The 57,671-nt window shown below is 35.9% G+C and carries 48 protein-coding genes, 1 pseudogene, 1 CRISPR repeat array and 2 other annotated features (2 of these 52 running past the window's edge); of the genes and pseudogenes, 24 read left to right on the top strand and 25 right to left on the bottom strand.

What is annotated here, in order from left to right; translation table 11 throughout:
* A protein-coding gene (locus EKM64_RS03240) for an Ig-like domain-containing protein (RefSeq protein WP_125675555.1) crosses the window boundary here: on the top strand, positions 1-1,907 show its 3' portion. The gene continues 112 nt to the left of window position 1, outside the view; the window shows 1,907 of its 2,019 coding nt (coding positions 113-2,019); the start codon falls outside the window, past its left edge; it ends in the stop codon at positions 1,905-1,907.
* 143 nt (positions 1,908-2,050) lie between these two features.
* Here the strand turns inward: EKM64_RS03240 and nrdJ are convergent, their stop codons facing one another.
* The 6 genes from nrdJ to EKM64_RS03210 form a co-directional block, all read right to left on the bottom strand.
* Positions 2,051-4,288, bottom strand: a complete 2,238-nt coding sequence (gene nrdJ, locus EKM64_RS03235) for a ribonucleoside-triphosphate reductase, adenosylcobalamin-dependent (RefSeq protein WP_125675553.1) — start codon at positions 4,286-4,288, stop codon at positions 2,051-2,053.
* 471 nt (positions 4,289-4,759) lie between these two features.
* Complete coding sequence (locus EKM64_RS03230; RefSeq protein WP_125675551.1) at positions 4,760-7,270, bottom strand: leucine-rich repeat protein; 2,511 nt, start codon at positions 7,268-7,270, stop codon at positions 4,760-4,762.
* 188 nt (positions 7,271-7,458) lie between these two features.
* A complete protein-coding gene (locus EKM64_RS03225; protein WP_125675549.1) occupies positions 7,459-8,622 on the bottom strand; it encodes a cation:proton antiporter in 1,164 nt (387 codons plus the stop codon).
* Between the two features lie 18 nt (positions 8,623-8,640).
* Positions 8,641-10,014, bottom strand: a complete 1,374-nt coding sequence (gene brnQ, locus EKM64_RS03220) for a branched-chain amino acid transport system II carrier protein (protein WP_125675547.1) — start codon at positions 10,012-10,014, stop codon at positions 8,641-8,643.
* A gap of 156 nt (positions 10,015-10,170) precedes the next feature.
* Positions 10,171-10,398: a binding site (T-box leader), on the bottom strand.
* A 110-nt stretch (positions 10,399-10,508) separates the two neighbouring features.
* Complete coding sequence (ptsP, locus tag EKM64_RS03215; protein WP_125675545.1) at positions 10,509-12,233, bottom strand: phosphoenolpyruvate--protein phosphotransferase; 1,725 nt, start codon at positions 12,231-12,233, stop codon at positions 10,509-10,511.
* Positions 12,233-12,499 carry a phosphocarrier protein HPr gene (locus EKM64_RS03210; RefSeq protein ID WP_057765009.1) on the bottom strand — a complete coding sequence of 89 codons (267 nt, stop codon included), beginning with the start codon at positions 12,497-12,499 and terminating at the stop codon, positions 12,233-12,235. Before EKM64_RS03210 ends, ptsP begins: the two co-directional genes overlap by 1 nt.
* Before the next feature lie 293 nt (positions 12,500-12,792).
* Between EKM64_RS03210 and EKM64_RS03205 the strand changes: the two genes are divergently transcribed.
* Positions 12,793-15,006: an ATP-dependent Clp protease ATP-binding subunit gene (locus tag EKM64_RS03205; protein ID WP_125675543.1), complete on the top strand. Its 2,214-nt coding sequence runs from the start codon at positions 12,793-12,795 to the stop codon at positions 15,004-15,006.
* Positions 15,007-15,178: 172 nt separating this feature from the next.
* Positions 15,179-16,153 (top strand): MucBP domain-containing protein, encoded by a 975-nt coding sequence (locus tag EKM64_RS03200; RefSeq protein ID WP_125675541.1) that lies wholly within the window; start codon positions 15,179-15,181, stop codon positions 16,151-16,153.
* Between the two features lie 404 nt (positions 16,154-16,557).
* On the opposite strand, the gene EKM64_RS03195 is transcribed toward EKM64_RS03200, so the two are convergent.
* Positions 16,558-17,475 (bottom strand): AEC family transporter, encoded by a 918-nt coding sequence (locus EKM64_RS03195; RefSeq protein ID WP_125675539.1) that lies wholly within the window; start codon positions 17,473-17,475, stop codon positions 16,558-16,560.
* A gap of 164 nt (positions 17,476-17,639) precedes the next feature.
* Here EKM64_RS03195 and EKM64_RS03190 point away from each other — a divergent pair, with 164 nt between their 5' ends.
* Entirely contained in the window at positions 17,640-18,089 is a 450-nt protein-coding gene (locus EKM64_RS03190; protein ID WP_125675537.1) for a PTS sugar transporter subunit IIA, read from the top strand.
* A gap of 54 nt (positions 18,090-18,143) precedes the next feature.
* On the opposite strand, the gene EKM64_RS03185 is transcribed toward EKM64_RS03190, so the two are convergent.
* The gene (locus tag EKM64_RS03185) at positions 18,144-18,710 is read right to left on the bottom strand and encodes a TetR/AcrR family transcriptional regulator (protein ID WP_125675535.1); all 567 of its coding nucleotides are present in this window, start codon (positions 18,708-18,710) and stop codon (positions 18,144-18,146) included.
* A 167-nt stretch (positions 18,711-18,877) separates the two neighbouring features.
* On the opposite strand from EKM64_RS03185, the gene EKM64_RS03180 reads away from it, so the two are divergent.
* Positions 18,878-21,469, top strand: a complete 2,592-nt coding sequence (locus tag EKM64_RS03180) for a YhgE/Pip domain-containing protein (protein ID WP_125675532.1) — start codon at positions 18,878-18,880, stop codon at positions 21,467-21,469.
* Between the two features lie 308 nt (positions 21,470-21,777).
* On the opposite strand, the gene EKM64_RS03175 is transcribed toward EKM64_RS03180, so the two are convergent.
* The 12 genes from EKM64_RS03175 to hisJ form a co-directional block, all read right to left on the bottom strand.
* Complete coding sequence (locus tag EKM64_RS03175; RefSeq protein WP_125675530.1) at positions 21,778-22,461, bottom strand: GTP pyrophosphokinase; 684 nt, start codon at positions 22,459-22,461, stop codon at positions 21,778-21,780.
* A gap of 284 nt (positions 22,462-22,745) precedes the next feature.
* A complete protein-coding gene (gene hisC / locus EKM64_RS03170) occupies positions 22,746-23,813 on the bottom strand; it encodes a histidinol-phosphate transaminase (protein WP_125675528.1) in 1,068 nt (355 codons plus the stop codon).
* Positions 23,814-23,825: 12 nt separating this feature from the next.
* A complete protein-coding gene (gene hisE, locus EKM64_RS03165; protein WP_125675526.1) occupies positions 23,826-24,158 on the bottom strand; it encodes a phosphoribosyl-ATP diphosphatase in 333 nt (110 codons plus the stop codon).
* A gap of 1 nt (position 24,159) precedes the next feature.
* Complete coding sequence (hisI, locus tag EKM64_RS03160; RefSeq protein ID WP_125675601.1) at positions 24,160-24,477, bottom strand: phosphoribosyl-AMP cyclohydrolase; 318 nt, start codon at positions 24,475-24,477, stop codon at positions 24,160-24,162.
* On the bottom strand, positions 24,477-25,229 hold the full coding sequence (hisF, locus tag EKM64_RS03155; protein ID WP_125675523.1) for an imidazole glycerol phosphate synthase subunit HisF: 753 nt from the start codon (positions 25,227-25,229) through the stop codon (positions 24,477-24,479). The genes hisI and hisF overlap by 1 nt, the downstream gene beginning before the upstream one ends.
* Positions 25,219-25,938, bottom strand: coding sequence for a 1-(5-phosphoribosyl)-5-[(5-phosphoribosylamino)methylideneamino]imidazole-4-carboxamide isomerase (gene hisA, locus EKM64_RS03150; protein ID WP_125675521.1), 720 nt, complete (start codon positions 25,936-25,938; stop codon positions 25,219-25,221). The genes hisF and hisA overlap by 11 nt, the downstream gene beginning before the upstream one ends.
* Positions 25,919-26,539: an imidazole glycerol phosphate synthase subunit HisH gene (gene hisH, locus EKM64_RS03145; RefSeq protein WP_125675519.1), complete on the bottom strand. Its 621-nt coding sequence runs from the start codon at positions 26,537-26,539 to the stop codon at positions 25,919-25,921. The genes hisA and hisH overlap by 20 nt, the downstream gene beginning before the upstream one ends.
* Positions 26,539-27,123: an imidazoleglycerol-phosphate dehydratase HisB gene (gene hisB / locus EKM64_RS03140; RefSeq protein ID WP_125675517.1), complete on the bottom strand. Its 585-nt coding sequence runs from the start codon at positions 27,121-27,123 to the stop codon at positions 26,539-26,541. Before hisB ends, hisH begins: the two co-directional genes overlap by 1 nt.
* 11 nt (positions 27,124-27,134) lie before the next feature.
* Complete coding sequence (gene hisD / locus EKM64_RS03135) at positions 27,135-28,421, bottom strand: histidinol dehydrogenase (RefSeq protein ID WP_125675515.1); 1,287 nt, start codon at positions 28,419-28,421, stop codon at positions 27,135-27,137.
* The gene (gene hisG, locus EKM64_RS03130; RefSeq protein ID WP_125675513.1) at positions 28,396-29,049 is read right to left on the bottom strand and encodes an ATP phosphoribosyltransferase; all 654 of its coding nucleotides are present in this window, start codon (positions 29,047-29,049) and stop codon (positions 28,396-28,398) included. The genes hisD and hisG overlap by 26 nt, the downstream gene beginning before the upstream one ends.
* Entirely contained in the window at positions 29,042-30,190 is a 1,149-nt protein-coding gene (locus EKM64_RS03125; protein WP_125675511.1) for an ATP phosphoribosyltransferase regulatory subunit, read from the bottom strand. Before EKM64_RS03125 ends, hisG begins: the two co-directional genes overlap by 8 nt.
* 154 nt (positions 30,191-30,344) lie before the next feature.
* Positions 30,345-30,572, bottom strand: a binding site (T-box leader).
* A 69-nt stretch (positions 30,573-30,641) separates the two neighbouring features.
* The gene (gene hisJ / locus EKM64_RS03120) at positions 30,642-31,478 is read right to left on the bottom strand and encodes a histidinol-phosphatase HisJ (RefSeq protein WP_125675509.1); all 837 of its coding nucleotides are present in this window, start codon (positions 31,476-31,478) and stop codon (positions 30,642-30,644) included.
* A 116-nt stretch (positions 31,479-31,594) separates the two neighbouring features.
* On the opposite strand from hisJ, the gene EKM64_RS03115 reads away from it, so the two are divergent.
* From EKM64_RS03115 to arsA, 5 genes are all read left to right on the top strand, one after another.
* Positions 31,595-32,401, top strand: a complete 807-nt coding sequence (locus EKM64_RS03115) for an HAD family hydrolase (RefSeq protein WP_125675507.1) — start codon at positions 31,595-31,597, stop codon at positions 32,399-32,401.
* A gap of 6 nt (positions 32,402-32,407) precedes the next feature.
* Positions 32,408-33,370 (top strand): LacI family DNA-binding transcriptional regulator, encoded by a 963-nt coding sequence (locus EKM64_RS03110; protein WP_125675505.1) that lies wholly within the window; start codon positions 32,408-32,410, stop codon positions 33,368-33,370.
* 107 nt (positions 33,371-33,477) lie between these two features.
* A complete protein-coding gene (locus tag EKM64_RS11515) occupies positions 33,478-33,780 on the top strand; it encodes an ArsR/SmtB family transcription factor (protein WP_125675503.1) in 303 nt (100 codons plus the stop codon).
* A gap of 18 nt (positions 33,781-33,798) precedes the next feature.
* Positions 33,799-34,131 carry an arsenite efflux transporter metallochaperone ArsD gene (gene arsD / locus EKM64_RS03100; RefSeq protein WP_125675501.1) on the top strand — a complete coding sequence of 111 codons (333 nt, stop codon included), beginning with the start codon at positions 33,799-33,801 and terminating at the stop codon, positions 34,129-34,131.
* Positions 34,132-34,140: 9 nt separating this feature from the next.
* Complete coding sequence (gene arsA, locus EKM64_RS03095; protein ID WP_125675499.1) at positions 34,141-35,871, top strand: arsenical pump-driving ATPase; 1,731 nt, start codon at positions 34,141-34,143, stop codon at positions 35,869-35,871.
* A 52-nt stretch (positions 35,872-35,923) separates the two neighbouring features.
* Here the strand turns inward: arsA and brnQ (EKM64_RS03090) are convergent, their stop codons facing one another.
* Positions 35,924-37,246, bottom strand: coding sequence for a branched-chain amino acid transport system II carrier protein (gene brnQ / locus EKM64_RS03090; RefSeq protein WP_125675497.1), 1,323 nt, complete (start codon positions 37,244-37,246; stop codon positions 35,924-35,926).
* A gap of 127 nt (positions 37,247-37,373) precedes the next feature.
* Between brnQ (EKM64_RS03090) and EKM64_RS03085 the strand changes: the two genes are divergently transcribed.
* On the top strand, positions 37,374-37,955 hold the full coding sequence (locus EKM64_RS03085; protein ID WP_225420935.1) for a GNAT family N-acetyltransferase: 582 nt from the start codon (positions 37,374-37,376) through the stop codon (positions 37,953-37,955).
* Between the two features lie 368 nt (positions 37,956-38,323).
* Here EKM64_RS03085 and EKM64_RS03080 read toward each other — a convergent pair whose 3' ends face one another.
* Positions 38,324-39,901 (bottom strand): peptide chain release factor 3, encoded by a 1,578-nt coding sequence (locus tag EKM64_RS03080; protein WP_125675495.1) that lies wholly within the window; start codon positions 39,899-39,901, stop codon positions 38,324-38,326.
* Between the two features lie 8 nt (positions 39,902-39,909).
* The gene (locus EKM64_RS03075; protein ID WP_225420934.1) at positions 39,910-41,286 is read right to left on the bottom strand and encodes a hemolysin family protein; all 1,377 of its coding nucleotides are present in this window, start codon (positions 41,284-41,286) and stop codon (positions 39,910-39,912) included.
* A gap of 110 nt (positions 41,287-41,396) precedes the next feature.
* Between EKM64_RS03075 and EKM64_RS03070 the strand changes: the two genes are divergently transcribed.
* The 8 genes from EKM64_RS03070 to EKM64_RS03035 all read left to right on the top strand — a co-directional run bounded on the left by EKM64_RS03070 (position 41,397) and on the right by EKM64_RS03035 (position 47,415).
* The gene (locus tag EKM64_RS03070; RefSeq protein ID WP_125675491.1) at positions 41,397-41,867 is read left to right on the top strand and encodes a hypothetical protein; all 471 of its coding nucleotides are present in this window, start codon (positions 41,397-41,399) and stop codon (positions 41,865-41,867) included.
* Between the two features lie 259 nt (positions 41,868-42,126).
* Positions 42,127-42,786, top strand: coding sequence for an amino acid ABC transporter permease (locus EKM64_RS03065; protein WP_125675489.1), 660 nt, complete (start codon positions 42,127-42,129; stop codon positions 42,784-42,786).
* Positions 42,767-43,459, top strand: coding sequence for an amino acid ABC transporter permease (locus EKM64_RS03060; RefSeq protein WP_125675487.1), 693 nt, complete (start codon positions 42,767-42,769; stop codon positions 43,457-43,459). Before EKM64_RS03065 ends, EKM64_RS03060 begins: the two co-directional genes overlap by 20 nt.
* The gene (locus EKM64_RS03055) at positions 43,449-44,189 is read left to right on the top strand and encodes an amino acid ABC transporter ATP-binding protein (RefSeq protein ID WP_125675485.1); all 741 of its coding nucleotides are present in this window, start codon (positions 43,449-43,451) and stop codon (positions 44,187-44,189) included. The genes EKM64_RS03060 and EKM64_RS03055 overlap by 11 nt, the downstream gene beginning before the upstream one ends.
* Positions 44,190-44,213: 24 nt before the next feature.
* Complete coding sequence (locus EKM64_RS03050; RefSeq protein WP_125675482.1) at positions 44,214-45,062, top strand: transporter substrate-binding domain-containing protein; 849 nt, start codon at positions 44,214-44,216, stop codon at positions 45,060-45,062.
* Between the two features lie 85 nt (positions 45,063-45,147).
* Positions 45,148-45,936 carry a transporter substrate-binding domain-containing protein gene (locus EKM64_RS03045; protein WP_125675480.1) on the top strand — a complete coding sequence of 263 codons (789 nt, stop codon included), beginning with the start codon at positions 45,148-45,150 and terminating at the stop codon, positions 45,934-45,936.
* 37 nt (positions 45,937-45,973) lie between these two features.
* A complete protein-coding gene (locus EKM64_RS03040) occupies positions 45,974-46,669 on the top strand; it encodes an amino acid ABC transporter permease (protein ID WP_125675478.1) in 696 nt (231 codons plus the stop codon).
* Positions 46,669-47,415 carry an amino acid ABC transporter ATP-binding protein gene (locus EKM64_RS03035; RefSeq protein WP_125675476.1) on the top strand — a complete coding sequence of 249 codons (747 nt, stop codon included), beginning with the start codon at positions 46,669-46,671 and terminating at the stop codon, positions 47,413-47,415. Before EKM64_RS03040 ends, EKM64_RS03035 begins: the two co-directional genes overlap by 1 nt.
* A gap of 50 nt (positions 47,416-47,465) precedes the next feature.
* Here EKM64_RS03035 and ntdP read toward each other — a convergent pair whose 3' ends face one another.
* Complete coding sequence (gene ntdP, locus EKM64_RS03030; protein WP_125675474.1) at positions 47,466-47,999, bottom strand: nucleoside tri-diphosphate phosphatase; 534 nt, start codon at positions 47,997-47,999, stop codon at positions 47,466-47,468.
* Positions 48,000-48,203: 204 nt separating this feature from the next.
* On the opposite strand from ntdP, the pseudogene cas9 reads away from it, so the two are divergent.
* The 4 genes and pseudogenes from cas9 (at position 48,204) to csn2 (ending at position 54,312) form a co-directional block, all read left to right on the top strand.
* Positions 48,204-52,268, top strand: a pseudogene (gene cas9 / locus EKM64_RS11510) (type II CRISPR RNA-guided endonuclease Cas9).
* Positions 52,269-52,419: 151 nt separating this feature from the next.
* On the top strand, positions 52,420-53,298 hold the full coding sequence (gene cas1, locus EKM64_RS03015) for a type II CRISPR-associated endonuclease Cas1 (RefSeq protein WP_125675468.1): 879 nt from the start codon (positions 52,420-52,422) through the stop codon (positions 53,296-53,298).
* Positions 53,299-53,302: 4 nt separating this feature from the next.
* Positions 53,303-53,608 (top strand): CRISPR-associated endonuclease Cas2, encoded by a 306-nt coding sequence (cas2, locus tag EKM64_RS03010; RefSeq protein ID WP_125675466.1) that lies wholly within the window; start codon positions 53,303-53,305, stop codon positions 53,606-53,608.
* The gene (gene csn2, locus EKM64_RS03005) at positions 53,605-54,312 is read left to right on the top strand and encodes a type II-A CRISPR-associated protein Csn2 (protein ID WP_125675464.1); all 708 of its coding nucleotides are present in this window, start codon (positions 53,605-53,607) and stop codon (positions 54,310-54,312) included. Before cas2 ends, csn2 begins: the two co-directional genes overlap by 4 nt.
* A gap of 19 nt (positions 54,313-54,331) precedes the next feature.
* Positions 54,332-55,489: a CRISPR direct-repeat array (repeat unit 36 nt; unit sequence GTTTTAGAAGTAAGTCATTTCATTTAGTTAAGAACC).
* A gap of 69 nt (positions 55,490-55,558) precedes the next feature.
* Here the strand turns inward: csn2 and recX are convergent.
* On the bottom strand, positions 55,559-56,329 hold the full coding sequence (gene recX / locus EKM64_RS03000; protein ID WP_125675462.1) for a recombination regulator RecX: 771 nt from the start codon (positions 56,327-56,329) through the stop codon (positions 55,559-55,561).
* 64 nt (positions 56,330-56,393) lie between these two features.
* On the opposite strand from recX, the gene rlmD reads away from it, so the two are divergent.
* Positions 56,394-57,671 carry the 5' portion of a 23S rRNA (uracil(1939)-C(5))-methyltransferase RlmD gene (gene rlmD, locus EKM64_RS02995; RefSeq protein WP_125675459.1) on the top strand. 102 nt of this gene lie beyond the right edge of the window, so 1,278 of the gene's 1,380 nt are visible here — the first part of the coding sequence; the start codon lies at positions 56,394-56,396; its stop codon lies beyond the right edge, outside the window.

The following is a 57,671-nucleotide window of genomic DNA, read 5'->3' as shown; positions in this document are numbered from 1 at the left end:
CTGAGGATATCGGATACTATCATAAACCCACTAAAGATGTAAAAAAATTCTTTGGTATTTGGCTAACAACCGGTTTTGCACTACAGCCAAAAGCGGAGAATAATGTGGTTGTTGGAGATACTATCACTCTACGAACCGATTCAGCCCGTTCGGCAATTTTTGCCGCTGCAACATTAGATAGATGGGCCGTATATCAATGGTATAAGTTTACTCCTGGCGATAAGGGCTGGACTGCAGTCAGCAAAAATGACGGGGGAAAAAAAGAGAATCTTGTCATAACTGGTAAAACGGCCAATGAAACTACGTATTATCAATTACAAGTTAGATGGCGAAATATCATTATAAATTCATTGGCAAAAAAAATATATTCACAGGTAGCTGCAGTCCACACAGTCCCTTATCCAATTGATGGGGAGGAAATGACTGTTAAAACTGACGATGATTATATTTATAGTACATCATTTGATATGGCGGCCACTTCTACTTATGCCCACGCCGATATCATACCTGAGAACTATACCGGTAATGTTACTTGGAGTGTAGATGACAAATCTCTTGCCACCATTGATGAAGATACTGGTCTTTTAACCGCCGTGACAAAAAAAGAGGTCCAAGGTACAGTTACGGTTACTGGTACCTTACATAACCCTGTTGGTGACGACCTTCAGGCAACTACTGAAGTAAGAGTTGGACAAGGATTAGAGGATCAGACTGTTAAGGCCGGTGAAGAAGCAACCTTTGCCATTCAAGGTAACCTGGGAGATCTAGAAGACATAGATGATGGCGGTGACGACGGTGACGAAGGTGGAGACGGCAGTGATGGTTCTGAATATACTGTTAAGTGGTATCGAGATAATCCGGACGGCTCCAGAGTTCAGGTAAATAAAGGTGACGAATTAAATGGGGCTTTGTCCGTCACAAGTGATCCCACAAATATGGAAGATGACAACCAAAGCAGATATCAGGCTGTCATCAACGTTAAATTAGGGGTTATTAATAAAAATTATACTACTAATAAAGCCACTTTAACAGTCATACCCGACGGGTCTCCAGATATAACAGTTAATAACAGTATCACAAACGTCGAATATCATGACGAGTTAGACAGTGATTTGCATTTATTTGGAGTAAATGAAGGCGACAAAATAACCGAAGAATCCATTATTACTAATAATAGTGGTACTGGAATCCTATCGGCTGCCTCGTATCACGTCCCTATTAGAGAAACCTCTACCATAAATTCGGTTGTTGTCGATGACAAGGAATTATCAGATGATGAATACAAAGTAGTAACTAAATCTAAAACTGGTACTAAAGAACTTGTAGTTCCTAATCTGAGTTTTAGCACTAAGCAGAGTCATTCAATACAAGTAACAAGTAGTGTGGGCTCAGTTGATGAAAAGGAAACGCTGCACACCACCCCCTATATATTGGGACAAGTATCCACAGCTGATGATTATCGTAGTGATGGATCTGAAGAGGCCATTACTTATTCAACCAACACGATTCAAATGAACGCCGAAGATATTCATTTTGGAAATATAAATCCTCTCTCATCAAATAAAACTATCTACCGACCTGACGAATTGAATGAACCACAAAATGTCATTGAAATTGATGACCAGCGACGCAATAAGAATCATGCTGAGGTTCGTGCTCAGCAAGATGGTGAATTCCTCAATTCCGAAAATGTTAAACTTTTCGGAAATCTAACTTTCGTCAATAATGGTACTGTTCATGATCTTTTGGAAAATGATCAATTGATCCAATCTACCAGCGAGGGCAATTCTGTTCCATCTATTGGCTGGTCTAGAGAAAACGGAATATTATTACATATCAGTGACGCCAATCTAACAAATGGTAACTTCAAAACCAAAATAAATTGGTCGATTGTTGAAAGTATTTAATAATCTATGGAAAATAAGAACAGTTACTTAAACATACGAAAAAAATAACTTTTCTGCTTAAATAAAGACACTGTAATCAAATTTGATTACAGTGTCTTTATTTTATAGAAAGTTGACCACATTTGGTCACACTATCTCTTAATCTATTTAATTGGGCATGCCCCGCTTTCACAATCTGATTGATCAACTAACTCTAAGTCTTTCTTATCATGATTGTCAGTTAGTACAGCAAATTCTTCGGCGACATTACCGTTGATTTCTGATTCACGCTCTTGATAAATTTTTTTATCGATTGGTTCTTTAGGAGCTTGCTTAAGCTCACCACCACTATATGGCAAAAGTGAGGTAGATTTTGTCGTATGACGATATTGATACATCAATGGTGCGATTTCCTTAGCTTCATCTGGTTGGAAAGTTACGGTACAACTGACTGCATTATCTGACCAGTATGTTTGTAAGAATGCTTGTGTAGCAAATTGTTCGGCAATAGAAACGTTGCCAGCAGAAGCAAAATTTGGATTATCAGCATTTACTGCTTTAACAGGAAATTCTACACACATTGTATGTTTTGTATAAATATCTGGTTCAATCTTGTATCCACAAGCCTTTAGTGCTGGAAGTAGTGGGTCACTATCTTGAAATCTAATTCTTTGAATCAAATATCCAGCATAGTGGAAGTGCATCCCTTCTGAAACACCGGCAAGTTTGGCGACAGTACCTGATGGTTTAACCGTTGTATGTTTAATCGAAGGCTGACAATTTAGGGCCTTTGAGTATTCATTATCAGCTTTAACAACTGCATGATACAAATCATCAAACTTATTAACGATTCTTTGATCATAGATCGGTTTCTTAATTACTACACCATCGTCTACTACGTCTTTAAATCCAGTAACAACACGATTACCAAAGGTATTTAAAATCCAATCTTGAATACCGGACATTGAAACACCAATACGACGATTCTTCTTAATAACATTACGTGAAACTTCCCAATCATAATTACTGAAGGTTACACGTTTTGTATATCTAGCAGCTAATTCAAAGGCTTTTTCTAGATTCCAGCCTTGTTTTTCAGCAATAACTGGAAACAATTCAAATAAATTACATGGTTCACCATTACTTAGAGAAATTTCACCACAAGGATTAGTTCCTTCTACGTCACCATCAATTCCTGGTTGATAACCATCAGCAATACGACCATAGTTACGTGACAATTCAAGGTTAACGATACCTGGTTCACCATTATGCGTAATCGAGTCAGCAATTGGTTGATACTTAGTAAACTTAGAATCAACTGAAACACTGTTATTTGAGGCCCAACGATGATGATAAAGTTTCTTTTGGTCTTGCTTCATTGTAATAAAATCTTCATCGATTGCTCCGCCTAAAGCTAATTCCGCAGAACGACGAACATTACCAGCAACAACCGTTTTACCGATCAAATTACCCATATCAGTACAATCAACAGAAGTTAATTGTCTGCCGACCGCCTCATCCAGCACTTGATTGATATCATAAAACATTTCGATTAAAGGAACTGGACCAGATGCAGTACCACCAAAACCCTTAATTTTAGTACCTTTAGCTCTTATATCAGTAATATCTAAGACAACATCGGCAATTTTATCTTCATTGGTAGAAGCAAAATGAGCATCGATCATATTAGCATTGGCAATTACCCATCCTTCACGAGTATCCGGCAATTTGTAGAAACGAGTATTTTCTGTGCTATGATCCTTCATCCATTCTTCACGGTCAAAAGCACCCGCTTTGATTGCATCATCGTAAGAGGCACTTTTTTTACCGATCAAAACAGTTAAATTGACGTTTTGATCAACAACTGGCATCTGCTTCATATTTTCAGGAACAACGGAAAAGCCAACTCCGCCACCCTTCATTAATTGGTCAAACATGAATGAAAATGGCATCGAAACAGCAACTTGATCTTTCTTCAAATATGATGGGACGATATGACTGTTACCATAAGCCTGTGGACGAATAGCAATAAACCAGCAGTTGTTTAAAGCATCACCATTTCTATCTTGATAATCTGTTCCAGAGATCCAAAGATTTCTACCTGAAGGAGTTGCAGCTAAACCATAAACCAATTTATACAATTCTTGTGCTTCACCAACAAGTCCAGAATATTCTTCATCGGTTAATGAATCATTTTGTAAACGAGGGTCAAGATTGATATTTCCTTCGACAACACGTTTAACAGTTTCAGACCAATTTTCGGTACGTCCCAATTCTGGTATCCAACGGGCATATGTCCGTTTATAAGTAACCCAGCCTAGTTCTCCCCAATGTGGTTTGACTGTTTCTTTAACATGATCAACAAAATCTTTTTTTAAGGTAATCTTATTTAATAAACTCATTATGCTTCACTCCAATTAAAATAAATAACACAATATATAGTATCTCAAACCTTTTGAGATAACAAGATATTGTGTTTAGAAATCATTGCTGCACAAAGTCATAAACCGAACAGAAGTTTTGTATATTGGCATTTGCTGCTATTTTTTTCTGAATAATTTTTTTTAAATTCACAAACGTGAAATTATACTTAAGTTTTTGAACTCGCAAATTCAATTTTAATATGTTTATAACTTGATAAGCAATGGTTTTTTTAATTAGCATTTATGTGAATAATTCAAGTGGTTGACAAGAAATTCTCCGATAAAAAATATTGAAATAACCTTGACGGTTTTAATCGCCCTTACTTGACTTCTGACAGACAGAGTACCCATTTTAGACAATCACCTTAGATGACTGTCAATGGATTTATACCGCATAAATTACATTTTCCCTAAATTAAACCAAAAAACATACCCTAATTAAGGATGCTTTTAATTTTTTCTTCTATTGAAACCCAACAATCCTAAAAATCCCAAAATAATTGTACCTATCCAAGATAGGCTACTAGATTTTTCACTAGTTTGAGGAAGTTTGGAAACATTTGAAAACACATTTTTGCTTTTTGCAGGATTAATTGATTCATTATTACTTGCTTTAAAAAAAGTGTCCTCACTATTAGGAACTATTGTGTTACCACTCTGGTTAGATTCTCTAATTGAATAATTATTGGATATATTAGAATTACCTTGTTCATCTGTCGATGTGTTTGAATTATTTGTCCCTGAATCTGAATTTGAATCAGTTCCAGAGTTTTGATCAGTATCAGTATTTGAATCAGTATCTGTTCCCGTATTTGAACCAGTATTGGGATCTGTCCCTGAATCACTATCATCTGAATCCGTATTACTTCCAGTATTCGGAGTGTACTTAACTGCACTATTGGCGGTTATCGTCCCATCATCATTGACTGTGGCATAGATTGATCCTGGACTTACAGAATATCCTGAAACAACAGGAACATTTACCTTTACTTGTGCTCCTACCTGTCCTTCTACTTTCGAGACCACGGGGTCATGATCTAAGTTACTAGGGATCCTAACGTCATAGATCACCATTTTTTTATTCAAGGTTAACTCAAGATTTTTGGTTCCATACCAACCAGTGTCTGGTCCATCTGAAGTGAGAGTCAAATTCATAACAGTATCTTTTCCTTGATAATCTTTTGGAAGGGTAAGCTTATCTTTAGACTCGTCATAATTCAAGATAGTATCGCCCAAAGTGAATTGTAATTGAGCCAAGTTGTCTGCGGATAATCCTAATTGTTTTGCCACGGCTTTTTTAACGTCTAAAGCCTGTGTGACCGAAGCATCCACAGATACAGGTAATTTTTCCTGATTTGCAAAGGCTCCATCACCAATTGCGTTTATATCTTGTTCAATTTTAATAGTTTGCAAATTATTGTTATTGAAAGCATTGTCACCCAAATTATCTAATGATCCCGCCAAGTCAACTCCAGTTAAACTGTTGTTGTCAAAAGCACTTTCACCGACACTTGTTACACTATTGGGAACGATCATATTACCGGACAAATTATTATTAGAAAAAGAAGATGTTCCAATAGTCTCCAGATTTGGATTTAATGATAAAATTTCCAGTTTATTATTATAAAAAGCACTATTTCCAATATTAGTAATGTTATCAGGTAATACCAATGAACCCTGCAATTCATTATTTTCAAACACACCAGTATTCACCTTAGTTATTTTATCGTTAAAAGTTAAACCAGTTATCTTATTATCAGCAAAGGCATAATCACCCAATTCCGCCAATAAATCCGGCAAAGTCACTGTTCCAGTGATTTGATTATGTTGAAATGCCCCTGTTCCAATACTTGCAGTTTCATCAGTAGTTGTCCCAACTATTTTATTATCAAAAATTACGCCAGTTATTGCATTATCTGCAAAAACGTAATCACCCAATCGAATCAACGAAGCGGGAAAAGTTATTACGCCAGAAATTCCATTATTTTGAAAAGCCGATGTACCAATAGTTGCAAGATTTGATCCTAATGTTAAATCGGTTATATGATTTCCTTCAAAAGCATAATCAGCAATATTAGTCGTTTTATCAGGTATAACCAATTTATTAAGATCATTGTCACTAAAAGCATAGTCATTAATTTGTGTAACGTGATTCAAGTCAATATCACTCAACTGATTATTTGAAAATGCATGTGCCCCAACCGACCAAGTACTATCAGGAAAACTCATTTTTATTAAATTATTACCAGCAAAGGCATAATCACCAATTTGTGTCACTTTATTAAAAGAGACATCATTCAATTGATTATTTTCAAAGGCATTATTTCCAATTGACCATGTACTGTCTGGCAACTTAATTGAAGTTAACTTATTACCGGCGAATGCGTATTTACCAATTTGTTGAATATTTTTTCCGATAGTAACTGAGGTCAATCCATCAACAATGGATAAATTGTCACTGTTACCAGATTCATTGTTAAAAGCATTGTCCCCAATTGCAGTAACAAAACCGTTCTTATAAGTATCAGGAATTGTTATATCTGTGGAATACGTTGGATCAACTCCACCATTGGCCGCTTTTTGAGCGGAACCTGTATATCCCGTGACTGTATAATTTCCATCATCATTCTGGTCAAAACTAAAATCAGACTGATCATCCGTTGATTCATCAGGATTATTAGTATCGGCTGTAGGAGCGTTTTGATCATCGTCTGTAACCGTAGTCCCGGTTGAATTTGATTTGTCGGAAACTACTGTATCTCCAGCATCACTAACGGGATCTTCGACTGTATTATTTGCTTTAAGCAAGGATACTGACTGTGTAGTTTGATCTTGAGTTGTATTTACTACATTAGTCGAATTAGCTTTTACATTTGTTACCAGCATCATACTGGCACCAAGCCCGGCCAATGTAGCACCAGTCAGCAATAATTTTCTTTCAACTTGACGTTTATCTGTCAATTGGGAATTACCAATCACCCATAAATTAGAGGTGTCCTCTCATTTTTATAATTTTTTTTATCAAACAAGTATTATCATACCACTGTAAATCAAATCGTTTAACGGAGTATTTTTCCTAATTTCAGTAGTCAATAAATCAAAAAAATAACCAATCATATTTTAAAATATGATTGGCCAGTTTCATAAATTCAATCAACTTGCAAATTATCTTCAGATGGCATTTTCTTAATTGCTTGTTTTAACATAAACGGAGCAATAATAGTTATCAGAATGATAATCAGAATAATGTCAGAGTAATAATCTCCAGATAACAAATGGGCCGAAAATCCAATTTGAGCGGTTATCAAAGCCATTTCACCTCGTGAAATCATTCCAGCTCCAACTAAATAATCACTACTGTTCGAGAATCCATTTATCTTAGCACCCAATCCGCAGCCGAATAGCTTAGTCAAAACTCCCAAGATCGTCATCGTAATAATAAACGGTAGTGACTGCCAAACACCAGCAAAGGTCATATTCAATCCGACACTAACAAAGAAAATTGGAATAAATAATGTATAGCCAACTGGTTCGATATTAGTATCGATTTCTTTTTGATAATCAGTCTGAGCCACAGCAATTCCGGCAAAGAACGCACCGATTGCACCGCTCAATCCAACTAAATTAGCCAACCAGGCCATTCCTAAGCAAATTATCATTGACATAATGGCTGGACTAACGGCCATCAACAAGTGATTACTCAAGCTCATCAATAACGGCGCGATCCAGCGAAACAAAAGATATACTCCCGCAAAGAATGCTACTTGTTCTAATAAAACAACCCCAATATTAGTTGAACTTTTACTGCCCATCATTGAGATCATAACACTCAGTAAAATAACTCCAATGATATCATCGGCCACAGCCGCTCCCAAAATAGTGGCCCCTTCCTTAGTATTTAATGTATGAAATTCTTTGAGGACCTCAACTGAAATAGATACTGATGTGGCTGAAAAGATAACTCCGATAAATAATGCCTCAAATGAAGTAAAGTTAAATATCAAACTTACCCCACCCATGATCACTACTGGGAAAATAACTCCAATAATAGCGACAATCACAGCTGGGCGAAGATATTTCTTGAGTAGTTGCAAGTTACTCTCCAATCCGCCAATAAACATCAAGATAACTACCCCAATTTCAGAGAAGGCATTTACCAACGTATTAAGATGGACCCAATTTAAAATTGCTGGTCCGACAACAACTCCAACAATAATTTCACCAATAACGGCTGGGATCCCCGCCAGATGTGAAAAATGTCCAGCTAATGTTGTACAAAATAATAAGAAACATAATGTACCTAAAAATGCCATGCTGACCCCTCCCGCTTTTTAATCCATGATTTTAAAACGTTTTGTAACTAGTAGTGCATAATGAATCGTTAATCCTAATAATAATCCAATTATAGCTGGAATGAACCAATCCATTCCCAATTCTGCAAAAGGAAGATATATTTTATCCCATTTCAAAATTGTCTGTGCAAATCCTTGTTGAGAAATAATAGCTGGTGCTGAATTCAGCGCATCAATCAATGCAGGAATAATTGTAAAAGTTGTGGTAGTGATATAAACAATTGAATCCCGATTAAACAATGGCGACATGATCGAAAGAATGATCAAAGTTATTGCTAATGGATAGAGAAACATCAACATTGGCGTTGACCAAGAAATGATTTGTTCTAGTCCCATATTGGCAATCAAAAATGAGGCCGTGCAAGAAAGAATGTTCCAGAATTTATAAGATGTTTTAGGGAATTTAGCGTGTAAGGCTTCAGCAAACGAAGAAATTAAACCAACCGCTGTAGTCAAACAAGTCAAAGTTGCCATAATAGCTAAAATGACTTCGCCTGGTACACCCATAAAATATGAAGCAATTTGAGAAAAACCGATCCCACCATCGGCAGAAATTTTGAAATGTGTTAAAGAAGTAGCGCCGATCCAGATAAGGCCAAGATAGATGAATGCCTCCAAAGAAATACTCATCAAACTTGACTTTGCTGCCGTTTTGGCAATAGCAGCTGGATTGTTTTGTCCAAGGCTACGTATTGACGTAACAACAACGATACCGAATAATAAAGCAGCTAATGCATCCATCGTGTTATATCCTTGTAAAAATCCATTTAAAAAAGCTCCGTTTTGATAATCATTTGTAATATGAGCTGTAGCTACTGTACCCATTGGATGTGTAAAGGCGATACCAAAAATAATGGCTAAAAGGATCAAAAAAGCTGGATTTAATAATTTACCGATTGTATCAATAACTCCAGTTGGTTTCCTAGATGCCCAACCGGCAATCAAGAAGAAAACTAATGAATAACCTAATAGATACCACGGTTCTTGTGCTGCTGAAACATGAGTAGCAATACCAATTTGAAATGGTGTTGTAGCGGTTCTCGGTGTGGCAAACAAGGGTCCCAAAGTTGCACAAGTTAGTATCATAAAAAAAGTTGCATAACGATGTCCAATCGGTTTGGCTAAATCATAAATTCCCGTTGAACGTGTGATGCTGATAGCAATGATACCCAACAATGGTAACAAGGTACCAGTCAACAAAAATCCTAATCCGGCTGTTAGCCAGTGCCCGCCAGCCAATTGACCTAAATGAATTGGAAAAATTAAATTTCCAGCTCCAAAGAACATGCCAAAGAGCATAGAACCGATAATGAGGTAATGTTTAAAAGTTAATTTTTTATTCTTAGTTTCCATATTTGAACTCTCCTAGTTGAATGTATAGTTTTTATAAGATATTCATAACTATTCACTCGGACAAGTCCACCATTACTATTAGTCAAATTAGTCATTATTGACCGCCTCCAGTTTAAATGAACCAAAAAAGCGTCCTCAGAAAATCATTAAAGATTTTCAAAGGACGCTTCTGCGCGGTACCACCCTCATTGCATTGCTTTCACAACACCACTTCGCGTACAAAGATACGCTAGCACTATAATGGGTGCACCCATGCGACACTTGCTATTGCTTGCATTGCCAGCTCCGTGGTTACTTTCGTTGATCGATCAATGCCATTTTCCAGATAACATGGCTCTCTGTAATCTGATACAATCAATTACTTCTCCACTTTCTTGCTGTTAAATTCATTTATTTTTAATGTCATTAGAATATTCTAATTTAGAAGCTTTGTCAACATGCTTTTGAGACAAAATAAAAAATCGACTGAGGATTAACTCAAGTCGACTTTGAATTTACTTATTAATATATGATTCAACAAGCTTCTTGTTATCTTCGTTAGTGATTGATTCATTAACAGCACGTTCTGCTAATTCTTTAAGATCAGCTGTGCTCAACTTCTTCATCAAACTTCTAACACGAAGTACCGATGTAGCACTCATTGAATACTCATCTAGTCCCATACCAAGAAGTAATGGAACCATAATATTATCACCAGCAGCTTCACCACACATACCAGCCCACTTGCCTTCTTTATGAGCTGATTCGATAACATGCTTAACCAGTCTCAAAATTGAAGGGTTGTATGGTTGATATAGGTAAGAAACATGTTCATTGCCTCGATCAGCAGCCATTGTGTATTGAATCAGGTCGTTTGTTCCAATACTAAAGAAATCAACTTCTTTAGCAAATTGGTCAGCCAAAATAGCAGCTGCAGGAACTTCCATCATCATACCCAATTGGATCTCATCAGAAACTTTTACACCCTTTTCAACTAACTTAGTCTTTTCTTCTTCAAAGACCTTTTTAGCATCACGGAATTCTTGAAGAGTACCGATCATAGGGAACATAATACGAAGTTTACCAAATGCTGAAGCACGTAGTAAAGCTCTTAATTGCGTTCTAAAGATTTCTTGTCTATCCAAACTGATTCTAATGGCACGATAACCCAAGAATGGATTCATTTCTTCTGGAAGTGGCAAGTATGATAGATGCTTGTCTCCACCAATATCCATTGTACGAACAACAACTGGCTTGCCACTCATACCTTCAACAACCTTTTTGTAGGCCTTGAATTGGTCATCTTCTGAAGGTAATTCTTCAGACTGCATGTACAAGAATTCTGTACGATACAAACCAATACCTTCAGCACCATTATCAATAACACCTTGAAGATCATCAGGTGTACCAATATTAGCGGCAATATCAAAATGTTTGCCATCAGCAGTAACTGTGGCTTCATTCTTCAATTTATCCCATTCTGCTTTTTGATCAGCAAAATCTTTAGCTAATTTTTGGTAATGCTTGATATCTTCATCAGATGGGTCCAAAATAGCAGCACCATTTAATCCATCAAGGATAATGGTTTGGCCTTCTGTAGCATCTTTTGTAATTGAATCTGTACCAACAACAGCTGGAAGTTCAAGTGAACGAGCCATGATAGCTGAATGAGCTGTACGACCACCGATATCAGTAACAAATCCTTTAACATATTTTTTATTTAATTGTGCAGTATCACTTGGAGTTAAGTCATGAGCAACGACAATAACTTCATGATCGATCAATGCGGGATTTGGCAATGCTACACCAAGAAGATGAGCCATTACACGCTTAGTAACGTCACGTACATCGGCAGCTCTTTCTTGCATATAGGCATTATCTGTCATACCTTCAAAAATTGAGATAAAGTTATTTGATACATCGCTTAATGATTGTTCAGCATTAACACTTTGATCTTTAATCTGTTGTTCGACAGCTCCAGTAAATTCTGGGTCAGCCAAAATCATCTTGTGGGCATCAAAAACTTGAGCTTCCTCTTCACCCAATGACTCCTTGGCAGTGTCACGGATCTTAGTAAGCTCGTCGTCTGATGTAGAAATAGCATCTTGTAAACGACTGATTTCAGCGTCAGCATCGGAAATACTCTTCTTATCAAAAGATAAATCTGGTTGAACTAAAAGGTATGCTTCTGCGGTAGCAATTCCATCACTTGCGGCAATCCCTTTGATAGTTTTAACCATTATTCAGCAAGTCCTTCCTTTGTCATTGTTTCTGCAATAGCAGCAACAGCGTCAGCAGCATCGTCACCATCAGCTGAGATAGTAACATCTGATCCTTGTCCAACACCTAGTGACATAACACCCATGATTGACTTCAAGTTAACTGATTTACCGTTAAAGTCAATGTTGATGTCTGAGCTGAACTTGCTAGCTGTTTGTACTAACATAGTAGCTGGACGTGCGTGGATACCTGTTTCTGCAATAATGTGAAATTCTTTCTTTTCCATAATATAATACCTCACCATTTTTAAAATTATTCTGTAGTAATCCTACAAATATTCACTAATTAATTTAACATTAACTAGTTTTATTCACAAGGGTTTAGATCAAAAAATGTAACCAACCCTATATATATTAAGCCATATACCGCTTACAGTTCAAGCCTTTTGTAAGCGTTAATATTTGTGATACACATTTACTATTAATATGTAGAAAAAATACTCAAGACTTAGCACTTGCATTCATCGAGTGCTAATTATATACTACCCTTGTATCCTTAAAGAGGAAAGGTGGGGTGCAAATGCTTTGTCAGAATTGTCATAAAAATGAAGCAACAATTCATTTATATACAAGCGTTAATGGCCAACGGACAGAAATAAATCTCTGTCAAGATTGCTATCAACGTCTAAGAAATCAAGCTAACGAAGGTATGAATAATATGGCACAAAATCCAAACGGTTTTTCTAGTTTCGAAGATTTGTTTAATGCCTTAGGTAATCCTCAAATGGCTAATGGTGTTGAACAAGGACCCCAAACCCAAACTGGTGGAGGTAACGGCAATAATGGTCGTGGCCGCCAAGGTGGTAATGGAATCCTAGATCAATATGGTGTTGATTTAACTGCACTTGCCAAAAAAGGTCAAATTGACCCTGTTATTGGCCGTGACAAGGAAATCCAAAGAGTTATTGAAATTCTAAATAGAAGAACTAAAAACAATCCGGTACTTATCGGTGAAGCAGGTGTTGGTAAAACAGCAGTTGTTGAAGGACTCGCTCAAAAGATCGTTGATGGCGATGTTCCCGAAAAATTACAAAATAAACGTGTTGTACGTCTTGACGTCGTTTCATTAGTACAAGGTACTGGTGTCCGTGGTCAATTCGAACAAAGAATGCAACAATTGATCAAAGAATTACAACAAAATGACGAAATCATCCTATTTATAGATGAAATCCATGAAATTGTCGGTGCTGGTAATGCCGAAGGTGGGATGGACGCTGGTAACGTCTTGAAACCTGCTCTAGCCCGTGGAGATTTGCAATTAGTTGGCGCTACTACCCTTAAAGAGTACAGAACTATTGAAAAAGATTCTGCCCTAGAACGTCGTCTACAACCTGTTCAAGTTAATGAACCTAGTGTTGAAGAAACGGTTCAGATCTTAAAGGGTATCCAACCTAAATATGAAGATTATCATCACGTTAAATATTCAAATGAGGCCATTAAGGCTGCAGCAGAACTATCTGCTAGATATATTCAAGACAGGTTTTTGCCTGATAAGGCAATCGATTTGATTGATGAAGCTGGTTCTAAGAAGAACTTACAAATAAATCATGTTGATATGGCTGAAATTGATAATAAGATCTCTGATGCTGAGGTTCAAAAACAAGCTGCTTTACGTAACGAAGATTACGAAAAAGCCGCCTACTACAGAGATCAAGTAACTAAGTTCCAAGATATGAAAGATTCTGCTAAAGATGAACCCGTTGACAAGTCCATCGTCAATGAAAAAGAAATCGAAAAAATTATCGAAGAAAAAACTAATATTCCCGTCGGTGAATTGAAGTCTAATGAACAAGCTCAATTGAAGAATCTCGAACCTGATCTTAAGGCTCATGTTATTGGACAAGATGAAGCTGTTGGACAAGTTGCTAAATCAATTCGTCGTAATAGAGTCGGCTTTAACAAGTCCGGTCGTCCAATTGGTAGTTTCCTATTTGTAGGTCCTACTGGTGTCGGTAAAACTGAACTTGCTAAACAACTTGCACGTGAATTATTTGGTACGGAAGACTCAATGATCCGTTTTGACATGTCTGAGTACATGGAAAAACACAGTGTGTCTAAACTTATCGGTTCACCTCCAGGGTATGTAGGTTACGAAGAAGCTGGTCAATTAACTGAAAAAGTTCGTCGTAATCCATATAGTCTAATTCTGTTAGATGAGATTGAAAAAGCTCACCCAGACGTAATGCACATGTTCTTACAGATTCTTGATGACGGTCGTTTGACTGACTCACAAGGTAGAACCGTCAGTTTTAAAGATACTATCATCATCATGACATCTAATGCTGGTCAAGGTTTACAAGAAGCCAACGTTGGATTTGGTGCTGAAACAACTGGTAACACACATTCAGTTATGAATCGTTTATCAGAATTCTTTAAGCCTGAGTTCTTGAATAGATTTGACGGTATTGTCGAATTCAATTCTCTAACTAAGACTAACTTATTAAGTATCGTTGACCTTATGCTTGACGATACTAACAAGATGATTGCTGATCAAGGCTTGAGTATTCACGTCACTAAAGACGCTAAAGAAAAATTAGTTGATCTTGGATTTAATCCCAAGATGGGTGCTCGTCCATTAAGAAGAGTTATCGAGGAACAAGTCGAAGATAAAGTTGCTGATTACTACTTAGATCATCCAACTGATAAACACTTGGAAGCAAGAATAAATAATGGTGAAATCAATATTACTAAATATGATGAACCAGCTCCCGCAAACGTCGAAGAAGACAAGTAATTTAATAAAACACGAAAGAATTTAAAAAATTCTTTCGTGTTTTTTATATTTCTATTAAGTTATCTTATATCCAGCCCGCCAAGCATAGTTTCTTATTTTAATATGGTAAAATTACTGTAATTTATATGCTATGCCAGAGTAACATCTGAGAAATTAAATCGGGGGAATGGAAATGACAGATAGTTTAATCTCTCAAAAAATTAAAAAAATACATCGTAACGACGTTTCAATAACAATTAGATACATCGATTCAGTTGGTAATCCTGTTTCTGATTCAGTAACTGTGGAAGGTCATTATCTAGACAAACTCGATATTCCTTGGAAGTCGATCCCTGGATATGTTCTGTCTTCAATTCAGCATTTTCAACAAAGCTTTATTCCTAGTGAAGAAGGAATATCTCTGATCTATGCACAACAAATAGCTGCACCAGTTATCGTTTACCATCGCAACATCAATGGCGAATTGATCTCAAATCCACAATATTTAACAGGTGACCTCAATAAAACTTATCAAGCACAACCTTTAGATGATGCTGCTAAATATTTAATTAAGAATCAAAAATCAGCTAATGGTACCTTCTCTAATGAAGTAAAAGAATATGAATTTGTCTATAATACCGCTTCTCTGGAAAACGTTGATATTCCTGACAATCTATTTGTTCAGACACTAAGCAATTCAAATGTCTTTGAAAAGCCCAACGCCCCCTATGCGCTAGAAAAACAATTGCCATACAATACATCTTGGCATGTTTATAAAGCTTTAAAGGAAACATATCGCGAGATCTATTGGTATAACCTGGGTGGGAGCACCTGGATCTCCAGTCAAGAAAATATTAAAACATTGAATATCAAGAACTACACAATGACTCAAAAAATGTTAAATACTCCCCTAGCTTCAAATGTCGACAACATCAGTTTTACTTATCAAATAATCGACAGTATTGACATCAATAAAAAAGTCAAGATCCTCTACTATTCCGATCAAAACATTACTGCTTGGGAAACCCCTTATGGTGACATGAATAGCAAACACTACAAAGGCAGTCAACAAGTATTTGTTATCCGTTTGATCCAACTAGATAATCAAAGTATTTGGGCTCAAATCGATGATGGATATTATATTGAGAGTAAGTATTTGAATTTGTAGTGGGTTTGGGTGTGACGCCGAAGGTGATGAGTAATTCCACTTGCACAACTGATTCTATTAATCATCGCCTTCGGCTTGATAGATTTTTGATAAAATTAAGATTAGCTATCCTCCATTAATTTTGGAGGATTTTTTTATTCCCTAAACAAAAAAATATATTCCGCAAAAATAACAGAATATATCTCCAAAAAACACAATTACATTTATTAACGATATCTAGCCGGAGAACGCGAGGGAGTTGGCCAGCAGTGAAAGTTGCGTTAGGACGTCGTGGACGTTCTTACACAACAGACGATTGCGAGATTTGCGACAGCAAAGCTCAGAATCGAGTTATCAGACTTTGGCCGAGAACGGTCCACACAGCAGGCCGACTCCCTCACGTTCGTGGGCGGCATTAAAAACTTCTATACAAAAGCAAAAACCAATGGAATTGTAACCAAACTCAAAACTGTCGATAAACTCATCAATGAAATTGCCGGACCAGCATCGTCATGTGCTTGTAGAGTAAACAACACTACGATCCCAGCAACTGGACATGCTGACATGATAACAGTCGTATACATCGGAATTTCTGATACCCCTAATAATTTCAATAAATAGACCATTAAAATAGGAAAAATAATATTTCTTAGCAAGATAGTCAAACCGATATTTTTATCCAGCATTTCTCTTGAAAACCTAATATTAGCCAAGCTATTACCAATAATAATCATTGATAAAGGCGTATTGACTGATCCAACATATTTAACCACCTGATTCAAGGTGCCCGGAATTCTAAATGAACTTAGAAACATTATCAGACCAAGTACAATTGCAATGATATTAGGATTTAGTAAAATTTGTTTCCAATTGATCGGTTCATCATTATCTTTAGTTCTAAATAAAGATATTCCATGTGTCCAACTAAAAATATTGAATCCAGCCAAAGATACAACCGCAAAGAATACCCCTTCGGAACCGAATAATGAACTTATGAGTGGAATACCCATAAATCCGGCATTTGAATAAACACTGCCATATTGTGTTATGCGGCGCAGATTAGGATTCTTGATCCTTCCAAAGATAAAATGTGCGGCAATAATAGCAACAAGATAAAAAATGAGTATGCCTACCGCTACCAAAATAAATTGTTGAATTCTTTTAGCGGAGTAATCTTGCTCAAAAGCATTTATGATCAAACATGGCGAAACAACATATAACAAAATATTAGTCAGATCATTTGAAGTGGATTCCTTCATAAAGCCAACTTTATTGATCAAAACTCCGACTAACATCAAACAAAACATTATAACGATTTGATTAGTTAATTGTGCAACATTCATTTAATTTCCTCTCTTAATTATGAAACGGGTTCTACAATAAATTATAACTGAAAATTTTCTTCGCTAGTGCCTGTAAGGGTTTTCAACTTATTTTAAAATTCCCCTTGACCTAAAACGCGTTTCACACCTTACACTTCAGTTGAACAAATTTAAAGGGGTGTTTTATGATGAAACTAAATAAAAATAATGTTTACGCAAACTTACCAATGTCAGGTTATGATGAGGTCAGGGCACTATCTTTAATTTCATACGCTGTGGCCAAGAAACTTAATATTTCTGAACAAGAAGTAAAGAGCAGCTTCTTAGCTCGTGAAGCAACTAATACATCATCGATCGGTCAAAAAATTGCTATTCCAAAAGCTAGCGCTAGTGAAGTTTCAGATCCGCAAGTATTTGTCTTTACTTCTGAAATGCCAATTGATTGGTTAAGTGTCGATAAAAAACCAGTTAACATTTTCGTCGCTATCGTAGCCGCATCTGACACAGAAATTGATTACGATGATATCAAACAAAAACTATTAAATAATGCTGACGCATTACAAAATGAAAAAGTTGATCCTGATCAATTAACTGATACTATTAATGATTTACTATTACAGGGAGTTGAGAATTAAACAATTCCCGCAACAATAAATCCCTCTAACTCATTTCGAGTTTGAGGGATTTTTTTAGTTTAAAAATGTCTTTAATCCAGATTGATTCAAACGGATCAAACGATCCTTGAATTCATTCTTCGTCAGCCTAACTTGTCCCTTTTCAAATAGTCTAAATAGCATCAAGGTATTTCTGATAATGAAACTGGCACTAATATAAGCGTCAATTTGACTAATATTAAATTCATCTTTTAAAGCAGTAGCAAACCCCTCACAGACGATTCGTTCTACCCTTCTTGATAAGAAACTGTAGTCATCTGATGTGATGATAAATGCATAGAAATCTCGGGATTGTTCAAAATAATCAACTATACTGTCAAACAAATCTCCAGGATGAGTCAATGTATCATGTAGTGATTTACCAGCAATTATAACTAGTAATTGACTAGCCATTTCGTCAGCAAAAGTGTTAACAAAATCATCGATTGAATCATAGTGCAAGTAAAATGTTTTCCGGTTGATCTTGGCGTTATCGGTCAATTCTTTAACTGTTATGTTGCGATACTTATGGATTTTAGATAAATCCATAAATGAATTTCTCAATGCCAGATTAGTTCTTTGTATCCTCTTATCTATACTCATAATTCGACTCCCTGTAGTAACCACCTTTTTTAGTAATGTGGCTTAATCCACACTTAAAGCAAATTTGTTGTGGAATTTTTGTTTAATAGTTATTATTATTTATACTCATGTGAGTATTATATATTCACATCTATAATACAACATTTTTTTTAAATTGGGAGAAAAATATGATTAAAGCAGAATGGCAATATTTGCTGAAACACAAATTTATGATGCTTGTCCTGATTGTTATTATGTTTATCCCATCGATTTATTCGGTTACTTTTCTGAAGTCGATGTGGGATCCATATGGGGAACTTGGCAACCTTCCCGTTGCGGTTATCAATAATGACAAATCAGTAACCTATCGTGGTACCAAGTTATCCGTAGGACAAGACTTGGCTAAAAACTTAAAAAAATCCGATGCTATGGATTTCAAAATTTTGGATTCTAAAAAAGAAGCCTCTAAAGGATTAGACGAAGGTAAATACTATATGGTAATTACCATTCCTAAAGACTTCTCCAAAAATGCGACAACACTTTTAAATAAAAAGCCTGATAAGATGGTACTTGATTACAAAACAAGTGCCGGGCACAACTTTGTTGCTTCGAAAATGACAGCCTCCGCTGCTAAAACGGCTGCTGAACAAGTTTCAAGACAAGTTACTAAGACATACTCCAAGACCCTCTTTGCTGCTATTCAAAAACTCGGTAAAGGGATGCAGACAGCTGCCAAAGGTGGAGATAAATTAACCTCTGGTAGTAAAGAACTGGCCTCTGCAAATGATCAAATAAGTTCTGGTTTAAATACTTTGGCAAGTAGCTCATTAACTTTTTCTGATGGTGCAACTACTCTAAGTAATGGTTTGAATCAATATATTTCCGGTGTTAATCAGGCTGCTTCTGGTAGTCAAACGTTGACTAGTGGACTTGATTCTTTAAATACTCAGTCAGCAACTTTAGCTAGTGGTGTCAGCCAATTAGCAACCGGATCGAATACCCTAAGCTCTGGTGTTCAAAGTTACACATCTGGTGTCGATCAACTAAACTCGGCTGCTAATACTTTAAATGCTGGAACTAGTGCCTTAGTCAGTGGGACTAGTACTTTAGCAACTAGCTCAAATACCTTAAATTCTGGTATTGGTCAACTCTATACAGCCAGTGGGACACTTACCTCTCAATTGCAAAAAGTCAGTGACGGCGTTAATAGTAGCCAATCACAACTTACACAATTGAGCGGTGCTCTATCAAGTGCCCAAAGTCAGCTTTCAAACTCGACAACACAGTCGGCCGCAATCAAAACTGATATGCAGGCTTTACAACAAGCTATTACAGCACAATCAAATTCCAGTACCTCGAATATCGCAGCTAAAGTTTCTGCTGCCGCAGATGAGCAAGGTCTAACAGCCGATCAAAAAGCAGCTATGGTTTCAGCCGTTAACAGTTCCAATACTGGATCTTCAGATACATCTGCTCTTCAAAGTGCGGCTGCCAGTTTAAATAGCGATCTATCAAGCTTAACAAGTGGCTCTACTAATCAATTGTCAGGACTACAAAATGCTTTGACAACTGCTGGTAATTCTCAAGCAGAACTTGCAATGGCCTTAGCACAACTTGCTAGTGGCTCACAAACGATCACTACTCAGTTAGGGACTGCCTCAAGTGGTATGAATCAATTGACGCAAGGTATCGGCCAATTAAATTCAAGTAGCTCACAACTTGCTAGTGGAACAAATCAAATTGCTGCTGGTACTGGTCAATTAGCAAGTAACAGTTCCACTTTAAATAGTGGCGCTGTCACTTTAGCTAGTGGTATCGGCTCAATGAATAGCCAAATGCCAACATTACAAAGTGGCGTTTCACAACTTGATTCTGGAGCTCAAACATTAACATCTGGTTTGAATACACTTCAATCCAGTGGATCACAATTAACGTCTGGTGCTAATACTTTGGCCAGTGGGGCAACTCAAATCTCCAGCGGATCACAGACTTTAGCCAGTGGATCATTACAAATGGGTGATGGGATCAACCAAGTTTACAATGGTAATAAAGAATTAGCATCACAACTTTCAAATGGTGCTAAACAAGCCAAAGTAAATCCTACTAAATTGACATACAATCAAATCTCTAAACCTACAACAACTAAACATACGGAACGAGATGATGCGCCTAACAATGGTACTGGTATGGCACCTTACATGCTGTCTGTTTCACTATTCATCGGTGCACTAGCCTTCAATCTAATGTTTGACACATACACACCTAGAAAGTTCCCTCACAGCGGAGTAGCGTGGTGGGCAAGTAAGGCTTCGCTTAATACAGCCTTCGTTGTCGGGGAAACAGTTATTGTCTACTTCTTAATGAGAATCGTTGATGGATTAGCACCAGTACATCCTTTCGCAACCTTCATCATGATTTTCTTAACCGCATTAATGTTCATGATGATAGTCTCCTGGCTAAATCTAGTACTGGGAAAAGTCGGGTCCTTTATCAGTTTGGTCTTGCTAGTTCTCCAACTAGGCGGATCAGCGGGTACGTACCCAATTCAATTGTCGGACAAATTCTTCAATGATATTAATCCATGGTTACCAATGTCATACACGGTTAGTGGACTTAGAAATACTCTGATGACAGGTAACTCGGCAATACCACAAATGATCTTTACATTCCTAGTCAGCTTAGTATTTATTGTTCTATGCTTACTATTCTTTATTCGTCGTAAGTCACGTATTAAAGAAATTGATTTTACTAAGGAATCATCTGAACATAACCTTGTTTAGGAGTTCCGCCTCCGATTTAGAATAGAAAAAGATCTCTGGATATAAAGATTTTTAATAAATCTTGTACATTCAGGGATCTTTTTTTAATAATACTATAAAACTTCAAATCACTTTACAAATCTAGCCGAAGAGTACGAGTGAGTTGATCAGCTGTGAAAATTCCGTTAGGACAGCGGAGCTGTACTTACGGAATGGACGTATTTCGAGATTTGCGAAAGCAAAGCTTGAAATTGAGTCCTCAGACCTTGGCTGAGGACGGTCCCACAGCAGACCGACTCACTCGCACTCGTAGTCGGAAGTCAACCACCTTAAATATCATGGAAAATATTTTGCATATTCGATTCGATATTATTTATTTCATCAGCGTATCCCTGAAGTTCCTCGGAATATTTAGTAACTTTATCAGCGGGGGCATCAGTTTTATAACGTAATTTATGTTCCAAACTGCCCCACATATCCATTCCGATCGTGCGAATCTGGATTTCTACGGGTGTGACCTGCACACTATCAGCTTGAAATACCGGTACGGATACAACCAAATGCAGACTGCGATATCCACTAGGTTTTGGATCCTTGATATAGTCTTTTCTCTTTATAAGTTTAACATCATCTTGAGCCAACAAATTATCAGCAACAGTATAAACGTCGTCAAGATAATTAGTAACGACCCTTAGACCTCCAATATCAAAAATATGATCAGGAATACTTTCAAAACGTCTAGGAAGTTCTTTTCTCTTTAACTTTCCAAACAAACTACCAACATCTTTCATCCGAACTTCAATATGATGAATGGGATTGTGATCGTGTCGAACCTGATAATCAGCGTCCAAATTTTCTAATTTTGTCCCGAATTCTCCAACGGCAGCCCGACAAAGTTGGTAATAACTGACTAATGCACTGAAATCTTCAATGTATTCATCACCATTAAAAACCTCTCCGAGTTCTTTTTTGATCTGGTTAACGTTGATCATATTCTCTCGCTCTAATATCACGTAAATGCCTCCAAAGTTGTGTTATATCTACAATATAGCATTAATAAGAACAAGATAGTGGGCAATTTGTTACCACCTATCTAGAATGGTTCCACCTGTTGTCCGACTGGTTCCATTATTCTAAATCTCCGGCTCTTATATACTTTAATTTACAAAATAGAAAAAGATCTCTGGATATACAGATTTTTAATAAATCTTGCACATTCAGTGATCTTTTTCCTTAATAATACTATAAACTTCAAATCATTTCGTAAATCTAACCGCAGAGCGCGAGCAAATAAAAATCAATAATTCTCGATCAAACTTCTAATTTCAGCATTATCCTCTTTAGTCCCAATTGTCATTCGCAACCAATCCTTTTTTAGACCAGTCCTGATCAAATAACCATGGTGTAACAAATAATCGGCCAGTTTATCTGATTCAGGATACTCAAAGAAAATAAAATTAGCTTGGCTATCTAGATAATGAATCTCTTTCTCATCAAAAAAGTTCTGCATTTTTTGACGTTCCAAAGCATTTTTATTAACTACTTGTTCAACAAAGTCATGATCTTTAAAAGCGGCCACAGCAGCAACTTGGGCAATTGAATTTACATTATATGGTAAACGGACTTTTTGAACATCTTCGGCGATATCCTTAGAAAATACGGCATATCCAACTCGGTAATTTGCTAAACCATATGCTTTAGAAAAAGTGCGCATAACAACAATATTAGGATATTTTTTGGTCAACTGCATAGCTGATATTGGTTCTTCACAGGTTACAAAATCAATATATGCTTCATCCACTAAAACCATTGTATTATCTGGAACTTGAGCTACAAACTTCTCAATTTCTTCCACTGTTTCATAAGTTCCGGTGGGATTATTTGGATTACAGATCCAAATCAATTTGGTTTCTGGTGTAATGGTTTTTAACATAGCCGAAAAATCTATTCGACCATCTTTTTTTGTATCTACCCTTTGAACATTTGCTTGTTCAATTTCAGCATGTAAGGCATATTCGGAAAATGTTGGTACAGAAACCATCTCAGAATTACCTGGTGACAAAAAGACTCGTGACAGCATGACGATAACCTCGTCTAAGCCCACACCAAAAACCAATTGCTCTGGATCTAAATTAAATTGTTTAGATACCAATTGACGCAACTCATTAGCCGCACTGTCAGGATAACGATTACTGTGACTTGTTTTAGCCCAACTAATAACAGATTCTCTGACTGATTGGGAGGTACCATATGGATTCTCATTGGCTGACAAACGAACTAATTTATCCAAACCTAATTCATCCCGTAATTCGTTCAAAGGCTTTTCAGGGATATATGGACTTAAATCTTGAATGATTTTTTTCATGATATCCTCCTCTTACAAATCCTTTATTTCAGGACGATCTTTAAATTCACTCATCAGACCTTCACGCTTGGATAATTCTTCCTTGATCTGGTCAAAAGAAACACCTTTTTCAACCCATAAGACACATAAGTGATATAAAAGATCGGCTGACTCATAAACCAATTCATCATCTCCACGAGGCTTGTTTTCATTCTTGGCAGAAATGATCACCTCAGTTGACTCTTCTCCAAATTTTTTAAGAATTTTATCCAGACCTTCACCAAATAAATAATCAGTATAAGAACCTTTTTGAGGATTATCTTGCCTTTTTTTAATAACAGCATATAATTCATCTAAATTTTGCATTTTACTTACCTTCTTGTTCTACGTTTTGAAAGAAACAGCTACGATGGCCGGTATGACATGCTGGACCGTGAGGATTAACTTTGATCAGCAAGGTATCCAAGTCACAATCTAATATAAGTTCGACAACATCTTGGAAATTTCCACTTGTTTCACCTTTATGCCAAAGTTCTTTTCTGGAACGTGACCAAAACCACGTTTGACCACTTTTAAGTGTACGATTGTAGCTTTCCTCGTTCATCCAGGCCACCATCAAAACATCTTTTGTTTTTGCATCTACCACAACAGTGGTTAACAACTCTTTAGAAAAATCTGGTTTTATCATCTGACAACTACACCTGCTTTTCTGACGGCCTGTTTAACATCGTTAATTGACAACTCGCCGAAATGAAATACAGAAGCCGCTAAGGCTCCATCAACGTCGGCCTGTTCAAATACTTCTGTAAAGTCTTCTACTTTACCTGCACCGCCAGAAGCAATGATCGGTACATTAACAACTTGATTAATTGCTTGATATAACTCGATATCAAACCCATCTTTAGTCCCATCTTTATCCATGCTTGTGATCAATAATTCGCCTGCACCACATTTTACTACCTCTTTAGCCCATTCAATGGCATCAATATCAGTTGCCTTTTTGCCTCCATGAGTGTGTACCAAATATTTTCCAGCATTCTTTTTTACATCAATTGCTACAACAATACATTGATTGCCAAACTTTTCAGCACCCTTGGTTATGAGCTCAGGATCTGAAACGGCCGCAGAGTTAATGGCTACTTTGTCGGCTCCAGCTTTTAATAATCTTTGAATATCAGCAACATCATGCACACCACCACCAATAGTTAAGGGCATAAACACTTGTGAGGAAACACCCTCAACAATATCTGCCATAGTTTTTCGATGTTCGTTAGTTGCCGTAATATCCAAAAATACTAATTCATCCGCACCTTGTTTTTGATATTCAGCCGCAATCTCAATGGGGTCACCAACATCAGTTAAATTGACAAAGTTTACACCCTTTTTAACTCTTCCATCATCGACATCCAGGCAAGGAATAATTCGTTTAGCTAGCATTTTCTACCTCCGCAATCTGCTCTAAGGTAATTGTCTTTTCATATAGTGCTTTGCCAATGATCACATCATGAATTCCTAGGGCCTTTAATTGATGGAGGTCCCTCAGATCACGCACACCACCACTTGCAACTATATTTATATTAGGCAATTTCTGAGTCAAACTCATCAAAAGATCTAGATTTGGTCCCGTCATAGTTCCATCACGATTTACATCAGTTACGATAAATGATTTAGCACCAAAATTAACCATTTCTGAAATAAGGTCAGACATTTTGATCTGAGACTGGTCGATCCAACCATTGACTGCAACATTCCCATCTTTACCATCGATACCAATGACGATTCGGTCTCCGCCATATTCTTTCAATAACTTTTTAACTAGTTTGGGATCCTCAATTGCCGCTGAACCGATAATAATTCGATCAATTCCCATATCTAGATATCCCTTGGCAGTTTTATAATCACGAATGCCTCCGCCTAACTCCAAGAAACCACCAAAGTTTTGACGAATCTGTTTAATGATCTCAATATTTTCAGGAGCACCAGTTTTAGCTCCATTCAAATCTACTAAATGAAGTTGTCTTACAGTTTGAAAAATTTCTTTAGCTTGTTCTACAGGATCTTTATTGATCAAAGTAACTTCTTTGTAATCACCTTTAAATAAGCGGACACTTTGGCCCTTGTATAAATCAATTGCTGGAAAAATCATTTATCTTCACCATCTTTTGAAAAGTTTTTAATAATTCTAATCCGACCTTGCCGCTCTTTTCAGGATGAAATTGCATCCCTATAACATTTTTATTTTGAACAATACTCGGGATCAAAGGCCCATAATCAACTGCTGAAACAATATTTTTCTGATCACAATTGGCATAATATGAATGAACAAAATAAGTAAATTGCCCATTTATACTATCAAAAGGACTATTTTGGATTATCCTATTTTGATTCCAACCCATTTGAGGGATTTTCAATCCAGTATCAGGAATTTGTTCGACACTACCCGAAATCAATCCTAATCCTTTGGTAAATCCATATTCCTGACTACTGTCAAATAATAATTGCATCCCTAAACAGATACCTAAGATCGGTGTTTTATTTGCGGCAACCTCTCTCAAGATATTTACTAAATTTCTCTTTTCCAGTTCTGCCATGGCAGCTTTAAAAGCACCTACTCCGGGTAAAATCACTGCTTCAGCCTGCAAAATTTTATCTTTATCATCTGTTAATTCATTTTCAACTCCTAAATAATTGAGAGCTTTCTTTAAATTACGAGTATTGCCGGTATCGTAATCAACAATGGCAAACATTAAATAACACCTTTTGTAGAATTAATACCAATAATATCAGGATTGATTGTTACTGCCTCACGCATTGCCCGGCCGAATGCTTTGAAGAGACTTTCAACTTTGTGGTGCGTATTTCTTCCGTAAAGGATTTTTGCGTGAAGATTCATTTCAGCTGCAAAGGCTGCTGCTTGGAAGAAATCCTCAACCGTTTCTGTATCGAGGCCACCTAATCTAGGATTAGTAAATTCAGCATCAAACACTAAATATGAACGGCCGGATAAATCAACACTGACTTGTCCTAAAGTTTCGTCCATGGGTACAAACTGTGTTCCATAACGTTCGATCCCAGCTTTGTCGCCGAGAGCCTGCTTGAAACACTCACCAAGTACAATGCCTGTATCTTCAGTTGTATGATGCGGATCAACATTTAAATCACCATGAGCTTTAACAACTAATCCAAAACGTCCATGTTTAGCAAAGAGGTTTAACATGTGATCCAAAAAACCGATTCCCGTATCAATATCGATTCCACTCTGCTCATCAAGATTCAAACTGATTTTAATCTGAGTTTCTTTTGTTTTTCTTTCAATGGTTGCTTGTCTCATACTGATCTCTCCTAGTCGTAAAATTTCCCAAAACGTGATTCGATAGCTCTAGCATGACCTTCCAAACCTTCAACTCGAGCCAAAGTTGTGATTGCTTTAGCCTCTTTTTCCAAGGCTGGTTTAGTATATTGAATAAATGATGTTCTCTTAACAAAATCATAAACACCTAATGGTGAAGAGAATCTAGCAGTTCCACCGGTTGGCAAAATGTGATTTGGACCGGCTACATAGTCACCTAATGGCTCGCTGGCATATTTTCCTAGGAAAACTGATCCAGCATTTTTGATTTGATTGAGGTATTGAGTTGGATTTTCGACCTGAACCTCTAAATGTTCAGGAGCAACGGTATTCATCAAAGTAAACATGTCGTCAATTTCTTTAACAACCGCAATAAAACCTTTGTCATTAACCGATGCAGTTGCAATTTTTTCTCTTGGTAAAACTTTTAATTGACGGTCCACTTCTGCATCAACTGCTTTTGCTAATTCTAAATTATCAGTTATCAAAATTGGACGTGCACGCTTGTCATGCTCTGCTTGTGATAAAAGATCAGCAGCAATCTGTTTATAGTCAGCTGATGAATCGGCAATAATTCCAATTTCTGATGGACCAGCGACCATATCAATGTCAACTTGTCCAAAAACTTGTTTTTTAGCCGTCGCAACGAAAATATTTCCTGGTCCAACAATTTTATCAACCCGTGCAATTGATTCAGTTCCAAATGCTAGAGCGGCAATCGCCTGTGCACCACCAACTTGATAAATTGAATCAACACCGGCAATTTTAGCAGCTGCTAAAACAGCAGGATTGATGCCATCTTTTTGCGGTGGTGTCACGATAACAACTTGATCAACGCCAGCAATCTTAGCAGGCAAGGCACTCATTAAAATTGTTGAAGGATAGGCCGCTGTGCCTCCGGGAACGTATAATCCAACACGTTTTAAAGGCAAAACCTTTTGACCTCTTAAAACACCTCTCTGCTCAGAATCAATGAAACCTGTGGCCTTCTCCTTTTCGTGGAAACTAGTGATATTCCTCTTTGCTAACAATAATGCATCCTTAACTTCTGGATCCAAATTGTCATAGGCAGAATCGATCACCCCTTGAGACAATTTAAAATCAGAAATTTTCACACCATCAAATTTTTCTTCATATTCTTTCAAAGCAGAATCGCCATTTTCAATAACTTTTTTAATGATGTCACTGACAGTTTGTTCAACTTTTAAGTCACTTAGTTGCATCGTTTTTCTTTGAACGATCTGCTCCAATTCATTAATACTCTTTTGATAAATTTTCATTTTTAATGGCTCCTTCTAATTTGTCTACTAATGAATAAATTTCTTCTGGATGTTGTTTTAAAGACATCCGGTTTACTACTAATCGCGTTGATACTTTGTCCAAATAGTTATAAATTTTGAGGTTATTTTCCTTGATAGTTGTTCCTGTTTCCGTTATATCGACAATGGCATCTGCTAAACCGGTTAATGGAGCTAGTTCAACTGAACCTTCTATTTTGATGATTTCGACATCTTGTCCTAAACTGTCGAAATATTTCTTAGTTATATTAGGGTATTTTGTTCCAATAATTTTTCGCTTAGGTTCATCGGGATCGAAGTCTTTAGTAGAAGCCAAAACAAATTGGCATTGTCCTGTTTTAAGATCTAGTAACTCATATTGAGTACTGTGATGTTCAACTAAAATATCACTTCCAACGATTCCAATATCTGCCGCTCCACGTTCAAGAAAAGTGGTAACATCAGGTCCCTTGGCTAAAATAAATTCATATGGTTGTACAGAATCAAAAATCAACCGACGTTTTTTTTGTCTTATTTGATCACAATTAATGCCAGCTCTTTCTAGGAGTGGCACAACTTGTTTCTCCACTCGACCTTTTGTCAGAGCAATTTTGATACGATTTTTATTCAAGCTTGTCATCTCCCGTAAGATCTAATAATGTTGCATTACTATTTTTGGCCTCTATCTGCGCATCAGCCTTGGTTTCGGATAATGACAACATGCCATCTGGTAATTCTTTTAACTTGGCCTCGGCCTCTTGCCATTGATCTTTATCAAAATAAATCATGACCTTTTTTGACTTATCAACTGGAACGATTAAGTCAGCAATCATATCAACATCGATCCCCATGCCGACAGCTGGTTCAGTCTGATCTTGGAAGTTGGCTAGCAACTTGTCATAACGACCACCACTGAATAAATAATCGTTACCATCCTGATAAAACCCTCTAAAAGTTAATCCTGTGTAATAACTCTGTGGAGCTCGACTGCTAAGATCGACTGATACATTTTGTTCGGGCATAATTTTTTTTATCCACGTTATAATTTTCTTTAAGTCGGCTATTTTGGACTCTAACTCAAATGACAGATCGAATTTATTTAATTCGGCAAAAACAGTCGTTGGATCACCGAACAATCTTGGCCATTTTTTTAATAATTGATATTGTGGTAAATCTGAATATTGTTGGATCAATTTAGAATATTCAGGGATATTTTTATCATAAAGTGCTTGTGCTATTTGATCTTGTAATCTTTTGTCGGTGGTTAAAAACTTCAATAAAGTGGGTGCAAAATCGGCGATTCCTAATTCTATCTCGATACTCTTCTTTAATAATTCTTGACTCAATTGACTTATTATCGTTAAACATTCTAACTCGGCTTTCATAGAGTCATAACCGATCAATTCAATACCAGCCTGTGTTAACTGATTATATGAACCAGATAATCGTCGGCTAATCCTAAAGATATCTCCCACATAAAAGAATTTTTGTGGTAATGGGATATTAGTTGAACTTAGAAATCTGGCAATCGGTAATGTCATATCTGGTCTAAGAACAATCGTGTCACCTTCTGAATCCAAGAAACGATACATTTGATAATTCCCTAATTGATATTGATCAAACACTTCTTGCTTTTCTAACAATGGCGTTGAGATCACTGAAAAACCACGTTGATTTAAATGTCGTTGGATCACCGAAATTATTTTTTGTTTAGCAACTGCACGTCTGCCAAATTCATCACGTGTACCTAAAGGTAATAAGTTGTTCTTCATGTTCAATGCCTCCTGTTTTTTTGAAGATTGATTCGTTTAAAAAATGGATAGTATTCAAATGGGATCTAGGGGAGTAACTTCCTGCGTTATCCTAAGTAATGCTCAGAAGCTGACTACTCTCTATACAAAAAAAGTCCCCTTAGCAAATAAATGCTAAGAGGACGTATAAACGCGGTTCCACCTCATTTTATCTAATCCTTGCGAATTAGACCTCATGTTGGCTGAGTCAACTTGGATAACGAACCAAATGTCGGTAAAGCTTACTAAATTCAGCTCTACAGTTCATAGGTGTGTGTTCAATAATAACTTCTGTCTTGTTTCCAGATACCAAGGCTCTCTGTTTGATCGGTCATTACTTACTTTTCCTAATCACAACTTTTATTAAATTTAAATTAGTTTTCTTAACTAACGTTTAATTTAATGATAACTATAAGAGCTGCGATTTAGTTTGTCAAGCAAGAATTGCAGAATTTAACAGATGGAAACCATGACCAACTGATTCTATATCGTGTGCATCTGAGCCATAAACCAGTGGTATATTCATTTTTTGAGCCAGTTGAGTTATTTGCTTTCCTGGATAATAGTCATTACATAGCGGCTTGTAAAGTCCAGCTAGATTCAGGTCTAGTTCTCGATTCTGTTGTCTAATAATTGTCAATATTTCACTGATCTGCTGCATGGATTTTTCATCATAATCTTCTGTAAGATTAAAATAATCCTGGAATTTTCTAATTAAGCTCATATGTCCGATTCTCTGTGGTGCATATTTGCCTAAATCAGCTTCAACCGATTTTCTAACAGTGTCATAATAAACTTTGAAGATATGTTGCGGATCATCCAGATAATCGACAAAACCAGTTTGATAATTTTGTGTATCATAGTCGATACACCATTCTTTATTATCAGTCCCCTTCATAAAGTGAACTGATAGAATACTTTCTTGAGTTTCCGGACCGTATTCATCCAAGAAATCTTTGGTCCAGTCCTCAAACCCTTCTAAATAATCAACCTCGAATCCAATTGTAATTTGAATATCTGATCGATATTTTTTTTGAATCATCTGTGTCTCTTTAAAATAATTTGATAAATCATCCATTGCAATACCTGCAGTTTCGTAACCGTCTGGTGTTCCAGCATAGACCTTCTTAAAATCCTTTGGAATCGGGGCATGCTCTGTAATACAGTACTTCTTAAAACCAAGTTGAATTGCTCTTTGAACCATTTTTTCAACAGGTTCCCCACTTCCGTGTGGACAAAATTCTGTATGTGTATGTCCGTCTGTTAACATTTCATCACCCCATTTTTTCTAATTGAATCATAATTCTAAACTATTAACAAAAACAAACTTGACCTGAAACGCGTTCCAGAAATTAAAATGAAACTATAAATTGATTGGAGAACACTATGATAAAACACATTTTTTCTGATATGGACAATACACTTTTAAATGCCTCCGGAGTAGTCAGTGATGGTAATATCAAAGCTATCAAAGAAAGTAAGATTCCCTTTACACTTGTATCGGCCCGCGCTCCAATGGAAATGCAAGATACGATCGAAAAATTAAATTTAACAAGTGCACAAATTGCTTTTAACGGTGGATTGATTTTCAAGTCTAATAATGGTTCCATTGAAAAAATATCGGAACATCACTTATCACTAGATGCTGTCAAAAAGATTATCGAACAAATCAGAATAAAATTCCCCGATATCAGCATCAGTTGTTACGATACGAACAATTGGTATTCTGAAAAAATTGATTTTGGTATCGAATATGAATCAAAAATCACTTCAATTGATCCTACCATAGTTAATTTTAAAGAACTTTTCCAAAATGCCAATATCAATTTCTTCAAAATCATGTTAATAACTCCAACTGAAAAAGAAGTTGCGATTTTACACAAGTTCATAACTGATTTAAAAATCTCAGATATTACTGTTCAGCAATCTGGTAATAACTATCTGGAAATTACTAATAGAGAGGCCCAAAAATCTCATGGCATCAAATACGTTCAAGAATTAAATAATCTTAAAAAATCCGATTTGGCCGCTTTTGGAGATGGTCACAACGATATTCCTATGTTAAAAATGGTTGAAACACCGATCATCATGGAAAATGCTGTCGATGAAGTTAAACAATATAGTAATTTAATCACTAAGAGCAATATTGAAGATGGTGTTGCTTTTGGAATTAAAAAATATCTTATACATTAGGAGGTAATAATGAATATTCATGATATCGCAAAGTTGAGTGGTTATTCTGCTGCGACAGTATCTCGCGTTATTAATTGTCGAAAATATGTTTCAGATAATGCCAAACTAGCTGTGCAAAAAGTTATCAAGGAATACGATTATGTTCCTAACGATGTTGCACGTGATTTGAGCAAGGGAAAGACTCATAACATCGGCGTCGTTATGCCACACACAAAGCATCCCTATTACACTGGAATTATCAATGGAATTATGGATGCGGCCTTTCCAGCTGGATACCGGATAGTTTTGTTGCCATCAATGTATAATGCTGATGTCGAAATGAATTATTTGAACCGTTTACGTCGCAAGGCCTATGATGCTATTATCTTTACATCCCACGGTATTAGTTTAGAGGACCTCGTAAATTATCAAACTTACGGTTCGATAGTTTGTTGCCATGATCCAGGAAATTATAAGATTTCTGCTGCCTACACTGAAAGAATTGATTCGTATTTGGCCGCTTTCAAATGGGCAAAAGAACAAAATGTTCATGATGTGTCAATCCTTTTGAGTCGCGATTTCACACTAAGCGCCACCAGCCAATTGACCCGTAAGGCCTTCTCCGATGTCTTTGGTCATGCACCATCAAATGACCTATTGCGAACCGGAATCGTCACGTATGAAGATGGTTATGCGTCGGCAAGATCACTCCATGAAAATAACCAAACCCCTGATATGATCTTTTCAAACGGAGATGACATTGCTGCCGGTGCACGGCAATTTTATCTAGATAACAATCTACCCGTACCAATGCTTATTGGACAAGAGAATCAATTATCTGGCCAATTATTAAATTTACCTACGATCGATCACAACTTTCATGAAATTGGTCGACTGGCTTTTGAACTAGCGATCAGTGATGAAACTAAACAAGTTTCTGTTGAATCAAAATTTATTCTTAGAAATCAAAAAGACTGTTCTGATAGTTAAAATCAGGATAGTTTTTTTATTATGTGATTAACTTATCAATTGGTTATTGACTTCATATAGATAAGCGTCTATGTTTAATGTAAGGGCATTCAAAAAGGAGATTTTTTATGGACTACGAAAATTTTAGCAAGCAATTAAAGGCAATTTCAGATCCAAATCGACTAAAGATAGTCGACCTATTATCATGTGGGACACTCTGTGCCTGCGATCTCTTAGAACATTTTGAATTCACACAGCCAACATTGTCACATCACATGAAAATACTTCAGGAAGCTGGGATCGTCAGCGCTAAACGTGTTGGAAAATGGCAACATTACACTTTAGAAACATCATTCATTACGGATTTTAATAAAAATGTTTCTACCCTTTTTGAAAATGGCCCTGAATGTGCTTGTCACTGTAAAAAATAAAAACTAAGGAGAATTGATATGAAAAAAGTTCAAGTATATGAACCAGCATTATGTTGTTCAACCGGAGTTTGCGGTCCATCAGTTGATCAAAATTTAATCACGATTACTTTAATTTATAACAAGTTAAAGGATAACCCTGACGTTGAATTTGAAAGATATAATCTGAAATCCAATCCTCGTTCTTATATTAATAATTCGATGGTTTTAACAGCTATGCACGAAAAGGAAGATGACGATCAATTACCGATCACAATTGTTGATGGTAAGATCGTCAAAAAGGGAGAATATCCAACGGTACAAGAGTTTGAAGAATACACCGGTGTATCTCTAGCCAAAGTAGCCAATAACTAGGGGGAAATCATGGAAAAATATAATCCATTAACGGACAATTTGACCCATTATCTCTTTTTCACTGGTAAAGGCGGTGTCGGTAAGACTTCTGTTGCTAGCGCCACTGCTCTACAACTAGTAGACCATGGTTTTAAAGTTGCCATGGTGTCTACTGACCCAGCAAGCAATCTACAAGACGTCTTTGAAATGAAACTCGACAATAAGTTAATCAAAGTCGATCAGGCCAAAGGATTACAATTAGCTAATTTTGATCCAGTGACTGCTGCCAACGAATATAAGGAAAGCGTGCTAAACCCTTATCGTGGAAAATTGCCTGATTCTGCCATTAAAAATATGGAGGAACAACTCTCCGGATCATGTACAGTCGAAGTCGCTGCCTTCAATGAATTCGCCAATTTTTTGACTGATCCACAGATTGACAATAAGTTTGATTATATTATCTTTGACACCGCACCAACCGGTCACACAATCAGAATGTTGCAACTACCTTCTGCTTGGAACAATTATTTAGATGAAAATGACCGTGGAGTGTCTTGTTTGGGACAACTTTCAGGATTAAATGACAAGAAGAAGATGTACGAAAAAGCTGTTTCTACTTTGACAGACTCTTTAAAGACAACTTTGATATTAATAACTCGTCCTCAAAGAGCCTCACTAAAAGAAACAAAACGTTCCTCAATGGAATTAGCTAACATTGGTATGAATAATCAAAAACTAGTTATCAACGGTGTCATGGAAAAATTTGATGATGATTTATCTGAAGGCATCTTTAACCAACAGAAAAACGATTTATCTGAATTTGAAGACTTTATCAACAAGTTAACAACTTCTAAAGTTCCTTTGCGTCCTTATGATATTTCTAGTTTGAATCATATTCGACTAATGCTAGATTCAAAACAGCCCGAAGAATCCGATATTACCTTGCCTGAAAATAATTATCAAAATATTGATGTTATTGTTAAGAATTTGATAGAAACTGATAAAAAATTAGTCTTCACAATGGGAAAAGGTGGTGTTGGTAAAACTACCGTTGCCGTTCAAATCGCAAATAAAATGGCCCAACGAAATAAATCGGTTCGTTTAATAACAACCGATCCAGCTGACCATCTATCATACTTTAATATTTCTGACCCTAATATTCATATCAGCCATATCGACGAAAAGTCGGCTCTCAAAAAATATCAAGCTGAAGTTTTAGAAGACGCTAGAAAAGCTTTAAATTCCGATGATGTTGACTATGTCGCTGAGGATCTACGTTCACCTTGTACTCAAGAAATTGCTATCTTTAGAGAATTTGCAAATCTGATTGCTGATGATAAAGATGATGTTGTCGTTGTCGACACGGCACCAACTGGACATACCTTATTATTACTAGATTCAACACAAAGATATGCTCAAGAAATCAAACGTGCTTCTGGCGAGATCCCTCAGTCAATGATCGATCTGTTGCCTAGATTGCAAGATCATAATCAGACCGAGATCGTGATGGTCACACTTCCTGAACCAACACCATTTTACGAATCAATGCGTCTAAATGACGATTTGAATCGTACTAAGATCGCCCATACTTGGTGGATAGTAAATCAGAGTTTCTTTACTTCAAAGACAACCAATAAATTTCTCAAAGTACGTGCTAATAATGAAATCGAGTGGATTCAAAAAGTGGCAGACATTTCTGACGGCCACTTTGCAGTAGAAAAATGGAATCCTCATTTTGAAAAAGAACTGTTAAGTATTTAAAACTAAAAACTTCAATAATGCGACTAAAACTAGTCAATCTCATTGAAGTTTTTTAATTTATTTTAATACGTTTAAATATGGATCCAATAATGAGTCCAATAACTGCTGGTACGATCCAACTTAATCCGATATCAGACATTGGTAAATAGTTATTAAGGTCTATTAACCAATCTATTTGTAAATTCTTAGGCATAACCACTGCACCAGATAAAATTGCCGGAATAATTGTAAATAGTGTCGTTATACCATAAACCCAGCGTGAATCCCCTAATATTGGTGACAAAACTGCCAGCAATATTAAAACGATTGCTAAAGGATAAATGAACATCAGCACTGGCGTTGAATATTTAATAATGTTAGTCAAACCGACATTAGCGAAAATACATGGTACAACACTTGCAAAGATGATCAAAAATCTATATGAAAGTTTAGGAAACATATCGTGGATCGATTCACCAAAGGCGGAGATCAATCCAATCGCCGTTTTCAAACAAGCAATTATTACAATTAAGGCTAATAAAATACTACCAAATGATCCAAAGTAATAATTAAAAATTTGAGCCAGTGTGATACCGCCATTTTCGGCTCGAGCAAATTGTCCCAAACTCATCGTACCAATCAAGGCTAATAGTGAATATATTGCGCCCATCAAAACTACACTGATAACGCCTGACTTGATCGTATCTTTAGCAATTTGAGTAGGCTCGGTCACACCTAGATTCTTTATCGCATCTATAACGATTGTTCCAAAAGCCAATGAGGCCAGAGCATCCATTGTATTATATCCTTCAGTAAACCCACTTAAAGCTGGACTAGACGCATAGCTTTTAGTCGCTTGAAACGATAAATTTCCCATTGGTTTGATCAGCGCGACCAGAATCAGAATGCCAAGTAAGATCAAAAATATCGGAGTCAGCCATTTGCCAACATAAATCATCAATTTACTGGGTTTGCGAGCAAAGAACCAGGCCACTAAGAAAAACATCACTGAAAAAATCGCTAAAACTAACTTACCTTGATCATCATTTATAAACGGCATGATCCCCATTTGAAAAGACGAAGTTGCCAGTCTTGGTGTTGCAAAAAATGGTCCTATCGTTAAATAAAGTAAAATGGTGAATCCATAGGCGTATGGACGATTGACCTTTGTTGCCAATTCAAACACATTGTTGCTACGAGTCATTCCCATACCCGCGACCCCTAATAACGGAAATCCGATCCCAGCAATTAAAAATCCAATAATAGCCAAAGTCACTGTACTACCAGCCTGTTGTCCTAGAAAAACCGGAAAAATCAGATTGCCCGCTCCAAAAAACAATCCAAACAACATTGATCCTATAAATATCAAATTACGCCATGATAATTTTGATTTCATTTTAAATTAAACTCCCTAAAAAAGCACTATTAACAAGATACCAATTTTTCAAAATTTAATACAGCTTTTTTAGATTAAAACGTATTCTTCAACTTTAAACTTTTATAAATTTTAAAAGTAGAATAGAATGAGATTAATTCTGGGAGATGATGGCATGAAGCATGTTGGAACTATACCGCTTGAAACTGACCGCTTAATTTTACGACGATTAACGATCGAAGATTCTGACGAAATGTTTACTAATTGGACCAGTGATTATAAAGTCACTAAATATTTAACTTGGCATACCTATCAGTCAGTCGAAACGGCCCAAGATTTTTTGATTCAAATGGAAAAAGACTACTTTGATTTATCTACATATGTCTGGGGTATCATGATCAAAGAAACACACGAATTGATCGGTACTATTTCTGTAGTCGATATCGACGAAAAAACCTATACCATGGAATTAGGCTATTGCATCGGTTCACTGTGGTGGGGGCACGGATACGCCCCTGAAGCTTTGGAAAGAATTATCGAGTATCTATTCGATATGACCGATGTCAATCGTATCGAAGCAAAACACGACGATAACAATCCTAATTCTGGACGAGTTATGACTAAGTGTCATATGAGATTTGAGGGGATCTTGCGTGACAAAGGCTTAAACAATAACGGCGTTTGTGATGAAGTTTGTTATTCTATTTTGCGTCGAGAATACGGGTATTGATTTTTCCGCCTACGGTTTTTAGTAATTCCACCTGTTGCCGGACCATCTTCAGCCAAGGTCTGAAGATGCAATTCTTAGCTTTGCTGACGCAAATCTCAGAATCGTTCATGTCGTAAGAACCGAAAACACCGTTCCAACGCCATTTTGGCAACTGGTTCCTTTACTAAAAATCTCCGGCTATATAACATCATAAAATATTAATATATTATCTCTTAAGTTATATTGTTTTAATGGATATAACCTGAGGGATATTTTTTTAATTTTAGATACAAAAAATCCTCAATAAAGACTGAACAATTTAGTCCAATATTCATTAAGGAATATATTTACGTATTAAACTGAGCCTAGTTTACGTAGGCCCCACTATATTACAATTTAGAAGTTAATTTAACATCTGGATATTTATTAGCAAACCAATTCTCAGCAAATCTATTTTCAAATAGGAACAATGGTTGATCATCTAAATCTTTAACCAACATATTACGTGTTGAGGACATTGATGGATCAAGTTGTTCAGGATCGATCCAACGGGCTGTTCTGGAACCGATTGGCTTCATCACAACATCACAGTTATATTCGTTCTTCATTCTGAATTGGAATACTTCAAACTGCAATTGACCAACGGCACCCAAGATATAGTCATTAGTTGTATAAGTCTTATACAACTGAACGGCACCTTCTTGGACAAGTTGTTGCATTCCCTTATGGAAAGATTTTTGTTTCATAACGTTTTTAGCTTGAACTTCCATAAACATTTCTGGTGTAAATTGTGGCAGATCTTCAAATTGAACTGACTTTTTACCAGTATAGATCGTATCACCAATCTGGAAATTACCAGTATCGTATAAACCAACGATATCACCGGCAACAGCTGTCTTAACTTGTTCTCTTTGATCGGACATGAACTCAGTAGCATTGTTCAAACGCATGACTTTACCGGTTCTTTGTAACGTTACATCCATACCCTTTTCAAATTCACCAGAACAGATACGTACAAAAGCGATTCTATCACGATGATTAGGATTCATATTAGCCTGGATCTTAAAGACGAAGGCCGAAAATTCTGGATCATCTGGTTTAATAACGTCATCACTGTCTTGCATCTTATGCTCAGCTGGTGCCGGTGCCATATCAAGGAACGTATCCAAAAAAGTTTGAACACCAAAGTTTGTCAAAGCTGAACCGAAGAAGACAGGTGTTTGACCACCATTTTGGATCTTTTCAAGGTCAAAAGTATTTCCGGCCTCTTTAACAAGATCAACTTCACCCATTGCTTGTTCATAAACCCCTTCGCCTTCTAATTCTTCATTTCCAGCAGGAAGTTTTCCATCAGTTAATGGCAAGTAACGATCATCGCCTTCTTTACGATAAAGTTCAACACGATTATTGGCAATATCATAAAGCCCCTTTAATTCCTTACCCATACCGATTGGCCAGTTCATTGCACAACCTTCGATATTGAGCAGATCTTCTAATTCGGCAATCAAATCTAGTGGATCACGACCATCACGGTCTAATTTATTCATGAAAGTAAAAATTGGAATACCACGTTTTTTAACAACTTTAAATAATTTCTTAGTTTGAGGCTCGATACCCTTAGCAGAATCAATAACCATTACCGCAGCATCAACCGCCATCAAAGTACGATATGTATCTTCTGAGAAGTCCTCATGTCCTGGTGTATCTAGGATATTAACGTCCTTATCGTGGTAATGAAATTGCATAACAGAACTGGTAACAGAAATACCACGTTTCTTTTCGATCTCCATCCAGTCACTGGTAGCAAATTGACCAGATTTTTTGGCCTTAACAGTACCTGCAGAACGGATTACCCCACCAAAATAGAGCATTTGCTCTGTAATTGTTGTCTTACCGGCATCCGGGTGAGAAATAATCGCAAATGTTCTACGTTTGTTAACTTCATTTTCTAATTGTTTTTGTTCCATATTATCTCCTAGTAACTCTTCTTAAACATGTTGCTTGTAACTATTTTTATTTTTTCATTGGGGATGGTTACAATGACATCCTCAATCTTTGATCCATCCATTTTACCTGAAGTGATCTCGATTCCATCTTCCAAAGTAAAGGACTTGGGATGATTATTATCAGGAATTTCACCGACATTCATAATCAAGAATCCCGCAATTGTGTCAACATCATCAACATGAATATCTTCATCAAACATGTCGTTGAAATCTTCGATCGACAAACGACCAAAGACTGAATACTTATCAGGACTTAGTCTCTGATAATTTGATGTAGCTTCATCATATTCATCATCGATCTCACCGACGATTTCTTCTAAAATATCTTCGATCGTAGCCAAACCAACGATTCCGCCATATTCATCGACGACCATACTGATTTGTGTCTGAGTACTACGCATCTTTAATAAAACTGCATCAATATTAGTTGATTCCTGAACAAATAAGGGGTCTGTAATAATGTCAGTTAAATTAATATTATCAAAACCAGTCGCACGAGCTTTTTTTAGTAGATCTTTAATGTGTACGATCCCGATAACCTTATCTTTATCCCCACCATAGACCGGAATTCTAGAATATGGCTGGTTCAAAATAGCATCGATGTTTTCATCGACGGGATCATTTATATCAATCATGAATGCATCGATCCGAGGAACCATGATCTCCCGAATCGTTTTGTCGCCGAAGCGAATAATTCCTTGCAACATTTCAAACTCATCAGAATTAATCGTTCCACTTTGACGTGATTTTTGGATAGTAGCCAACATCTCATTTCGAGACACTGGTTCATTTTTTTGACTAAAATCAATTGGTGTGATCTTCATTAAGAGCTCAATCGTAGCAGTTAACAACCAAACAAATGGCTTTAAGAATTTCCCAAAAATGGTAATCATTGGTTCAGTAAAACTTGCTACTTGATAAGGACTATGTAAGGCGATCCTTTTGGGATATAATTCACCGAATACTAGTGATATGTAGGAAAGTATCACTGTAATAACAATAATAGAAACTTCTCGACTACCCGAGAAAGTTCCAATCAAACTTTCAAACTTAACACTTAAACTCGTTGCGGCACTGGCAGATGAAAGGAAACCTGCTAAAGTAATTGCTACTTGAATAGTTGATAGAAAACTATTTGGATTATTTATTGCTTTTAAAACTCTAGCAGCACGACGATTTCCGTCGTTCACTTTCTCCTCCACCTTGGTTTTATTAACCGAGACAATTGCCATTTCGCCAGCAGCAAAAAAAGCATTCAAAAGTGTTAGAACAACAATTAAGATCAATTGACCTAAAAGCGTCGCTCCGGTAGGATCATCACTCATTAAATTTCCACTCTCTTTCATAAAGAACTTTAAACAAAATTGATAGAATCATTATAGCAGGTGTTAAAGTTTTCAACAATAAAGCTTTTTCATGCTAGAATTAAGATATTAATAGATTTGAGGTCCTAATAATGTCTAATAAGAAAATTGCAGTCATTTATCTTTTCTTTTTCATCATCCCTTACATTGTCTGTATGGGAGTAGTTGGTATCGCTTATAACGCTCTAGTCTTACACGCTCTAACGTGGCGAGTCATTGCCGGTGGTGTTGTCGGTGCTTTTGGAATGTTTGCGGTAAAAGTTATCTCCCAACGTCCTGTTTTAATTATGTATCGTTCATCGACAACTAAATTTCTCAAAGGACTATTAAATTTCTTTATTCTTGAAAGAAAAAGAACTACTATCGGATTAAATTTAATTGTCGATTTTCTTTTATCGATCGCTAGTATTTACATTGTTGCAAAATCAGTTCCACTCTCAACAATTATTGGCTCCGCTATTGGTTGGTTGGTTTTAACTCTTATGGTCTCACTAACGATTGCTTCATATATGGAATTTGATTCACTCTCAATTTATACAAGTAAAAAGAAAAATGAGAAATAAAACACTTGACTTAGAGAATTTTTAATAATAGTCTGTAAACAAGAAATTAATCAAGGGAGGTATTAGACATGAGAAATTTAAACACTGTAAAACAAATGCAAGCTTGTTGTTGTGTAGTAATGATGCAAAATACATTACTATACTATTTCAGCATGCCTAATACCACTCTCAATTAATAAACACGTAGTGTAAAAAATTAAGGAGAGCTGACATTAGTCAGTTCTCCTTTTTTTTATACCTACAGAAAGGGAGAAAATTTATGAGTTGGGAAATTATCAAACAAAGCTTGCCAATGTTTCAACAAGGTTTTGTCTTAACACTTTACTTGTCGTTGATTGGGATCGTTGGTTCAGCAATAGTTGGTATAATTTGTAGCTTGGTCCAATATTTCAAAGTTCCAGTTTTAGACAAAGTGCTTCAAGTTTATATCGAAATTTCTAGAAACACGCCGTTATTAATTCAGTTGTTCTTCTTGTACTACGCTTTTCCAGCTATGGGAATCAAGTTAAGTGCCCAACTTTGCGGAATCATCGGTTTGATTTTCTTAGGTGGTAGTTATATGGCAGCGGGCTTTAGTGGCGGCTTCAATGGGGTCAGCAAGAAACAAGTTGAATCCGGTAAGGCTATCGGACTTAGTCGCTGGCAGCTAGCAAGATACATCGTCTTTCCACAAGGATTCGCATTAAGCATTCCTGCTTTGGCTGCAAACATAATCTTCTTGATCAAGGAGACTTCGATTTTTACTGTCATTGCAATACCAGAATTAACTAATACAGCACTGGATTTGATTGGTTTGTACTACAATTCGAATGAATATTTATTCGTCTTAGTGGTTGCATACGCAATCATCTTAATTCCGTTATCACTTGTTTTGACACTGTTGGAAAGGAGGGTCCGCTATGGTACATTCGGGAATTAACGTTTTATTTCAGGGAACAAATTTCATGCGTCTGCTCCTAGGAATGTGGACAACTTTTAAAATTGCCGCCATTGCCATCGTGATCGGTTTGATCATTGGAATTATTTTAGGAATACTGCGAACTTTTCATAACAAGTTATTAAGATTTATCTTACGGATCTATCTTGAATTCTTTCGAATCGTTCCAACAGTAGTTTTATTATTTTTGTTCTATTATATTTTACCCAGACAGATGAATCTTCACATGCCAGGCACTCAAGTGGCAATGCTTGTCTTTGCCTTATGGGTCGCCGCTGAAATGAGTGATATCGTCAGAGGTGCTTTGATCTCAGTACCGATCCACCAAAAGGAATCCGGGTTGGCAATCGGTTTGACCCGTTTTCAACTTTATCGTTATGTATTAGTACCACAAGCAGTATCGCTGGAACTTCCAGCTACGATCAATTTGATAACGCGTGTTATCAAGACAACATCTATCTTGATGCTTATCAGTGTCATGGATGTGGTCAATATTGGTCAACAAATTGTTGAAGCCAATAATCAAAAATATCCGACCGGAGTTTTTTGGATATATGGATTAATATTCTTATTATATTTCTTGATCGACTATCCGCTATCTTGGTGGGCGGGAAGATTAGAAAAGAAGAGATTGGAGCAAACAAATGGCGAATGAAGTTTTAAAGGTTGAACACCTTGAGAAATATTATCAGAAGAAACACGTTTTACATGATATCAATTTCTCCATTTCTAAGGGCGAAGTTATTACATTACTTGGACCTTCGGGATCAGGTAAAAGTACCTTGATCAGATGTCTTAATGGTCTTGAAGACTTTAGAAATGGTGAGATAACTTTTGAAAATAAAAAAGTCGTCCCCAGCGAGAAGAATTGGCAACAGTTAAGGCAAAAAATTGGAATGGTTTTTCAAAGCTATGACCTCTTCCCTAACCTAACTGTTTTAGACAATATCATGTTGGGACCAACAAAAGTACAAAAGAGAAATGTTGAGGAAGTAAAGAAAGAAATCGATGAATTACTAGAGAAAGTCGACTTGCTAGATTACAAAAATGCCTACCCACGACAATTGTCTGGTGGTCAAAAACAACGTATCGCCATTGTCAGAGCACTCGCCTTGCATCCAGAATTTATGCTCTTTGATGAAGTAACTGCATCACTTGATCCAGAAATGGTCCGTGGCGTTTTGAATATCATTCAAGATCTAGCAGATCAGGATGATATGACGATGATAATTGTCACGCACGAAATGAATTTTGCACAGCAGATAGCTGATCGAGTTTTATTTTTGAAGGACGGCAGTATTCTTGAAGATACTCCAGGGAAAAAATTCTTCAAAGATCCAACCACTGACCAAGCTAAAGAGTTTTTACAAAGTATGGATTTTTAATTTTTATATATTGGGGGAAATATTATGAAGCATAAAATATTAGTTAAATTACTCGCACTAGTTGGTATCATTGCCAGCATAAGTTTGGTTCTTGCAGGATGTGGTTCTTCATCTAGTGCCGACAGCAACAATCCTAGCAGTGTTGAAAAAATCAAAAAACGTGGTACTATTCGAGTTGCTGTCTTTGGCGATCTGCCACCTTATGGTTGGGTAAATAAAGATGGTAAACGTGTTGGTTACGATATTACTTTAGCCAGAAAAATCGCTAAAGATCTGGGCGTTAAGATCAAATTTGTTCAAGTAAACGCAAATAACCGTGTTGACGCTTTGAACTCTAATAAAGTAGATATCGTTTTGGCAAACTTCACCGTTACACCAGAAAGAAAAGATGTCGTTGATTACGCTAAAGCTTATATGAAGGTTTCTGTCGGTATTGTTTCACCAAAGGACAAACCAATCACTAGCGCCAGTCAACTACAAGGGAAGAATTTGATTGTTACTAAGGGTACAACTGCTGAGAATTACTTCACTTCTAAACAAAAAGATGTTGATCTCTTGAAATTTGATTCTAAAACTCAACAATTCAATGCCTTAAAGAATAATCGTGGTGTTGCCTTGGCTGATGATAACTCGTACTTATATGCTTGGGTAAAAGATAATCCTACCTATACTGTAGGTATAAAGAATATCGGACCTAATCAATACATCTCACCTGCTGTTAAGAAGGGTAATAAATCATTACTGAACTGGACTAACAAGGAAATCAAGAAACTTAACAAGCAAAGCTTCTTTACAGATGACTATAATAGTCAACTAAAGCCATATTTTGGTGACGAAGTCAAACCATCAGACATCATTTTGCCACAAAAGTAAAATAAAAAGACATATTCTTTCTATGATATTCTTATTTATGAGAAAATAGAAAATGGAAAATTTTTATATTGGGAGATTATTTAAGATGAAGAAACGAATTGCACTAATTATAGCTGCTGCATTTGCCTTGATTTTGGTCTTAACTGGCTGCTCAAGTAATAATGCTAACAACGACACTAAAACAAAGGGAACATTGACTGTTGGACTTGAGGGAACATTTGCACCTTATTCATATCGTGAAAATGGTAAGTTAAAAGGATTTGAAGTTGAATTAGCTAGAGATGTTGCTAAAGAATTAGATTTGAAGGTCAAGTTTGTACCTACAAAGTGGGACTCACTTATCGCCGGATTAAACTCAAAAACATTTGACGTTGTATTCAACAATGTTGCTATCAACCCTTCACGTGAGAAGCAATATATTTTCTCAACACCATATATTTACTCAAAATCAGTTATCGTTACTAAAAAGGACAATACTGAGATCACATCTATCGACGATGTTAAAGGTAAGAAGTTAGGTGAAGGTACTGGTACTGATAACTACAACAAGGCTAAACAATTTGACGCCGATGTAGTTCCATCATCAGATTATCAATCAACACTATCAATGATCGACCAAGGCCGTATCGATGGTACTATCAACTCTAAAGAATCATTCTTAACATGGAAGAAAGACGGTCACAAGAATACTGACTTGCACTATATTGAAATTCCATCTGACAAAATTGCTACATCTAAGATCGCACCTATCTATAACAAGAGCTCAAAGCACTTGCGTAGCAGAGTTAACAAGGCACTAAAGAAGCTTGAAAAAGATGGTACATTAACTAAGTTATCTAAGAAATACTTTACAGATGACATAACTAAAAAATAATTTCTAATTTAAGTCAGCGAGAGGAGCACTCTATTCCATGTGGAATATTATTATATCGTCGCTTCCGGAAATGATTGGAGCTATGCTTCAATTTACAATTCCTTTAGCCGTCATATCATTTATTCTAGGTTTAATCCTAGCCGTTTTAACAGCACTAATTAAATTTATCGAGCCCAGTGAAAATAAGGCTATCCGTTACCCTTATTTAGTATTACGTGCTATTGCCAACTTCTATGTTTGGTTATTCCGTTCAACACCGCTACTAGTTCAATTGTTCATCATATTCTTTGGACTTCCAAGTATTGGCATTCAATTATCGGCCTTTACTGCTGCCGTGATCGGGTTTTCATTGAACACTGGTGCCTACGCATCTGAAACCATCCGTTCTGCTCTAATATCTGTGCCGCAGGATCAATGGGATGCCGCTTACACATTGAACTTTTCAACTAGACAAACATTGATGAAAATTGTTTTGCCACAAGCTGTAAGAATCGCTTTGCCTCCACTATCTAACTCATTTATTGGTTTAGTAAAGGATACATCTTTGGCTAGTTCGATCACTATTTTGGAAATGTTCCAGGTCAGTCAGCAGATCACAGCTAAAAACTATCAACCATTGTTGATGTATACAATAGCTGCCGCACTCTATGCAATTGTCTGTTCACTACTAAGCTGGTTGCAACACTACCTAGAACGCAGAACATCTAAATACGTGAAAGGGAGTGAAGCATAATGATCTCAATGAAAAACATCATTAAAAAGTACGAGGGTAAAACCGTTTTGAATGACATCAGTGTGGACTTTCCTAGTGGTAAAACTTCGGTTATCCTTGGACCTTCAGGTTCAGGTAAATCGACTTTACTACGTTCATTAGACTTGTTGGTCCGTCCTGAAAGCGGAACAGTCAGTTTTTCAGACCTAACAGTTAATTACGCCGAGCCTATCAACAAAAAAGATAGCTTCAACCTTCGTCGTAAAACTAGTATGGTCTTCCAAAACTGGAACCTCTTTCCTAATTTGACGGTTATAAATAACATCACAGCTGCTCCGATCACTGTTCTAAAACAGTCCAAAGCTGAGGCTGAAAAGAATGCCAAGTCACTCTTAAGTCAGGTTGGTTTAGCAGACTTAGAGGATCGTTATCCTAGCCAACTATCTGGGGGACAACAACAACGTATTTCTATCTGTCGTGCGCTGGCTATCAATCCAGAGTATATTTTGCTTGATGAACCTACTAGTGCTCTTGATCCTGAGCTGGAAACACAAGTTTTGAAGATCTTGGAAAAGCTTGCTGGTGAGGGTCAGTCAATGGTTATCGTTACTCATAATATGGAATTTGCACGTTTAGTTGCTGATAAAATCGTTTTTATTGAAGACGGAAATAAAGTATTTGACGGTGAAACAAAAGAATTCTTCGAGCATCCATCTCCTAGAATCAAGGACTTTTTATCCGGGATTTCACTTGAAGCTGATAATTAGGAATCAAAAAAGACCACATAAGTGGTCTTTTTTTTGTATATCGAGCAATCCTAATGGTGCGACAATTCATTGTATCGTTGCATCCACAGATCAACATAAGCCTGCGAGAACGGACCCTTGCCTTTATCAATCCAATCGATTAAAACGTCGACATTATGATGTAAAATCGTATCTATTTCTGGCGGATAATTCCACATTTGGCTGTGAGCTGCATATTCGTCCACATCTAGTAAACGCTTCTCTCCGTCAGGAAAGACCTTAACATCTAAATCATAATCAATATATTTGATAGCCTCTTTATCTAAAGCAAATGGTGTCGCTAAATTGCAGTAATAAGAAACCCCACTCTCGCGAATCATAGCCACTATATTGAACCAGTAGTGCTTGTGAAAATAAACTAACGCTGGTTCTCTTGTAACCCAACGTCGACCGTCAGATTCAGTAACAAGAGTGTTCTCATTACAACCAATAATTTCGTTTTCACTTGTCTTTAACACCATTGTTTCACGCCAAGTACGATGTAAATGACCATCATGCTTATAACTCTGGATTGCCACGTAATCTCCTTCTTTAGGGATCTGCATAAATTACCCAGCTTTCCAATTCTTGTTCACGAAAAATTATAACAGAGCTGTGAAACAAATAAAAGCTAATATAGAGTTAATTGGCTTCTAATCTGACCTGCTTTTACAATTTTCTGTAATCGTTTTACTTTATTCCTTATTTCCATAATAAATTGCGTTAACCTTTGTTATTATTAAGTTGTTTAACTATGGAGGGGAACTCACATGAATAGAAAAGAGACTACATATAATATCGGATTAGATATCGGTACTAACTCTGTCGGATGGGCAATAACTGATAATAATTATAATTTGCTAAAAGCAAAGAAGAAAAATCTTTGGGGTGTTCGGCTTTTTTCATCGGCCGAAACTGCAGAAGATCGTAGACTAAATCGTTCTGCTAGACGAAGATATCGCAGACGGCGCAATCGACTTAATTGGTTAGATGAACTGTTTTCAGACGAACTATTTAAAAAGGATCAAGGATTCCTAAACCGAATGAAACATTCTTGGGTATCTAAAAAAGATTCCACTAGAATGCGTGACAAATACAATCTATTCATAGATGAGGATTTTAATGATAAAGACTATTTCGAAGAATATCCAACAATTTTTCATTTGAGGGAACGATTAATTGAAGATAAAACACAGGCTGACATTAGATTAGTATATTTGGCAATTCATAATATCTTAAAATATCGTGGTAATTTCACCTATGAACATCAAAATTTTGATGTCTCCAAAATGAATGAAGATCTGGAGAATGTTTTAAAAGAATTTAACTCAGACCTTAATTTCTTTGGAATATCGCTTTCTGAAGAGACTAATTTCAGCAAAATTAGTTCTGTTCTTCTTAAAAAAGACTGGAGTCCCAGCAGTAAAGTTACAAATATTCTTAATCAAATCGATACAACTATTATTACCAAACCAGTCGCAAAGAATATTTTTAACTTATTAGTAGGTAATAAAGTAGACTTAGTTAAGTTTTTTAACTTAAATACATCTGAAGATGTTTCCCTAAAACTATCCTCATCAGCCGTAGAATCAGATATGCAAAAATGTGAAGAAACATTGGACGAGGAACAATTAGCACTAATAAATTCAGCAAATGCCATTTACAGTACGATTGTTTTAAATGAGATCCTCGACGAGCACACTTATATAAGTTCCGCCAAAGTGGAGATATATAAGAAACATCACGAGGACTTAGCTGCATTAAAAGACCTCCTCAGAAGAACCGATGATGATAAATTAGTCTCCTCGATAAAGGATTCTTATAGCAAATATATTCAACCAGGAAAATACAGTGTTGATGATTTTTACAAAGATCTTAAAAAATATCTAGCAAAAATAGATGATCCCATATCAAAAGATGCCTTAGAAAAAATTGAAAATAATAATTACCTATTAAAACAAAGAACTAGAGACAATGGAGTTATCCCATTTCAATTAAACGAAAATGAATTGATCAAAATCATTGATAATCAATCGACTTACTATCCGTTTTTAAGAGAAAATAAATCAAAGATTCTATCACTAATAAACTTTAGAATCCCATATTACGTAGGACCACTTAATGTTAAAAAAAGCGACTTTTCTTGGATGGTCAGAAAAGAACCCGGTGCGATCCGTCCATGGAATTTTGATGAAAAGGTTGACCGTGAAAAATCTTCTAACAATTTCATCCGTAAAATGACTTCAACTGATTCCTATTTAATTGGAGAACCTGTTTTACCAAAAAATAGTCTGATATATCAAAAATATGAAGTTCTGAATGAATTAAATAATGTCCGTATCGTAAATGACTCTGAATCAACGGACAAAGGTGAACGTTTAACTGTTGAGATGAAACAGTCGATCTATAATGACCTGTTCAAAAAACGAGCCACAGTCACGACTAAGCAACTAATAGATTGGCTGATCAAAGAAAGTTATTCCACATCGACTTCAATTCGTGGACTTGCCGATAAATCCAAATTCTTATCCAGTCTGGCGACTTATCGTAAATTTGTAAGTATTTTTGGAGAAGAATTCGTTAATAAGCCTGAAAATAACAAGCAATTAGAAGAATTGGTTGAATGGTAAACTGTATTTGAAGATAGAGAAATCTTAAAATTAAAACTTCAAAATTCTGAATATAATTATTCTGATAAGCAAATAAACAAGGTTGTTCAGATCCGTTATCAAGGATGGGGAAAATTATCTAAAAAACTTCTGACAAGCCTAGTAACTTCTGGAAAAATTGGAACTGAACATCAACCTGTTAATCATTCTATCCTAGATTTAATGTGGTTAACCAGAAGTAATTTTATGGAAATAATTAACGACAACAAATATGACTTTGACAGTCAGATAAAAGAACATAACATAAATGATAATGACGAAAAATCTCAATTAGATATGGTAAACGAATTACATGGTTCACCAGCTATTAAACGTGGAATTTGGCAATCACTAATTATCGTTCAAGAATTGTCTAAATTTATGAAACATGATCCTAAAAATATTTTCATCGAATTCACTCGTCAAGATCAAGATTCTAATATTACACAATCTAGATTCCAGCAATTGACCAAACGATATAAACAAATGAAAAGCATCGCAGCTAATTTAGGATCAGATTTAAAATCTGCACTCTACCCAACTAAGGAACTTGAAGACTTGATGAAGGAACGTAAAGCTGCACTTTCAAATACGCGATTAATGCTCTATTTTTCACAGATGGGTAAAAGTTTATACAGCAATTCTGAAATTGATATAAATAGACTATTCACGACTGACTATCAAATCGATCATATATTGCCTCAGTCTTACATCAAAGACAATTCTTTAGAAAATATGGCTCTAGTCAAAGCACACGAAAATCAGAGAAAATCAGACGATTTGTTACTCACACCAGATATTATCAACGAAAATATTCGTCGTTGGCAATATCTAAAAGATTCTGGACTAATGGGACCTAAGAAGTTTGCCAATTTAACTAGAACTGAAGTCACTGAAGGACAACGCAAAGGATTTATTAATCGTCAACTAGTTCAAACCTCTCAGATGGTTAAAAATGTTGCCAATATCATTGATTCTTCATATCCAGATACTCAAGTCATCGAAACCCGTGCAGGATTAGGATCTGAATTTAGAAATGCATTTAGTAATTTAAATGAGCAAACATACCATTTTGAACATCCAGAATTTGTTAAAAATAGAAATATTAATGATAATCATCATGCACAGGACGCCTATATAGCAACTATCGTAGGAACATTCCAGTTAAAAAAATACCCTAAAGATAATATGCGACTAGCCTACGGTGAATATTCAAAATTTTTTGAGGATATAAAAAAACAGGCACGCAATAGAAATGGCAAAGTGCCTGGTTACTCACAAAATGGATTTATCATTGGATCTATGTTTAACGGAAAAACACAGGTAAACAAAGACAATGGTGAAATTATTTGGGATCAAAAAATCAAGGATAGTATCAGTAATATATTCAAATACAAGCAATTTAACATCACTAAACCTACAAGAATATATGACGGTGCTCTTTTCAATCAAACAATTCAAACACCTGATAAGAACAAATTGATCCCACTAAAACAAGATCTTGATCCACATATTTATGGTGGATATACAAGTGATAAGCCATCCTATTCAGTCTTAGTAGATATAGATGGTAAAAAGAAGTTAGTTAGCATCCCCACTCGAATCGACCATGAAATTTCAATTGGAAAAGTAGAACTGGTGAAATGGATCTCTGATAATACTAAACATAAAAAAGAAATTCAGATACTTATTGAGAAAGTCCCATTAGGACAACTAACTTATAGCCAAGATAAAGGTTACTTATCTTCCCCTTCCGCCACTGAAATGGTTAATGCGAGACAACTTCTATTGCCATTTGAAGAAGTCGCTTTATTGAGTCTATTAGATAAGTCTTCTACTGATAATTATCGTTTTATATTGAGCCAGTATGAACCTGATTATTTAGCAAATATCTATTCACATATCATTGCTAAAATGAAAGAATTTTATCCATTCTATAAATCAGAGGCCATCCGTTTAGAGGATAATATCGATGCCTTTAAGAGTCTTGATAATGAAAAACAGTTAAATGTTATTTCACAGGTTTTGAATCTGTTACACGCGAATTCTACTTCGGCCAATTTAAAGTTTGGAAAAATTTCCACTAGCTCGTTTGGTAGGAAGCCTAATGGATACGAATTCTCAAACACAGACTTCATCTATGAATCACCGACTGGATTGTATAGATCTATCATTCATATCGAGTAAAAAGGCATAAAAAAAGACCCCCACGCGAGAGTCATCAATTAAGATTATTAACATAAATGTTGATTTTAACTCAGTAAGTCACTTCATTTAGTTTAGAACATGTATATTGTAATTTATTTTAACTAATATAGCAACGTCTAAGGAGCTTATTATGGGATGGAAAACAGTATTTATTTCTAGTAAATCAAAGTTGAGTTATAAAGCAAACCATATGATCATTCAAACAGCCACAGATATAAAAGAAATGCCATTTAGTCAAATTGGATGCGTAGTAGTATCGACAACTCAGACTGTCATCACAAGTTATCTAATTGCCAAGTTAATGGAACAAGATATCAAAGTCATATTCTGTGATAACGATCATGATCCATGTTCAGAACTGACCCCCTACTACTCCAATATTAAAAGAAATCAGAATATTGAAAAACAGATTTCTTGGACTATTTCGAAAAAAGAACAATTATGGACGGAAATAGTAACTAATAAAATTGAAAATCAAATTCAAATAATGAAGGCATTCCATTTGGATACCACCGAAGTTATTGCAGAGTTAGATCAAATAGAAGACAATGATCATTCCAATCGAGAAGCAATAATCGCCATGAAATATTTTCCAGCAATCTTTGGCACTAATTTCACCCGAGGTACACATGATGAAATAACCAATGTAATGCTTAATTATGGCTATACAATATTACTATCAACGATTAATCAGGAAGTTGTCTCACAAGGATATTTGACCCAATTAGGTATCCATCATCACAGCCTCCAAAATGATTTCAATTTATCCAGTGACCTTATGGAACCTTTCCGACAATTTTTTGATTTAGAAGTTCTTAAACTCAGAGATGAAGAATTTAATTTAGATACCAAATTAAGGCTGATCGACGTCTTAAATCATGAAATTAAATATGATGGCAAGAGTTATTTGATTAGAAACGCAATAACTAAACATATTCAATACTGTTTCAAATTTATGGATTCCAAAAAGGATTCCTTTATAAAAGTAGGTATTCCTGATGAGGTGTAGAGTGATGAGATTAATGGTTATGTTTGATTTACCGACTTTAACAGCATCTGACCGAAGAAACTATCGTCAATTTCGAAAAAATTTAATCAATGAAGGATTCATTATGATGCAAGAATCAATCTATACTTGCGTAATAATTGATAAACAAGCAGCTAGACTATTAGATAATCGAATAACCATGTATGCTCCAACCAAAGGAATAATTCAATCAATCATCATCACAGAAAAGCAGTTTGAGGCAATAAGATTCATAGCCGGTGATAAGAACGATGAACCCGAAAATAAATTTGATAGGATCGTGGTTATATGAGTAATGAGACTATAACGATATTCCCATATACTCCATTTAATATAAATAGTGGGATTACTTTTTTGAATTTCCAATCCAATGATGAATTCTCTAAATTAATATTCCAATTGAACTCTTTAAAAAATGGAGAAACATTTCTTGATGATATCGATCAGTATGTTCATTTCTACACCGATCCTGATGATAAACTAAAAGCGTCCTTAAGCAAAGTAGCACTTATTGGCGAATTAACTAGTTATAACATCAATTCCATCAGCAATATCAAACTTGTATTAAAGAAAATGATTTCTGATTCTATCATCTACAAAAATAAAAGTGATCAAATTAACCAAAATTTAAATGACCTAATAATGAATATGGTCAGTGGTTACGATGAAATATTTGATTTTGAATTAGCACCAGGATTAGAAAAGCTTGTTAAATCTAAAAATCTCAAGATGGACACTAGTAATTGGCAGAACTATTATGATAAGCTTCAGTCAGTTATAGAATTTTATGTAGATTTCAGTAGTAAAGAAATGTTAATATTTCACGGTTTAGAACGCCTTTTAAATATTAATCAATTAAATGAATTGAATGATTATCTAAAGGCCAATAAAATAAGCGTTGTAAGTATAGAATCCTACCCAATGGTCATAAAAAACGATAAAATAAATTTTAGGATTTATTCTATTGATGAAGATCATGTTAGATTTGATACTTAAAGTTAACGTTAAGTAAGTGGTTTTAGAAGTAAGTCATTTCATTTAGTTAAGAACCCACCACCATTGATATAAATAAATATGTTAGGTTTTAGAAGTAAGTCATTTCATTTAGTTAAGAACCAATAAGGAGGTGAAATAATGGCTCAAGTCGGTTTTAGAAGTAAGTCATTTCATTTAGTTAAGAACCTAATAGTGCCAATTAAAATGACAATATATTGTTTTAGAAGTAAGTCATTTCATTTAGTTAAGAACCTAATAGATTCTAACGGTCAACAATACACGAGTTTTAGAAGTAAGTCATTTCATTTAGTTAAGAACCAAACATTTGTCCAGACATCAAAGGATTAGGGTTTTAGAAGTAAGTCATTTCATTTAGTTAAGAACCGATATTAAAGCTAGAATCATTGAAACAACTGTTTTAGAAGTAAGTCATTTCATTTAGTTAAGAACCAATGGAATACTGATCAGATACCAATGTCGAGTTTTAGAAGTAAGTCATTTCATTTAGTTAAGAACCTAAATACGCATTCAATTGTTTACGTTGACCGTTTTAGAAGTAAGTCATTTCATTTAGTTAAGAACCATTTGAAAGATTCATGTTTCCCATTCTGGTGTTTTAGAAGTAAGTCATTTCATTTAGTTAAGAACCCTGAGTAACCACGCTTTACTAATTCTTCCAGTTTTAGAAGTAAGTCATTTCATTTAGTTAAGAACCCAAAACAATAATAAAGAATTCAACGATGATGTTTTAGAAGTAAGTCATTTCATTTAGTTAAGAACCATTTCAATGTAACTGATCAGTATCAAGATAGTTTTAGAAGTAAGTCATTTCATTTAGTTAAGAACCACGGTCTGCCTATGTATAGGGTCTCTAATGGTTTTAGAAGTAAGTCATTTCATTTAGTTAAGAACCTAATCTTAAGAACACCTTGAGCTCCATCAAGTTTTAGAAGTAAGTCATTTCATTTAGTTAAGAACCCATGGGTTGGAAGAACATCGAATTACCTAAGTTTTAGAAGTAAGTCATTTCATTTAGTTAAGAACCAATTATTCTAGACGATTAGAGGTGGTGGTTGTTTTAGAAGTAAGTCATTTCATTTAGTTAAGAACCGGAAGCAAGCGTCATTTAAGGGTGAAGAACGTTTTAGAAGTAAGTCATTCCATTTAATTAATCATCAAGTCTAAATTATTAGCATAAAAAAGGAGAATCGACTCAGGCAATTGAGTTGATTCTCCCTTTTCATACCTATTCTTCTTCATTCAAAACCTGTTTAATTGCATCATACCGATAACCTTTACTCATCAAGTAAGTAATCAATTTGGAACGGCTATCATATCTATGACTAACTTTATCAACCATCTTACGAAGATTTTCCAATTCGGTATCGTCATCTTTTTCCAAATCTAAGTTATCAATTGCTTCATTGACAATATCGCCACTATACCCCTTTTGATACAATCCTTGTTTTATCTTGGTCATTTGCTGCTGAAATGAAGCTCGGCGTTGTTTCCTAACTTGCTTCTCAGCAAATTCAGTTGCGTTATCCAACAATTTTTCTTCATCTATTTGTGCCATTTTATCTTGAATGATCAAGTTAGGAACACCTTTTTGAATCATTTTTTGTTCTATGATCTTGGGCCCATTTATGGTCGTATTAAGTTGTGTATTGATAAAACTATTAGCATAAGATTCGTCATCTAAATAGTTTAGATCGGCTAACTTTTTTAATACAGTATCAATAGTTGGATAATCATATTCTTTCTTAAAAAGATAATCTTTTATCTCTTTTTTTGTCCGCAACTGATAACTCAAATAATTTGCGGCATCCCCATACGCTTTATTGATATTCTCACGATTCTTTATTTCCTTGATCTGAGAATCAGTCAATTCTTCATCTTTCATCAAACGAAATTCGACTAATGTCGCTTCAGATACGGGAAATGCATAACTTCCGTCAAGAAAAACATTATATCTACCTTTTCGTTTTTGTGCTTGGACCTTCGTTACTTTTGCCAATATCCTTACCTCACATGTTATACTCAAGTGTAAGTTTAACCTAGATTTGAAAAAAGGAAAAATAATGAATACAAATATTACAAGTGAATTAAAAGTTGGGGATCGTTTCCCTTTAACAATTAAACGTATCGGAATTAACGGCGAAGGTATCGGCTTTTTCAAGCATGTCATCGTCTTTGTCCCTAAAGCTGTTCCAGAAGACGTTATCGTCTGTGAAATCGTTGATCTACATGAAAAATTTATCAATGGTAAAATCCACAAACTCAGAACTGCTAGTCCCTTCCGTAATCCTGATGTTCCCGAACTAGCTAGTGAAGTTGGCGGTTTGGAATTTGCCCACATAAAATATGAGGATCAACTGAAATTTAAAGCCGACATTCTTCGTGAATCCTTGAATAAATACAAACCCTACGCTTATGAAAAATATAATATCAAACCAACCGCTCCTTCTGTTCAACAGGAGAAATATCGTAATAAGGCACAATTTCCAATTCAAGAGGTTGATGGCAAAATTCTTTGCGGATTATACAAGAATGGTACTCAAGAACTTGTAGATTTAACGGAAATGCCTACACAAATGGATTTAACTATGTCGGCCATGAGAAAACTCGTTGATATCATTAAAGAACTTGGAATCCCAGTATTTAATCCTGAAAAAAAATCAGGAATCTTGCGTATGATCGTTATCCGCGAATCAGTGGAATTTAACAAGTTGCAAGTAACCTTCATTACACGCTCACAAAAGTTCCTTAAAGAGCGTCAAATTATTGAAAAAATCCAATCAGAGATACCAGAAATAAGTTCGATCTCACAAAATATCAATACTGACGACAAGGGTAGTGTATGGGGTGACGAAACTAAATTGATCTGGGGCGATCAATATCTTCAAGAAGATATCAATGGGTATATCTTCAATCTATCTCCTCGTGCCTTTCTACAACTAAATTCGCTTCAAACTGATAAACTGTACGATTTAGCAGCTCAGGCTCTAAACCCTAATGCTGAAGACGTGCTACTAGACGCATACTGTGGTGTCGGTACTATTGGCATCACTTTGGCCGATCGCGTTAAACACGTTTACGGAATTGAAATCATCCCTGAAGCTATCGAGGATGCTAAAAAGAATGCGGAAATGAACGAAATAAAAAATACTGATTACTACGTCGGATCAGTGGATCAAGTTTATCCACAGTTGTTGACAGATGATATTCACCCCAATGCTGTTATTGTCGATCCTCCACGTGTTGGACTAGATGACAAATTAATTGACACTCTATTACGTCATCGCTCTGAAAAACTAGTTTATATCTCATGTAACCCATCCACTTTGGCTAAAGATCTA

This window comes from Companilactobacillus keshanensis (assembly GCF_003946205.1).
In the GTDB taxonomy this organism is placed as follows: domain Bacteria; phylum Bacillota; class Bacilli; order Lactobacillales; family Lactobacillaceae; genus Companilactobacillus; species Companilactobacillus keshanensis.
The sequence above is the reverse complement of the archived record's forward strand: the minus strand, read 5'-3'. Positions and strand labels throughout refer to the sequence as shown.

Coding starts and splice junctions, on each gene's coding strand:
- nrdJ (WP_125675553.1), bottom strand. CDS start 4,288: ATGAGTTTATTAAATAAGATTACCTTAAAAAAAGATTTTGTTGATCAT.
- EKM64_RS03225 (WP_125675549.1), bottom strand. CDS start 8,622: ATGGCATTTTTAGGTACATTATGTTTCTTATTATTTTGTACAACATTA.
- brnQ (WP_125675547.1), bottom strand. CDS start 10,014: ATGGAAACTAAGAATAAAAAATTAACTTTTAAACATTACCTCATTATC.
- ptsP (WP_125675545.1), bottom strand. CDS start 12,233: ATGGTTAAAACTATCAAAGGGATTGCCGCAAGTGATGGAATTGCTACC.
- EKM64_RS03210 (WP_057765009.1), bottom strand. CDS start 12,499: ATGGAAAAGAAAGAATTTCACATTATTGCAGAAACAGGTATCCACGCA.
- EKM64_RS03205 (WP_125675543.1), top strand. CDS start 12,793: ATGCTTTGTCAGAATTGTCATAAAAATGAAGCAACAATTCATTTATAT.
- EKM64_RS03200 (WP_125675541.1), top strand. CDS start 15,179: ATGACAGATAGTTTAATCTCTCAAAAAATTAAAAAAATACATCGTAAC.
- EKM64_RS03195 (WP_125675539.1), bottom strand. CDS start 17,475: ATGAATGTTGCACAATTAACTAATCAAATCGTTATAATGTTTTGTTTG.
- EKM64_RS03190 (WP_125675537.1), top strand. CDS start 17,640: ATGATGAAACTAAATAAAAATAATGTTTACGCAAACTTACCAATGTCA.
- EKM64_RS03185 (WP_125675535.1), bottom strand. CDS start 18,710: ATGAGTATAGATAAGAGGATACAAAGAACTAATCTGGCATTGAGAAAT.
- EKM64_RS03180 (WP_125675532.1), top strand. CDS start 18,878: ATGATTAAAGCAGAATGGCAATATTTGCTGAAACACAAATTTATGATG.
- hisC (WP_125675528.1), bottom strand. CDS start 23,813: ATGAAAAAAATCATTCAAGATTTAAGTCCATATATCCCTGAAAAGCCT.
- hisE (WP_125675526.1), bottom strand. CDS start 24,158: ATGCAAAATTTAGATGAATTATATGCTGTTATTAAAAAAAGGCAAGAT.
- hisF (WP_125675523.1), bottom strand. CDS start 25,229: ATGCTAGCTAAACGAATTATTCCTTGCCTGGATGTCGATGATGGAAGA.
- hisA (WP_125675521.1), bottom strand. CDS start 25,938: ATGATTTTTCCAGCAATTGATTTATACAAGGGCCAAAGTGTCCGCTTA.
- hisH (WP_125675519.1), bottom strand. CDS start 26,539: ATGTTTGCCATTGTTGATTACGATACCGGCAATACTCGTAATTTAAAG.
- hisB (WP_125675517.1), bottom strand. CDS start 27,123: ATGAGACAAGCAACCATTGAAAGAAAAACAAAAGAAACTCAGATTAAA.
- hisD (WP_125675515.1), bottom strand. CDS start 28,421: ATGAAAATTTATCAAAAGAGTATTAATGAATTGGAGCAGATCGTTCAA.
- EKM64_RS03125 (WP_125675511.1), bottom strand. CDS start 30,190: ATGAAGAACAACTTATTACCTTTAGGTACACGTGATGAATTTGGCAGA.
- hisJ (WP_125675509.1), bottom strand. CDS start 31,478: ATGTTAACAGACGGACATACACATACAGAATTTTGTCCACACGGAAGT.
- EKM64_RS03115 (WP_125675507.1), top strand. CDS start 31,595: ATGATAAAACACATTTTTTCTGATATGGACAATACACTTTTAAATGCC.
- EKM64_RS11515 (WP_125675503.1), top strand. CDS start 33,478: ATGGACTACGAAAATTTTAGCAAGCAATTAAAGGCAATTTCAGATCCA.
- arsD (WP_125675501.1), top strand. CDS start 33,799: ATGAAAAAAGTTCAAGTATATGAACCAGCATTATGTTGTTCAACCGGA.
- arsA (WP_125675499.1), top strand. CDS start 34,141: ATGGAAAAATATAATCCATTAACGGACAATTTGACCCATTATCTCTTT.
- brnQ (WP_125675497.1), bottom strand. CDS start 37,246: ATGAAATCAAAATTATCATGGCGTAATTTGATATTTATAGGATCAATG.
- EKM64_RS03085 (WP_225420935.1), top strand. CDS start 37,374: ATGAGATTAATTCTGGGAGATGATGGCATGAAGCATGTTGGAACTATA.
- EKM64_RS03080 (WP_125675495.1), bottom strand. CDS start 39,901: ATGGAACAAAAACAATTAGAAAATGAAGTTAACAAACGTAGAACATTT.
- EKM64_RS03075 (WP_225420934.1), bottom strand. CDS start 41,286: ATGAAAGAGAGTGGAAATTTAATGAGTGATGATCCTACCGGAGCGACG.
- EKM64_RS03070 (WP_125675491.1), top strand. CDS start 41,397: ATGTCTAATAAGAAAATTGCAGTCATTTATCTTTTCTTTTTCATCATC.
- EKM64_RS03065 (WP_125675489.1), top strand. CDS start 42,127: ATGAGTTGGGAAATTATCAAACAAAGCTTGCCAATGTTTCAACAAGGT.
- EKM64_RS03060 (WP_125675487.1), top strand. CDS start 42,767: ATGGTACATTCGGGAATTAACGTTTTATTTCAGGGAACAAATTTCATG.
- EKM64_RS03055 (WP_125675485.1), top strand. CDS start 43,449: ATGGCGAATGAAGTTTTAAAGGTTGAACACCTTGAGAAATATTATCAG.
- EKM64_RS03050 (WP_125675482.1), top strand. CDS start 44,214: ATGAAGCATAAAATATTAGTTAAATTACTCGCACTAGTTGGTATCATT.
- EKM64_RS03045 (WP_125675480.1), top strand. CDS start 45,148: ATGAAGAAACGAATTGCACTAATTATAGCTGCTGCATTTGCCTTGATT.
- EKM64_RS03040 (WP_125675478.1), top strand. CDS start 45,974: ATGTGGAATATTATTATATCGTCGCTTCCGGAAATGATTGGAGCTATG.
- EKM64_RS03035 (WP_125675476.1), top strand. CDS start 46,669: ATGATCTCAATGAAAAACATCATTAAAAAGTACGAGGGTAAAACCGTT.
- ntdP (WP_125675474.1), bottom strand. CDS start 47,999: ATGCAGATCCCTAAAGAAGGAGATTACGTGGCAATCCAGAGTTATAAG.
- cas1 (WP_125675468.1), top strand. CDS start 52,420: ATGGGATGGAAAACAGTATTTATTTCTAGTAAATCAAAGTTGAGTTAT.
- cas2 (WP_125675466.1), top strand. CDS start 53,303: ATGAGATTAATGGTTATGTTTGATTTACCGACTTTAACAGCATCTGAC.
- csn2 (WP_125675464.1), top strand. CDS start 53,605: ATGAGTAATGAGACTATAACGATATTCCCATATACTCCATTTAATATA.